This is a genomic window from Thermosynechococcus sp. HY596, assembly GCF_030518715.1.
Lineage (GTDB): Bacteria > Cyanobacteriota > Cyanobacteriia > Thermosynechococcales > Thermosynechococcaceae > Thermosynechococcus.
On record NZ_CP130346.1, the window covers coordinates 2565654 to 2620806 of the forward strand.

Consider the following 55153-nt stretch of genomic DNA (forward strand, 5'->3'; position numbering starts at 1 on the left):
GCAGTTACGCCATCGCGTTGTCCAAGCCATGCGGCGCTTCCTCGAGGATGAGGCGGGCTTTATTGAGGTGGAAACCCCCATTCTCACCCGCTCGACCCCGGAGGGGGCTCGCGATTATTTAGTGCCCAGTCGCGTGAATCCGGGAGAATGGTTTGCCCTTCCCCAATCGCCCCAGTTGTTCAAGCAGTTGTTGATGGTGGCGGGGTGCGATCGCTATTACCAGATTGCTCGCTGCTTTCGCGATGAGGACTTAAGGGCCGATCGCCAGCCAGAATTTACGCAACTGGACATGGAAATGAGCTTCATGGATCAGGATGAAATTATTGATCTCAACGAAGCACTCATCTGCCACATTTTCAAAACCGTGAAGGGCATTGATCTGCCGCGCCCCTTTCCCCGCCTGAGTTACCAACAGGCCATGGATCGCTATGGCACCGATAAGCCCGATACCCGCTATGGCCTTGAACTGGTGGATGTCTCCGATATTCTGAAAGACTCTGGTTTCAAAGTTTTTAGTGGGGCGATCGCCCAAGGGGGCGTGGTGAAAATTTTGCCGATTCCCAATGGCAACCACCGCATCTCGAACGTGCGCATTAAACCCGGCGGCGATCTCTTCCAAGAGGCCACCACTGCCGGCGCCAAGGGGCTGGCTTATATCCGCGTTCGCGACAACGGCGAGATTGACACCATTGGTGCCATCAAGGATAACCTCTCCCCAGAGCAGAAAGCCACGCTCTTAGAGCGCACGGGTGCCGAGCCGGGGCACCTCCTCCTGTTTGGGGCAGGGGATACCGCGACTGTGAATAAAACCCTTGATCGCCTGCGCCAGACCATTGCCCGTGAATTTGATCTCATTGATCCGACGGCAACCCATCTCCTATGGGTGGTTGATTTCCCCATGTTTGAGTGGAATGCTGAGGAAAAACGCCTTGAGGCGCTGCACCATCCCTTTACGGCACCCCATCCCGCCGACCTTGAGGACCTCAAAACTGCCCGTGCCCAAGCCTACGATCTCATCTTTAATGGCTACGAAGTAGGCGGCGGCAGTCTGCGCATTTATCAACCGGAATTGCAGCGGCAAGTTTTTGAAACCATCGGCCTTGATGAGACGGCTGCCCAAGAAAAATTTGGCTTCCTTCTCGAGGCCTTTGAATTTGGTACCCCTCCCCACGGGGGTATTGCCTATGGCCTGGATCGCTTAGTCATGCTCCTTGCCGGCGAAGACTCCATTCGCGACACCATTGCTTTCCCGAAAACCCAACAGGCGCGTTGCCTTCTTACCGGTGCCCCCAGCAGTGTTGAGCCACAGCAACTCAAGGAACTCCATGTGGCTTCCGCCAAGCCCGCAACAACCACTGCTAAAACCAAAGTCTAGGCACGTAGGTCTGTTGGCCGATTCCACACCCCCTCTAGCAGCCATTCGCCGTTGACATCCCGCACCCGCTCAGTGCTCATCATGTAAGCCCATGCTGTGCCCAAAGGTTGATGATTCAAGTTATACACTGGCACCTCTTGGCGATGGTAGGCATTTACTTCGGGAGCCAAGTTGGGATTGTAGCCTTCAAAGGCATCCAGCTGCGCCAATACGCTGGGAGGTGGATCATGAAAGATCAGTAACTCCCCCTGCACCCAACCTTCCTCAGCCGTCAGACCGGGATACCCCATCGGTAGGTGATAAAGGCGACCTCTCACCAGCGCTGGTTGATGGGCACTCAGCCAAGGCCGACAGAGGATTTCATGGGGTTGATAGCCGGGTTTAAGGGTGCCATAGACAAAAAGGCGCAATAGGGTCATGTTGAAAATCAATTAGGTTCATGCCATCAAGGGCTTAGTTTAGCGACTTTCACATAGCTTTGTCCTCATCAATTCCAGACTGCCATCGGCGATAAACTGCACAGCGATCGCCAGAATCAGGAATCCGAGAATACGGGTTAATGCACCGACACCCGTTTTGCCCCACTTTTGCATCACAGATTCACCTAACAAAAGACAAAGATAAACTACGCCACTAAACAATCCAATTCCCAATAGACAACCGAGGTACTCTTCCCAAATTTGGCAGCGTGTTGATAACGTCATCGTCACCCCGATCGCCCCTGGGCCACTAATCAACGGAACCGCCATGGGTGTCAATGCAATATCGTCTTTATCAATGGCTTCGGCGTGCTCCTGAAGCGTTAAACGCTGATGCGAAGTGACCATTTGCCAAGCGGTGTGAGCGACAATTAAGCCCCCAGCAATGCGCACCACTGCTAAGGAAATCCCAAAAAAGCCAAGGATAAACTTACCCACGAGAAAGAAGGTGACTAAAACCGCAAAAACGTTCACGGCCGTTTCTTTGGCTTTCTGCCGACGGTATTTGAGGGGATGTCTAGCTGTTAGGGCACAAAAGACAGGCACTGCACCAATGGGGTCTGCAATTGGAAACAATGCAGCCAAGGTTCCCACCAGAAAGGAGACGGTTGGATGTAGCATTACCGAAGAGTTGCTGCCCTACAAGTTAAGTATTGCCCTACAAGTTAAGTATTTAAGACCGCAAGGATTTTTTGACTAATCGAGCGCAGTTGCTGTTGGAGGTCTTCGCTGGGCAGATTGTTACCACTGAATACGCCAGCACCAATACTACTGAACCGCCACTGCTCACTCATATAGCTAAACCCCACGATGTCTAGACCAATGGCACGGCGCTGGGGAGAGTCTGGATCGCAATAGAGGCGGATTTGCAGGAGCAAACTGCGGGCTTGCCAGCGGCGACTCCAGCCCGGTAGGTGAAAACCAATGTCAATTGAATCGGGATCCACTAGGTTGCGGGTATGGGGGTCATCGGCCCAAGGGTGCAGGTCTGCCCGCAGATCCGCATTGCACTGCTTAAAGAGGTGGACGATCGCCCCCAATTTGCTGGCCATCTGCACGGTCACTGCCTGCTCTGCTGCATTCACCGTCATTCTCTCCGCAACACCTTTGTTCCCAAGGTTAGCGAGGGGAAACCGCTTGATCAACTCTGGCAGTGGGGAGGGAGGTTAAGGGTCGTTCCAAACGGGGTTGTCCCACAGAGTAACTCAGGGCATAGCTTTGCACCAAGAGCCAAAACCAAAGTTGCGGTGCCATGGGTTCTAGCCACGGTTGACAACGGCGCACCAAGGGGGGCAGCCAAAAGCCAAAGAGGGCATGGTACAGGGCATCCAAGCTAAAACTGAGGTAGCTTTGCAGCCAACGCAGCAGATCCCCAACCCCCACCATTTCGTAGATCCACCAAAGGAGGCCGGGGTTTTGCCAAGCAGCTCGCAGTGCCATACGGTTAAAGGGCAGCCAACCCGCACGGTCTTTGATAAAGCGATCGGCCAATTCGGGGGATTCTTGTCCGAGGATGCCAAAAAAGGTGTTCAACGTGGCATTGACGCGCTCTGGGGGCAGGGGGCGATCGCTGGGCACCATCATTCCCCGCGAAAAGAGCCATGTCACCGCTGTATTGCTCTGATAAGCGCGAATTTGGTTGAGAAATTGCTTTTGCACAAGGTCATGACGCAGGGCGGTGTCCAGTAGATCCGTCAAGCGGGGCAGGTTGCGCACCAGCGAGCCAAAGCCAGTAAATACTAAGGGGGATTGCAGTGAGGCGGCATCACCAATGGCCAAGACGCGATCAAAGGCCACGGCGCGATCGCTTCGGTGGTGGCTAAAGTAGCCGGGGATGTAACCAAACGTCGGCTTCACCCAAGTCAGTTGATCTAAATCGCAGCGGCGGTACTCCGGCAAGATCGTAAAGAAGTCTTCGTAGAGTTCCAGCAAAGAGCCGGGAAACTCTGGCTGAATGTGGTGATAGTGAAAAAGATAAATCGTGCGCTCTTCCCCTGCCCCCGGAAACAGTTCCCAAATGAGTTGCCGTCCCCGCGAAATATCACCGTGGCTAAAGAGCACATCGCCATAATCGCCATCCCAAACTTGCGGGGCAATGCCCTTGACGATCGCCCCCACCGTCGGACACACACTATCGTAGGCACGACCACCGTTCAGTTGACGAGCAATAGGGGAGGCAGTCCCCATCGCATCCACGAGGACACGGGCGATCGCCTGTCGCTGTTCTTGGGTCTGGCGGTGCTGAGTTTGCAGAACCACACCATTGGAATGAATCGTGGCCGTCTCAAATTCTGTCCAATCCCAAATCTCACCCCCCGCTTGGCGCAGTTTCTCACCGCACAGATGCAGGAATTTGGCCGAGTCAAGGGCAATATTCAGAACCGTCGGGGTGTGCAGTACGGGTGCCCGACAATGGGGAGGACTAGTGGCATCAAAGAACTTGTTAAAGCCATCGCGGTACTCGCGGGCAATCAGGCTCTCAAACTCCGCAGTCGTAAACAAGCCCAGATCAATCAGACTCTGAAATTCCATGCGGGAGATATTCCACTCCCGATTCATGCGGCCAAAGGGCAACCGCTCGATCACCAGCACCCGATAGCCCAACCGCGCCATCACCGCTGCGTGGATCACCCCCAAGGCACCCCCCACATAAACTAGGTCATAGCGAGGGGGATCACAGGGTGTCGTTGCAGTGTGCAAAACTGGAAGCGGGGGCGTGGGCTGTTGTACCCCTTGGCGCCAGCGTTGCTCCCACCAATAAACCCGCTCTAAATCCGCCTCACCTTGGGGCATGCGTTGGAAGTATTTCACGGTCAGCGGATAGCGATCGACCAAGGCTTCAAAAATTGTCTTGCCAGCCGGCCAAGGGGGAAGCGCCTCAGGTTGCAGTGGAAAGGCCAAACGCAAATGCTGTTGAAGGTGTTGGAGACAGGCCCGCTCCTGGGGGAAAGGCCGCTCTCCCCAGCGCATCACCTTGAGGTATGTGGTTCGCTGCAAGCTCCACAGGAAAATAGCCAGTTCCGTGGGGGCCTCAGGAACCTGCCAGCAACCCCCGCTTGGTTTTGGCGCAATGGTGCCAATGTGCGGCTCAAAGGTGTGGTGCAGCCAGTGAATCACCGCTGCGGTATCGGGAGTGGGCACCTCAAGGTATAACAGTTCTTGCATTTTGTTTCAAAAGTCCGCTAAGGAGCTTGACAAGGGCGCAATTTGGCGTAAACTGCACTGTACTAAACAGTTTAAGAGAGTTTACGGTTTCTCAGAATTACCCTGTTGCCCTATGCATTATCCCATTCCAAGGAGTCTCGAAGAAATAGCAGCCCTCAGCCAGCAGCCTGTCAGTGAAGAGGTGGTGGCGGCAGCGATCGCCGGCGTGATTACGATTTGCCGTGCGGAAGGTCACAGTCTAGCGCAGGTTCAGGAATGGGTGCTTGCGGAGGACGATCTGCTAGATCGCAAAACCCGCCAATGGCTGAGTGAAGCGGTGGCAATGGCTTGGTCAAGCGTTGAAACCTTGGCAGTGACGACTGGCCGTGAGGGCGATCGCTAGGGCATCGGCAGCGTCATCGGGCTTGGGCAGCGTGCTGAGATTGAGTTCCCGTTGCACCGCCTGTTGAACGTCTATTTTCGCGGCATTGCCATAGCCGGTGAGGGCTTGCTTCACTTGGGGAGGGGTGAATTCCATGAGGGGACAGTGCAGTTGACTCAGGACTAAAAGAATCACGCCCCGCGCTTGAGCAACCACAATCGTATGGCTCATTTTGTAGAAAAAGAGGCGCTCCAAAGCCACTAAATCTGGTTGGAGGGCAAGAATTAACGTGTGCAGATCGCTGTAGAGACTCTGGAGGCGATCGCCCACGGGCATATCCGCAGGAGTGGTAATCACACCAAAATCGCACACTTGGCAGGTGTTGCGCTGCACCTCAATACAGCCATAGCCAAGGGTAGCAAGGCCGGGGTCTAGGCCAAGGATGCGCACACGTTCTAGTTCACGGTGCCGGTCAACAGATCCAAAATTGGTTTCGCCATCCAGTTCAACCCCACCTTCAGTTGATGTTCGAGGGTGGGCATGCGGTAGAGGTAGGCCAGTCGCCGTGCCAAGTAGGCCAGAGGGCCATCGAGGGTCAGTCCTAGCCCTGCCAAGGCGGCGCGATCAGTTCCGAGGGTGAGCATTTCACCGAGATGGGAATAACGACAGGGCAGTAGCGGGCGATCGCTCAGACTGGCCCAGAGATTCCAAGCCGCATAATCCGCCTGTTGAAAAGCTGCCTGTGCCGTATGGGGAATGGCTTGGCCTTGCTCATCCACGGCATCCGCAGCATCCCCAAGGGCAAAAATCTCTGGATGATCAACGACTTGCAATGTGGGCATCACCTGCAGGCGCCCCGTGGAGGTTTTGGGCAAATCAAGGGCAGCAATCACGGGTGAAACGGCTGTACCGACCGTCCATAGGACAATATCAACGGGCAGATCATCAACGCGGTCTTTGTATTGCAGGGAAATCTGATCCGCAGTGACAGCAACCGGGGTTGTTTCCAAATCAATCCAAACGCCCCGCTCTTCAAGGGCACGCAGAGCTGCCTTGCGATTAAATTCTGGAGAAGACTTGAGAATCTCGGTGTTGCGATCCACCAAACGAATGCGCCCGCGGCTACCTAAGCGCTCCGCTAGTTTACAGGCCAATTCCACGCCACTGGGACCGGCACCGACCACCACCACGCGGATGCGATCGCGATCAGAGCGCTCCCGCCGTTGCAACGCTTCTTCGAGACGGTAGGCATCACTGAGGGTTCGGAAGGTCAAGGCATACTCTGCAACACCGGGAATGCTGTTTTTAGGGGTTTCCCCCCCCAAGGCAAGGACAAGCTTGTCGTAGATGAGCGGGGTGCCCTCGGTCAAGTGTACCGTTTTTTCCTTGAGAGCCACAGCGCTCACGGTTCCCTGATGAAAGACGACCGGGGTCTCCTTGAGCAACTCAACAAAGGGCGGGGCAATTTCCCACGCCTGTAGCTCCCCTGTAATTAATTCGTAAAGGAGGGGAGTAAAGACAAAGCGATCGCTCTGATCAACAAGGGTAATCTCTGGAGGCGCAGACCAAGGAAATTGGCCAAGGCGGAGGGCGGTATAAAGCCCGCCAAACCCCCCACCTAGAATACAAATTTGGCTTTTCACCGCTGATTCCGTCATGATGCTATCCCCCTCAGTATAACTTGCGCCTTTGAGAGGTCAGCAATTTGGGGCACGGCTCGGGTCTCGTGGATAGCTGGTTCTGGCAGTAAGGGGCGATCGCGCCGCAGCCAAATCGCTTGCAGACCAGCACCTTGGGCACCGAGGACATCATCCTCCCAACTGTCACCAATGTGCCAAACCTGAGAGGTCGCATAGGGGGTCACCGCCCGCTCAAAGATCAGCCGATTCGGTTTCGCCGCCCCCACCTCACTGGAAATCCACACCTCCTTGAAAAACGGCGCTAACCCCAAGGCCTCTAGCACCCCATAGAGACGGCTATCAAAATTCGACACCACCATCAGAGGAATGCCCTGAGCTTGCCACTCCTTCAACGCAGGCAGGACATCGCTATAAAGCAACCAAGGCTCAGCCGTGGCATAGTAGGCAAAGACAGGGGCAAAAAAACGATCAAAATCCGCAAACTGATCCAAGACGCCCGCGCGGCGAAATGTCTCTGCCGCAACCCCTTGCCACCACCGCAATTCTGCCTCTGCCCGTTGTGCAGCCTCAAGATCAGGGAAAGCGCAGGGCGGGGCAGCCCTAAAGGCCTTAAAGAAGGCCACATCTAATGCGGCTGAATCAACCTGAACCCCGACTTCAGCAGCAAAGCGACCATAAACGGTACCCACGGATTCCCGTAGGCCAAAGAGGGTGCCGACCGCATCGAGGGTAATGAGTTGGGGCGGATCAAGCGGGGGCATCGGAACTGGCATCTACAGCGGGTGGGGGAGAGGCCTGCTGGGCACGGCGCTTGCGTTCTTGCTCCACCAGTTCTTTCATTAGACTACGAGCCTGATTGATTTTATCGAGGTTGCTGCGGTAGAGTTCGAGATCCCGCTTGACTTTCTCGATGGGCAGCTTAATGACGGGAGCCAGTTGATCCAGTGTCTCGTTGAGATTCGTTGTCAGATCCCCCGCCAGCTCCTCAAGGAAGGCATACAGTCCCACCGCATGGAGGCGGCTATATTTGCCCTCGTGGTTGAGGCTGCTGAGGGGGGCACTGGGTTGACCACTGTTGAGTTCATCGAGGATTTGACTCAAGGGGCGGCCTTGGTACTGTTGCCAACTGGCGGCATCCTCCTTAAGCTGTTGCGGGTTCATTTCCTCAGCCCCGCAGAGGGCATGGAAAATACTGGCGCGATCGCCCTCAGGCTGATACCCCTCCATAAACTGGTCAAAGGCGGTCACGACCCCAAGGGCAAATAGGGGAGAGTAGCGAAAATCTACATTGACGCGCAGCAGGTGAACTTCAACAAGTAGTTCCTCAATAAAGCGGCGGTAGATCGAGTGAATCGGTCGCCTGTGAGCCGCATAAAAAGCGCGTTTGGTATCAGAGACAGTTCGAGGATTTTGCACAAGCTCTGCCGATATTCGTTAAAAAATGTCATGATTCTTTACTATTATCCCCCATTGTGCTCCCCCAATCAAATATGCCGCCTGAGCTTGCCTTAGCCATTGGCCAATTCAACAGAGGTGAATTCTATGCCTGCCATGACACCCTCGAAGCCCTCTGGTTAGAGGCCAGTGAACCTGAGCGCACGTTTTACCAAGGTCTGCTACAAATTGCCGTGGCCTGCTATCACCTGAGTCGGGGCAACCAGCGGGGAGCGATTTTGCTGTTGGGGGAAGGGCGGCGTCGCCTTGAACAGTGTGATCCAGACTTTTGCGGCCTAGATTTGACAGCCTTTTTGACGGCAGTGGCGGCGTTACAGGCGCAGCTTCAGACCCCCCTTGACTCAGAGCCAAAAATTCAGTTGCATCTTGCCGTTGCTCAATCCCTCGATCAAGCCTAGACCCCGACAGCCCTTAAAACTCAAGCTCATCCTCTTCAGACGCTTCAGCAATTGGGGTGTCTGGACTTTCTCCCTCATCGGGTAAGCGAATAACCACCCCGTTAAAGAATCGTGCCAGTTTTTCGGCAGATTCACGCACAGGATCCGGGTCAGTGGTGAGAGGGGGCGGGGGTGGAGTAGGGGTTGGTTCTATGGGGGGTGGCGGTAGTTCTTCCCGTGGTTGAGAGGGAATGACGACAGCGGAGTGCGGCGGCTCCTTAGCTTTTGGCGCAGGCGTGGTTTTGTGGGGTAGGGGGGCAATCTCAAAGGCAACTTTGATGCGGCGGCCTAGAACTTGGGAAAAGGCGGCTTCAATTTTGGCTTGGTTATTCTTCGTCAGATTTAACAGTGTTTGATTAACAATGCCGATGTGCACCTCGCGATCGCTCATTTGTCGCAGGTGACCATGTTGCGAGAGCAGAGCATAGGTACTCATTTGCATCTGTTGTAAGAGCTGTAATGCTTGGTGCCACACCTCTTCAGGATTCTCGGCTGGTGCTTCAGTGGCTGGCTCTGGTGGAAGCGTTGGTGCAACAGGGTCTTTAATTTTTTGAACCGGTTTGGCCTGTGACTCAGATTCCTTGGGAGGCGGTTCTGGGGTCTTAGCAGGCGCAGCCAGGGCTTGGGGTTCGGCCTTAGGCGTTGGGACGCTCCTGAGTTTTGGATCAGCGGTAGGCGTTACTGGCGTTGCAGCAGGCGGTGGAACCGTCTCTGTGATCAGCCCCAGAATACTAATTTCCAGCCAGAGACGGGGTTGATTGCTCTGTTTGACTTGACTTTCACAGGTGCGCAGATGTTGTTGGGCGTGCAGAATTTCCTCAACTGACCAGGCCTCAGCAAGGGTAATCAGTGCTTGCCATGTTTCCGCTGTCAGGGCTACCAAGTCCTGCCGTTCAGGAGCTGTCTTGGCCAAGAGCAGATCGCGATAGAGGCTGGCCAGATTTTGCAAAATCGTCAGCGGATCGCGACCCCGTTCCAGTAATTGGCGGGTGTGCTCAAGAACCGCCACCGCATCCCGACGGGCGATCGCCCCCAGCAATTGCCGCAGATCCTGTTCTGGTACTGCCCCAGCCAGTTGCCATACATGTTCTACCGTGATCCGTTCAGGATATAAGCTCAACTGATCCAGCAAGCTTTCAGCATCCCGCAGTCCCCCTTGGGACAATTGTGCCACCAGGGTCAAGGCCTGCGGCTCAATGTCAATTTGCTCCTTATCGGCAATGTGCTGAAGGTGGGCAACCATCTCCCCTAGGGGAATCCGCCGAAAATCAAAGCGCTGACAGCGGGAAATAATTGTTGGCAAAACTCGCTGCGGATCTGTGGTGGCAAGGACAAAGACCACATGGGGCGGCGGCTCCTCTAGGGTTTTGAGGAGGGCATTGAAGGCCGACACACTGAGCATGTGGCATTCGTCAATCACATAAACTTTGTAGCGACACTGTACTGGGGCAAATTGTGCCTTCTCAATCAGTTCGCGAATGTTGTCCACCCCGGTGTGGCTGGCAGCATCAATTTCAATCACATCTAAGCTAGTGCCATTGGCCACCTGACGGCAGACCTCACACTGGCCACAGGGATCGGGGGTAGGCTTGGGAGTCCTCAGGCAGTTGAGGGACTTGGCTAAAATACGGGCACTAGAGGTTTTACCCGTGCCGCGAGGACCACAAAAAAGATAGGCAGGGGCAATGCGCTCCTTGAGTAGGGCTTGGGTCAGCGTGGTGGCGATCGCCCCTTGACCCACTAGATCTGCAAAGCGTTGGGGACGATATTTGTGATGCAGGGGTTCGTAGGTCACTGCTGGGCTGCAATGGATATGCCAGAAGACGCTGGTGGGTAAATGCCGCGCATGTTATTCTAACAGGCCAACGATGGCCATAGGCTCGCTGTCGGCGATCGCCCCTCAGTCTCCCCCAATGGAACCAGCCCTAGCCCCTAGAACCAGCCTTTTTTACCCGCAATGTACGTTCTATAAAACTCTTCATCACTCTTGGTCAGGTAAATAATGCCCTCAATCAGGCCAATGATGCTCATGACAGGGGCAACCAAACCGCAGGTTAAAAGGCTCACCAACAGCATGATCAAGCCCTCGGTGTTGTAGCCCAGCACAAATTTGTGAATGCCCAAGGCACCCAAGAGAATACCGCAAATGGCGGCTGCAATTTTTTCCCTGAAATATCGGAATTCGAGGTCATGGTTTCTTCCCCAATGGTTATTTTTGATACAGCGCGATCGCGCCCTCTTGGCCTACATCCTTCAGGGTTTCAGGGGGACTGTCAAGGGGCAAGTAGGCAGTTTGTTGATTGACGTTGAAGGTCAGGGTTAGGTTTTAAGCAGCAGCGACCCAATCAGCAAGGGGTTCCCAGCGCACAGTGCGATCGCCCCCCACTTCCACCACCACTTTGAACTTCGGTAGGGTTTGGGTTAACTGTGCCAAGTAGGCAAATTCCTGCCTTGAGAGGCGCTTGCCATCAATCAGCCAAAGCACCAGTCCCTTGGCATTGGGGGGCAGGTTTTCCAAGTGGTAGGTCACTAGGGGGGGCTGAAAATAAACGCGAATGTCTTCCTTGCCCGTGTGAGCCGGACGAATCCCGTGCGCTTGGGTCAGGTAGGCTGCTAAATCCCCCAAACCCGGTGCGCTCATGTGCAGGGTGGTATAGCCCTTGGAACGCAGTCGCCGTTGATAGCGACCCTCAAAGCCCCCCTCCGGCGGAACAAAGAGTGCCAGTGCCCCCGCCGATTCTAAATCTTTGACAAATTGATAGCCAGCCAGCAGACCCATAGATCTTTTCTCACAGGTTTTAGCATTCCATCCAGCACTTTATCATGGTCATTCCTACAGCGGGTATGCCTAAGTTAATAGCAGTGCAAATAGCCCACATAAGGCAATACCATCAAAGACACCCGCGCCACCAATACTCAGCACTCCCGCCGACATCCGCTCAATTTCCCGTAGGTGGAGTAAATCTGCACCAATCAGGGTTCCCAGCACACCTCCAGCAAAGGCAATGGGTGCGGCCGCTACGCCTCCAGAAATCAAAATGGCTGTCATTGCTGCTGTCAGGGGCGCGACCAAGGCATTCATTTGAATACCAATCCCCGGTACCACCTGAGCAGAGTAGTAACTGACAGCGGCCACAATTGCCGTCACCAAGAGAATCGCCAAGGGACTGACGCGGGTAAATTGATAGAGGGCTAGCACCGTCGGGATCAAGCCGCCCCCCACATTCAGTGCCACAATCGTCTTTTGCTCAATTTTGCGCAGGGGAATGCCCCAAAACCGACTTAACCAGAGTGCCTCAAAGTCGGGAACAATGGCCACCGTGGAGACCCGCTCATAGAGGGGGATATTAATCGTGCTGCCGAGAATCACAAGCAGCAGTAGCACTGAGGCAGCAGTGGGTGAAAAGCCCAACTTGGCAACGGCCACTTGTACAGCATCAAGAGCGATCGCTAGCCAAAGGAAAGGCAGCGACAGTAACAGTAGCACAAAAAGTAGAGCAGTAACAGGCAGATAAATCATAGGAATTGGCAATCACGTTAAACTTGCGAGGATTCTTGGGGCAGTGCCGCAAGGGCTTCCTTGAGGGCTTTAGCCAAGGCGATCGCGGAAGGATAGCGATCGGGCAACAGAGGAGCCGTAGCACGGTGCAACACCTGTTTCAAAGGGAAAGGAATCTCTGGGCGATCCGAAACATCAAGGCGATGAAAGCCATCACGGTGGTGATAGAAACGCATCGGACTATCCCCCAACAGCAGAAAGGCTAGGGTTGCGCCCACTGCAAACAGATCCGACTGAATGGTGGGTTTGCCCATCATCTGTTCCGGAGCACTGTAGCCCTCCACGGCAATGCGGGTGCCACCGGGGGAATGCCCCAGTTCTTTAACCGCCCCAAAGTCAATCAAAACAATTTGATTATCCCGCGATCGCACCAGTAGGTTACTGGGTTTGAGATCCCGGTGAATCACGGGTGGATCCTGATTGTGCAGATAGTCCAAGACACCGCAGGTTTGAATCATCCACTGCACCGCCTGAGGAATTGGCACCGTGCCATTGCGCAGTACCCAGCGCTCTAGGTCAATGCCATGAATGAGTTCCATGACCAAATAGCTTTTGCCATCTTCCACGAAAAAGTCATAAAAGCGGGGAATCCCTGCATGGTCAAGGAGCTGTAAGATGCGAGCTTCCCGTTCAAAGAGTTCCTGTGCCTTTTCATTGTCCTCCATATCAGACCGCAGTTCTTTGAGAACCCGCACCTCTGGAACCTTGCCAGTCCATCCCCCGGGGGGTTGCGCTTCACAGGCCAAGTAGGTTGTGCCAATGCCACCATGCCCTAAAAGGCGCAGGATGTGATAGTTGCGTACGGTGCGCTGCACATTGAGGGGTTGACCACAGTGAATGCAAAACAGATTCCCTGGCATATTACCGGCATGGGTACACTCACTGAGGGTGGGCGCACTGCGGCGAAAGGTTTGCTCATGGAATTCAAGAATTGGGCCTGTGGGTCCTAGCTGAATGAGACTGCCACTGGCAAGTTTGCTCTCGTCAACAAGGCGACCATCAACAAACGTCCCGATCGCCCCCAAACTTTTGAGATACCAACGCCCGATATTTTCTGGATCCCGATAGCAAGACAGTTCAGCGTGATAGCGACTAATGAGAATATCATTGAGAATCACATCATTGTCTGCGGCACGACCAATACGAATAGTCGTTTTAATCGGGAAACGCCATGTTTTGACCGGAGTGCGTTTCCAAGGATCTAACAGGTGCAGAATAATCACGGGTGTGGAACTGCCACAGCAAACTCATCGAGATTTAGCCTATTTTCCTACACTTTGCCGATGTCTGCAGTGTTTTGCAATAAATCATAAACAGCTCAAGATGCCAAGGCTAACTGTTCTAACTGAGCATGCAGCCTTATTTTAGACTGTCTATCTGGCTTGGCAGTGCGCAATTGTTTATGAAAGAGACTATAGTCTTGGATTTCTCACTACTGCCAAAGCGTAGTACACTAGGGGTAGTGCTGGTGTAGCTCAGTTGGTAGAGCAACTGACTTGTAATCAGTAGGTCGTCGGTTCGAGTCCGACCATCAGCTTTGATCCACTTTCACTCATTTCAGCACAATAGGGCTTGTCCCTTAGGCCAAGCGTTGCTGCCGACAACAGGTCTATCATGATCAAGGAAACGATCGCGCCACCTCTGCCATGCTTGTCTATTGCACCCGTCCCTACTGTCGTTGTCCCCAAAACGATGTTCCAGACTTAGACAACCCCAACAAACGGTACAGTCGTGTGGCTGAACGCTTTTGTACGGCCTGTGGGATGCCCTTGATTCTACGGGGACGATACGTTGCAGAGCGGGTTCTGGGTCAGGGGGGGTTTGGGGCGGCCTATCTAGCGCGGGATTTGGATACCCCCGGTCGGCGCGAATGCGTGATCAAGCAATTTCGCCCCAACGTCTCCGATCCCCAGAGTCGGCAAAAAGCTCAGGAACTCTTTGAGCGGGAAGGGCAAGTCCTTGAGGAACTGGGACAGCATGCCCAAATTCCCGACTTGCTGGCATTTTTTGCTGAAGAGGTTCCCAGTGCCAATGGCCAAGGAACAGAGCAGTATTTCTACTTGGTGCAGGAATATATTGACGGCGAAACCCTCGAAGATGAACTGGCTCAAAAGGGATGCTTTAGTGAGGAAGAGGTGCGGCAGGTGCTGCGGGAACTCCTACCCGTGTTGCAGTACGTCCATGACCACGGCTCGATCCACCGTGACATTAAGCTCTCAAATATTATGCGCCAGCACCCCAGCAAGACAAAGTTTCCCGGCCAAGGGCGGCTCTATCTGCTGGATTTTGGTGCGGTGAAGCAGATTTCCCAAGCGGGGGGACAGCAAGGACACTTTACGGGTATTTATACCCAGTACTATGCGCCACCGGAACAAGCACGGGGGGAACGGGTCTATCCCAGTTCAGATCTCTATGCCTTAGCAGTGACTTGTATCATATTGCTGACCGGCAAAGATCCCAGTGAGCTATTCGACGCCTATAACAACCGCTGGCATTGGCATTCCTATGCCCAAGTCAGTCCACAACTGCAAGCCATTCTAGATCGCATGCTACAACCTGCTCCTAGCGATCGCTACCAATCAGCGGCAGAGGTCTTAGCGGACTTAAATGCTTACTCTACCCCCGCCCCACCACCGCCCCCACCGCCACAACCAGTAACAGTAGCACCCCCTTCCCCGCCACCCGTAGTGTCACAACCGGCACCCCCTCCTTCACCTGGACCGGTGACGCCACCGACCAGCACACCACGTCCGAAAGCAAAACCGCCCCGCCAGCCTGCGCCTCCCTTACCGGCATTGAAAATTCTCATTGGTGCTGGCTTTACGGGCTTTGAAATGACGGCCTTGGGGTTGATGATTTTTAGTTTGATGACCGCTTGGCAGTTGCCTGTTGGTGTGAGTGCGGGGTTGATTGGTGCTCTATTTGCCTTTTTGGTGTTTTTGCAGTACAAACGCTGGATTGAACACTGGGAGCAGTTGATCATTGCGGTCATTTCAGGGGCAGTTCTTTTTTTTGTCCCCCTCTTGCAAGCAGGCCTAGGGGGTGTGACAGCGCTGCTCATTTGTGGTTTAGTGGGGTTGGGTTGCATGGTTATGGGCAACATTTTTTTGCTGATTTACAATATCTTGGCGCGGTTGCTGTAGGAGCGGGGCAATGCAGTTAACGTGGTTGGAGAGCAATACTTGGTTGTGGGAGTTAGGTTATACGCGGATTTTGGTTGATCCGTGGTTTGTCGGGGCACTGACTTTTGGCAACACGCCTTGGCTGTTTCAGGCGGAGCGATCGCGCCCCTGTGCCATGCCGACTGATGTGGATGTCATTTTGCTTTCCCAAGGGCTACCGGATCACTGCCATGAACCTACCCTCCGCACCTGCGATCGCGCCCTACCGGTCATTGCCTCCCCCAGTGCCGCCAAAGTTGCCCAAGGCCTTGGCTTTGAAACAGTGATTGCCCTTAGCCCCCACCAAACCTACACGTACCGCGATCTCACAATTCAAGCCACGAAGGGCGCTAGTATCGGCCCTCGTCAACAGGAAAATGGTTACGTTCTGCGCTGGGGCACTCAAAGTCTCTACTATGAACCCCACGGCTGTCATGATTCGTGGCTGCGCACCTACGGCAAGGTGGATGTGGTGCTTACGCCGCTGTTGGATGTCTGTTTACCCGTGGTGGGGGCGATTCTCAAGGGGGGCAAAACGGCATTGGAATTGGGGCAATGGCTTCAGCCCAAGGTGATGATCACCACCGCTGGCAATGGTACCCTCCGTCTTCAGGGATGGCTACCGCGACTGCTCTCGGTCAAAGGCACCCTTGAGGAACTGCAAGTGTCGTTTCAGCGGCTAGGCCTCAACACTCGTTTGGTGGAACCAGTAGCCTACACTCCCCTTGTTCTTCTGGCTGAGCTCTAGGGATGCGACGCTGGCTACGGCCTTTGATTCTCTTTTGGCAAGAGGTAATTCTTCTACTTCAGGACAATCAGCGGTTTTTGCAGTTGCTCAGTCAGATTGAGGGGATCGCGACTCGGGTGCTGGCGATCGGGATGCTGCTGGTGGTCATCGTCGCCATTATTGATTTGGGGCGGATTCTGACCGTGGAGCTATTCTCACCCCCCTTGGGACAGTTTAGCCTTGAACTGGTGAAAATCTTTGGCCTCTTTCTCAATGTGCTTGTGGCTCTGGAGATTCTTGAAAATATCACCGCCTACCTGAAAACCCACGTCTCGTCGCAAATCGTTGAGCTAGTAATTGTCACGTCTCTAATTGCCATTGCCCGTAAAATTATCATTCTGGATATTGGCCAACCGGAAACGGTGGCAAAGCTCTTGGGGCTGGCGATCGCCATCTTGGCCTTGTCTGCCAGTTACTGGATTGTGCGTCGCCTAAACTACCGGCGGCGTCCCTGAGGGATAGACCTGCTCGCGGTAGGCTTGTGCCTGTTCTAGGGTTGTTTGCAGCCGCTCCCAGTCCTCCTGCTCCACTTGGCGAATCAGATCATCAAGGGTGGCACGGTAGTGAATCAGGCAGTGGCGCAACGCCGCGCGGTTATATTCCGCCATCATCCGTCCCAACTCTGGATTGCCGCCGCCAACACGACTGGTATCGCGAAAGCCGGAGCTGGCCAACTGCTGGGCAAGCTTCCGAATCGGCTCATTGCCTTCTTGGGCATTCGCAAGAATCAGTGCTGCACTCACGAGGACAGGAAGGTGGGAAATCCAAGCAACAGCGCGATCGTGATCCGAGGGGGTGGCATAGAGTAGCTTGGCACCGAGATCATTGACCACACCAGCCACACAGTCAATGGCCGCACTGTCAGTGTAGAGGGTTGGGGTGAGAACATAGGGGGCATTCTCAAAGAGATGGGCTTGCGCCGCTTCAATGCCGGATTCTGCGGTACCGGCCATCGGGTGCCCACCGACATAGCGAGGCCAGAGTTTTTCGAGGGCGGGGACAATTTCTCCTTTGACGGATCCCACGTCTGTCACCACTGTTTCTGGACTGAGGTAGGGGGTAATGTCCAAGGCGACACTGAGAATGCTGCCAATGGGGGGACAGAGAAACACCAGATCAAGGGCACGCAAAATTTCTGGCTCCGTACTGCCCCAGTCAATGGCACCCTTGGCGATCGCCCGCTCACAGGTTTCAGGACGCCGACTCAGCCCAACCACATAGTGCCCCTTTGCCCGCAGATCAATGCCCAGTGAACCACCAATGAGTCCCAGCCCGACGATGCCAATCCGCAGCATAGTGCCCCTAAACTTGAATACTTTTACGATTGTGACATTGATTCTTGTTCTGAGGGACATTCCCCTCCTATGCAGATTTGTGCTTTGGATTCACAGCCAGAGGGGGGGGGCTTCGATACAATCAGAAATGAATCTGTTGCGCTTTAGGCCACCAATGATGAAACGCCTTGCCCATTTGCTTCAGCAGACCCTCAAATGCTGCCTTGGCCTTGCCCTTGTTTGGTGCCTCAGTAGCGGTACACCGGTGTGGGCAGCAGCAGCTCACCATAGTTTTGTGGCAGCCGCAGTGGAGCGGGTTGGCGATGCGGTTGTTCGCATTGATACCGAACGCACGATTGTGCGCCCAGCGGATCCCCTCTTGAGTGATCCCTTCTTTCGCCAATTTTTCCCCGGTTTAGCCTTGCCCCCTCAAGAGGATCGGCTGCGGGGTCAGGGGTCGGGGTTCATCATTGATCCCAGTGGCATTGTTATGACCAACGCCCATGTGGTGAGTCAAGCAGATACGGTAACAGTGCGCCTCAAGGATGGCCGCGTCTTTGAGGGCGAGGTGCGCGGCGTGGATGAGGTATCTGATCTAGCGATTGTCAAACTCAAAGGGGTCACCGAACCACTACCCACTGCGCCCCTTGGCGATTCCAGTGACGTGAAAGTGGGGGATTGGGCGATCGCCGTCGGGAATCCCCTTGGCCTTGATAACACCGTCACATTGGGCATTGTCAGTACACTCCACCGTTCCAGCGCCCAAGTGGGTATCCCCGATAAGCGCCTTGATTTTATTCAAACGGACGCGGCCATCAACCCCGGCAACTCTGGGGGGCCGTTGCTCAACGAAGAGGGAGAAGTGATTGGCATTAACACTGCCATTCGTGCCGATGCCATGGGGATTGGCTTTGCGATTCCAATTAATAAGGCCAAAGCGCTGCAAGAACGCCTGATTCGCGGTGAAAAAATTCAACACGCCTACATTGGCATTCAAATGACCACCTTCACGCCAGCAATGGCCAAGGAAAACAATGCTAACCCCAACTCACCAGTGATTCTGCCAGAGGTCAATGGCGTTCTTGTCCTGCAAGTGTTGCCCAATACACCGGCAGCAAAAGCCGGTCTGCGCTGGGGGGATGTGATTACAGCCGTGGATGGGGAACCGATTACCAGTGCCGATCAGTTGCAGGGGATTGTTGATAGTGCTGCTGTGGGGCAAGTTCTCAACCTGACCGTTCAACGGGGCGATCGCAGCCAACGGATTGCGGTGCGGACAGCGGAGTTGCAGGGAGCGGCTTAGGATGCCCTTGGGGCTACTGCTGCTGTGGCTCTTTGCCCTTGCCACCCGCTTTTGGGGGCTGACTCGCTTTCCCACACTGGTATTTGATGAGGTCTATTTTGCCCGCTTTGGCCGCAACTATCTTGCCGGTGTTCCTTTCTTTGATGCCCATCCGCCTTTGGGAAAATACCTGATTGCCCTGAGCATTTGGCTGGGGGGCGGCTTTCACCCTTGGGGCTATCGCTGGTTGAATGCCCTGATGGGATCACTGATTCCCGTAGCGGTGGCAGTGTTGGCCTATCTCCTGACGCGGCGATCGCGAGTGGCACTGTTATCGGGACTCTTTGTTGCCCTCGATGGCCTCTTTTTGGTGGAGTCCCGCTATGCTCTCATCAATATCTCCCTTGTCCTTTTTGGGGTGGTGGCACAGATTCTCTGGTTGTGGGGGCTGCGCTACCGAGGAAGGGGGCGATCGCTCTGGCTGATGGCCGCAGGTGTTGCCTTTGGCGCCTGTGGGGCGGTGAAGTGGAGTGGCTTGGGATTCCTGTTGGGGGTAGGGCTTTTCTGGCTTCTCCAGCAGAGGTTACCGCTGCCTGCTGAATGGAAGACCACTTACCAGTGGTGGCAGATGTGCCTGCTACTCCCCGTTGTCGCCTTTGTGGTTTATACCCTGCTCTGGCTACCCCATCTCCAGTTTCATCCCCACCAGAGCCTACTTGACCTCCATCGCCAAATGTTTAACTTTCATCGCAGTGTTGCCAGTACTGCCCATCCCTACTGTTCACCGTGGTGGTCTTGGCCGCTTCTGCTACGCCCCATGAGCTACTTTTTTCAGCGGGTGCAAACCCTGAGTGAACCCGTGCCGGTCATTGGCCCGCCCCTACCACTGGCAGATACGCAATGGGTTTATGCCGTCTATGCCCTCTTTAATCCCCCCCTGCTGTGGCTGGGCACCTTGGCCACGGTGGCTCTTGTCCCCCTTAGCTTGACCACAACCGCAGGTCGTTTTGTGCTCTTAAACTATGCTGCCAATCTCTTGCCCTGGGCACTGGTGAGCCGCTGTGTTTTTATCTATCACTACCTCCCCGCTGCCCTCTATAGCTTTATGGCCTTGGCCTTGGTCTGGGAAGCCAGCCGCGATTGGGGAGTTTGGGCACGCTGGGCACGCATTGCCGTCCTAGGGATCGTTGTTGGGGGCTTCCTCTACTGGCTGCCCCTTGACTTAGGACTACCCCTGACGCCCCAAGACTTTTTTAGGCGGATGTGGTTGCCGTCTTGGATTTAGGACTATCCTAGGAGTTGTTTAACAGTGGCAATGAGTTCTGCAGGATCAAAGGGTTTGGTGATGTAGGCATCCACCCCCTGCTTTTTACCCCAGTGAATATCAAACTCTTCGCTTTTGGTGGTGCACATGATCACGGGCACACTTTGGCAAGCCGCTTCACCCTTAATCCAGCGGCACAGTTCGTAACCATTCATGCGCGGCATCACCACATCCAGAATCACCAAATCAGGACATTGAGCCTTGATCTTTTCTTGGGCTTCGATACCATCCTCGGCCTCAACAACGTCATAGTTCTGCTCTTTCATCAGCTGAACAATCATTGCCCGCAGGGTGGGGCTGTCATCAACAATCATAATTGTAGCCATACAGTTTTATATGTGCCGCTGATCGGTAAAGGGTATCGCTCCTATTATGCCCATTGAACAGCACTTAGCGACAGAACCGAGAGGGGTTTAAGGGGGACCGTTTTGTAAAAGGCTCTGAAAAAGGGCTATCAATTCTTGGCTGCAGTCCGCCACCGTACGGGGAAAGGGGCGATGCTGTCGCCATGAGGCGGGGAATTGTTGCCACAGGGCAAGGAGGGTGGGTGTTCCAAGTTCAGCAGCAAGGGTCGGCCACTGCCCAAAGACATGGGAAGCACGATCGCTCACCACTACATGACCATTGGCCAAAATCATGATCCAGTCGGCCCAGCCATAGGCAAAATCAAGATCATGGGTGGCAATCATAATCGTGGTTCCCTGCTGGTGAATGTTCTCTAGGGCCTGCTCCAGTTGCTGCCGCTGCTGATAGTCGAGATAGGTGGTGGGTTCATCGAGCAGTAATAGCGTCGGTGCTAAGGCCATTACTCCAGCCAGTGCCACCCGCCGTTTTTGCCCCAAACTCAAATGATGCAGGGGGCGATCGGCAAGCTCCACTAAATCAAAGTCCTCTAGGGTTTGGTACAAACGCGCTTCGATTTCGGCGGTGGGTAGGTCTAAGTTGTACAGCCCATAGGAGATGTCCTCCGCCACGGTGGCTGCCACCAGTTGCTGTTCGGGGTCTTGAAAGGCCAAGCCAATGCGTTGACGCCACTGCCGCAGTCGCTCTGGTTGATGGACGAGCCGTTGCCCTTGCCAGTAAATTTCACCGCGATCGCGCCGATAGAGGGCCGCTGCCAGATAAAAGAGCGTTGATTTGCCTGAGCCATTCAGCCCCAAAAGGGCAACTTTCTGTCCCGCCTCTAGGGTAAAGGAGCAGTCTTGCAGCACGGGGGTAGTGGTATTGGGATAGCGAAAGCCAACCTGATGAAATTCCAGTAGCGGCACAGACATCTCAGGTGATTGCGTTCAGCAGAATGAGGGCACCGCCACCAATGACGATTTCAAGGCCATAGCGTTGCGAATAGGCATAGGACTGGGGGCGCAATACCCGAAACTGCCCCTGAAAGCCCCGACTGAGCAGGGCAAGGTTCACCTGTTCATAGCGGTACAGAGACTGCCGCAGGAGTTGAGCCGCCAACAGGCTGACACTAACGAGCCAGCGCGATCGCCGTTGATAGCCGCCCCGTGCCCGCTGCGCCAATTGCAGCGTGAAAGCGGTTTCTAAGAGGGTGAAGATATAGCGGTACATCAACATCAGAATATCAAGGATGAAATGGGGAACCCGCCAGCGTTCGGCCACACTCAACAGGGCTGGAAAGGGGGTCGTCAATAAAATCAATAGTAAACAGGTGCTGGCAACCATTGTCCGCAGTCCTAGGGTTAAGCCTTGGTGCAATTTCTCGGCACTGATAAAGAACGACCAGCCCATTAGGGAGATGTCACTGAGAACCACTTGCCCCGAAGCCCGTAAAGTCTCCGTCGGGATGGTTTGTACCACTAACCCCGGCAAACTCACCAGCCAAAACGCAGCAACTGTGGCTAAGAGGGTGAAATAAACCCGCCACGGAATGCGGGCATAGCCGAGAATCCAAAAGCTCAGCCACAGCCAAAGCAAACTCTGGACAAGGGGGCGAGCAAAAAACGTCAATAACAGGCTGGCGATCGCGAAAATCAGCTTTTGTTCAGGATGCAGATGCCGCAGACCATTGGTATAGGCATAGGTATCGAGGTGATGGTGCATTGACTGCTCAGGACTGTTGCGATTTTGAGGCGGCAGCTGCCTTTTGGCGATGGCGTTCGCGGTACTGACCCAAGATAAACCCCATGACCCCTGCACCCAATGCCGCTTGAAGGGCAAAAAGCAGTGACTCGACTTCGGCGCTGGGGGGTTCAAACAATGGCTCTGCCCAAGGTTCAAAGTCTGGCGCCACCTCGCTAATTAACGCTTCGGCTTGGGCATCGGCACCTTCAAAGTCACCCTTAACCAGCAGGAGGGGAAGTGTACTTAAAAGAATTGCGCCGCCCAATAGGAACGCCACTGTTTTTTTATTCATTGGATTCCCCTCCAGGCAAGAGTTTTAAGGTTTGCAATTCTGCTGTGCAGTACGTGGTCAACCAGTTCCACACCAACACCGTGAGTAACCCTTCACTGATCGCTAGGGGAATCTGCGTCACAGCAAAGAGCGCCGCAAACTTGGCAAAAGCCGTCGCCACCCCACCCATACTATCGGGAAAGGCCAATGCCAATTGTAAAGAAGTCACCGAGTAGGTGGCCAAGTTACTGATCAGAGCAGCACTAAAAATCGCGATCGCTGGCTTAGCCGTGGCACGGGACATCCCCCAATAGGTCAACCCAGCCAACCAAGGTCCCACCACCGCCATCGAAAAGCCATTAGCGCCTAGGGTGGTCAGGCCGCCATGGGCAAGGAGCAGGGCTTGAAAGAGCAGCACCAATGTTCCCAAGACGGTCATCAGCGGTGGCCGAAAGAGAACGGCCCCCAAGGCAATCCCCATCGGATGGGAACAACTACCGGTGACCGAGGGAATTTTCAACGAGGAGAGCACAAAGGCATAGGCACCGGCTAAGGCAATCAGCAGGGTTGACTCTGGTTGCTGTTGAATCTGTTGTCGCAGTGCCCATAGTCCCCATGCCAAAAAGGGTAAAAAAACCAGCCACCAGCCCACTGCCCAGCCAAGGGGCAAAAACCCCTCGCTAATGTGCATCGCCAAGGCGGGGTGAGGACTCGCGACCACGAGATACGCGCTCAGAAGGGCGATCGCCCCAAGGGAGCCATATCGCTTCGCTTGGCTACGTTTGATCATTGAGACATTCCTAAACCTAAGTGCGCCTATTCTAGTGCGCAACCAGTAACTTGCCTATGCCCAGTGGGGGCTGCAACCGATATTAGAAAGAGCTATGCATGCTCAAAAATTCACGCAGTGCCAAGACTGTAAGGCTGGAATTTGCATAAATTTTGATGTAGTCGGTATAACAGGATGAAGTCTAATGTCATTATTGAATCGTAGGTACTGTTGCTATGTTCCCAGGGGGGAGTTGTCATGAGTGAACTGACTGCCTTTGGTCATTCCTTGAGTAGTGGCTATGAAGTAGTGGTGATCAAACCGCAGTCCCTCAGTGATACGACCCTGATCGTTCAAGCGCTGCGGGCTGACAAGGCAGTGATTCTCAACCTAGAGCACCTCGATGTCACCGAGGCACAGCGCATTTCTGATTTTGCCGCTGGTAGTACCTATGCCATCAATGGCCATCAATCGCGCCTTGGGGATGGTGTCTTTCTCTTTACGCCCAACGTGATTAATATCCAAGAATCCACAGCGGCACCGACACCCGCTGGACTGGCCTAAGCCGTTCATGAATCCTGAAGATCTGCTCACCGTCAGTGAGTGTCAAGAGATTGATCAACTGCTCTTACCGGCCGCAGATCGCTTTGCCATTCGAGTAGCGGTGTATGCCCAGCGCTATTTGCGAGCTAAGACTGAGGGAAACCCCCTCGAAGACCTGACGGAAGCCCAAGTCTATGAACTCGTTGCTGCCGATCCCCAGTTGCAAGCGGAGGAGCAGCGCCAAGGGGGATTCATGACGTGGTACGGCCAAATTCTGATCAGTGCCCTCAAGCAACTGCGGCAAATTGCTGAAAGTGAGGGGGTGCCCATTGCCGAGCTAACCGTTCCCCAGATTAGTTGCTGGTTTCAGCAGCAGTGTCAGGCACGCTTGCGATCGTCCCCGCCGTCACCTTGAGAATTTGGGCATGCTTGCGCCAGGGGGTGGCAAAGGGGGCAAGGTGGGTGGTGGTAATCAGCGTTTGGTAGCGATCGCCCATCACCTCTAATAAAATTCCCTGCCGCTGCAAATCCAATTCGGCGAGGACATCATCCAACAACAAAAGGGGAGTGTCGCCCACCACACTTTCCACAAGAGCCAGTTCCGCCAGTTTCAGCGCCAATACCAGCGTGCGCTGCTGCCCCTGGGAAGCAAATTGACGGGCACTTTGCTCATTGAGGCAAAAGCCCACATCATCACGGTGCGGTCCCACCAGACTGGTTTTTTGCAGCAGTTCAATAGTGCGGCGAGCGGCCAAGGCCTCATTAAAGGCAGCCACAATCACTTCAGAAGTGCCATCCCCAAGGGGCACATGGCTCTCATAAGTCAAGGTGAGTGTCTCGCGATCGCCACTCAACACGCGATGCCACTCCTGAGCCAAGGGTGCCAAGCGTTCAATGAGGCGCTGTCGGCGGCGGATAATGCGGGTGCCATTGATCACCAATTGCTGATTCCATGCCTGCCAGAGGGCTTCATCCCATCCTTGGCTGCCGGCCTGTTTGAGGAGAGCATTCCGTTGGCGCAGGGCTTTTTGGTAGGTTTGCAGCAGTTGGCTATAGAGGGGTTCCAATTGCACCAAAATCCGATCCAACCAGTTGCGGCGAATGGCCGGTGTGCCCCGCACTAGTTCCAAATCCAAGCAGGAAAATTCCACTGCATTGAGTTGCCCCAGAAATTCCGCCGTGCGCTTAACGGTACAGCCATTCACCTGTAGGACACGGCCTGCGAGCGGTCGCAAACTCACCGCCAGATCAAGGGGGATGCCTTGGCGCTCTAGGGTGGCTTCAATTTGGGCACTCTCTTGTCCCTGCTGAATAAGGTCGCGATCGCGATGGGTGCGATGGGATTGCAGTGTGGCCAGCCACTCCACAGCCTCTAGCAAATTGGACTTGCCTTGGGCATTGTCCCCAACGACGATGGTTTTTGGCGCAGCAAACGTCACCGATTGCTCGCTGTAGTTGCGGAAGTGGCGCAGATGGAGTGATTTGAGAAACACTTAGCAGCCCTTACCAGCCCCAAGTCCCCGGTGTCCCCTTAAACGGGCCGACAATGTCCGGAGTAATCCAGCCGCCATAGAAGCCCCCCGGTTGCGGAATCACCACTACACCATCCACGGTGCATTCATCCATCAAAGCAGCATAGAAGGCAATGTAGTTGCAGATTGGCGCAAAAGCAGGGGTAGGTTTGGGATAGTACCAAGCTGCATTATCCGCTTGGCGATCGCCCACCTTGACGTGGTAGTAGGCGCCCTGTCCTTTCCACTCGCAAAAGGTTTGCCGTGCTGAGGGCACCAGATACTGCACCTGTACATCCTCTGGCGGAAAGTAATACACTGGGGGATGACTGGTTTCTAATACCCGCTGTCCCCGCTGGGTGTCGGCAATCACCACACCATTAAAGACCACCCGCAGGTGTTTTGAGGTGGGTTCAACACGGGGCGGACGGGGATAGTCCCAAACCGATTCTTGGCCGGGGGCAGGGGGAATCCGTTGCATCGGGTTTCAGTTCCTCAACACTCTTCCTTGACGGTAACAGCTATGGCTCAAGCTTGGGAACTGGTTTGTCGCTCCACCAAGCCCTGTTCAATGGCCAGTCGCACCAGCTCAGCCCGATTGTGAACCGCTGTTTTTTGAAAGAGGCTACTGACGTGCTTTTCAATCGTTCGGGCGCTCAAGTGCAGGCGATCGCCAATCTGGGCATTGGAGAGTCCCGCCACGAGTAACCCTAGCACTTCCTTTTCCCGTTGGGTGAGATCAACGCTGAGGGTTCGTGTTTTCGGCGCTGCAAAGGGTTGCTGTCGTTGCTGCCATTCGATTTGTACCAGTTGCGCCCGATCCAACAGGTTACGCACCACCGCTGCCAACTCATTGAGGTCAAAAGGCTTGGAGAGATAGACATCGCCCCCGGTGCGATAGGCACGAATCCGCTCCTCCAGTTCTGTGCGTGCGGTGAGGTAAATTACCGGTAGTAAGCGCAATGAGGGATGCTGGCGCACCTGCCGCACCAACTCATAGCCATTCATGTTGGGCATGGCAATGTCCGTAATCAGCAGATGGGGCTGATAGCGGTGGATCATTTCGAGAGCCTGGGCACCATCTCCTGCCGTGAGGCAGCAATACCCTTCAGACTCTAAAAAACGGCTTACTGACAGGCGGATGCCCGGATCATCATCGGCAATAAGCACTGTGAGGGACATAGGAAATTTAGGTCTCCACTAGACCACAGTATTTCTCCACACAGCGGACAAACAGCTCAACCCCAATACTTAAAACAGTTTCGTCAAAGTCAAAGCGGGGATGGTGGTGGGGGAAATCTAACCCCAGTGTGCCATTGGCCGACCCCAAAAAGAAGTAGCAGCCCGGAACCGCTTGCAGGAAAAATGACATATCCTCAGCCGCCATCGTTTGACAGTGGGACGTGACCCCAGCCGGCACCTCAACCACCGATTCAGCAACAGAGCGCACTAATTTCGCCATTTTGGGATCGTTTACTGTGGGGGGATACATCCGCTCATAGCGAAAGTCATAGGTGGCGCCATGACTCTGACAGATACCCGCAATCACCTGTTCAATGCGCTGGGGTAGCCAGTCCCCCAACTCTGGCTTAAAGTATCGCACTGTTCCCCGAAAGGTCGCGGTATCGGCAATCACGTTCTTGGCGGTGCCCGCATGTACTGCCCCCACGGAAATCACTGCCGTCTCTAGGGGATCCACGTTGCGCGAGACGATAGTGTGCAAGGCCGTAATGATCTGGGCAACAACGAGAACCGTATCCACCGTAAATTGGGGTAAAGCGGCGTGTCCCCCCTTGCCGTGTACTTCACACTCAAAGAATTCCGCTGCCGCCATCAACGGCCCACTACGCACCCCCACCGTACCAACGGGCAGAAAATTCCAGAGGTGCAGGCCAATAATGCCATCCACTTTGGGGGCATCGAGAACTCCCGCTTCAATCATGGGTTTAGCCCCACCGGGACCTTCTTCCGCTGGTTGAAAGATGATTTTGACCGTACCAGCAAAATCGCGGTGCTCAGCAAGGTATTTCGCAGTCCCAAGGGCGATCGCTGTGTGACCATCGTGCCCGCAGGCGTGCATTTTCCCCTCATGGAGAGAGCGGTAGGGCTTATCGTTTTCCTCCTGCACTGGCAGCGCATCCATATCGGCGCGAATCGCCAGCACTGGCCCCGGTCGCGATCCCGGAATCACGGCCACAATTCCCGTTTCCGCAATACCCGTGCGATGCTGAATGCCCCATTGCCGCAGTTTCTCACTGACAAAGGCCGCCGTCAGGTGTTCTTGAAAGCCCAATTCTGGTCGCTGGTGCAAATAGCGTCGCCACTGCACAAGTTCGGGTTGGAGGGCGGCCACCTCTAGGCGCAGTTGGCAGCTCAATTGGGGAAGATGGAAAGCCATGGGGCAGTCTTTAGATTTTGTTTAGCATTGCCTTTCTCTAGGATAAACGATGCTCTGGGGCAGTGACAGTCAATGTAACTTCAAGAACAGGTGAGGCGCCACTCGCTTCCACCAGTGGTAGGATTTTTTGGTCAGAACCCCCTGACTTAGGAAACATTTGTTATTATGACAGGTAGCTCCCTAGGGCAAAAGTTAAAATAGTTCAGTATTGGATATTACACTTTGCCAATTCTGAATCCTAGGGTCTCTTCAGCCAAACGAGGATGTTATGGTTCAATCCCTTCAATACTCCATCGAACTCGTCAAAGATGAAGCACGACGACTGGTGGCCAAAGGTGTGGTGAGTCGGCAGCAGCCCATTTACACCCTCTGCCAGTTTGTGCCCGTTCGGGAGTGGCCCCTCATTGAGGCAGAGCTAGAGCGCTGTGATTTTATGCTGCGCGATCGCATTGGCGACCTCATTGGCCGTGAGTGCTGGGACAACGACTAAAGAGCAATCATTAAGGGCACCTACTTCCCGTAATGCGCAAATCCTAGGGCGTGGGTGCCTGAGAATCCTGCTGTAGGTCTTGGCGAATGGCGCGCAGCGTTTCGAGAAGCGTTTGAATATCTGCGGCTAAGTCAGCACTCTCGCGAGGAGCAGGCTCAGGGGTCGAAGAGGGTTGCTGCTGTTGGGCGATGAAGGTTTGAATCAGTTCCCGTGCTTGCGCTTCGGTGAGGCGGCCTTTCTCAGCACAGACGGTGGCCAATTGGCGGGCATCCACCCGCAGTTGCGTCAGGTATTCTTGGCGTTTGGCCTCATCCTGTAGGGATTCAATGGCAGCAGCAGCCGCTCCAATACCCGTGTAGTAGAGTTGTTGTACAAGATCGAGGGGATTGCGATCCATAGAAATGTGCTCGGCGTGAACTCTCCTCTGCTACTGTACGGGAAATCTCCCTTGCTCATCAAGGTTGAGGAAAGCGACTGCGGTAGAGATGGACAATTTTACTCACTACCTCATCGATCCCCAAGTTGTCCGTACAGACTTCTATGGCATCGGCAGCTTTGCGAAAGGGGGCGTAGGTGCGTTGCTGATCCGCTGTGTCGCGAGCGGTAATCTGAGCGAGCAATTCCTCATAGGAGAGGTCGCATTGCCCCTGCTGTTGTAATTCCTGCCAGCGGCGCTGGGCACGCTCTTCAGGCGAGGCCGTTAGGAAAATTTTCAAGCCCGCCTCGGGAAAGACGTGGGTACCAATGTCACGACCTTCAGCAGCAATGCCCCCATTGGCTCCGATCGCCCGCTGTTGTTGTACCATGAGCCGTCGCACACCCCGCAGGGCGGCAATTTGGGACACTCGCTGCGTCACCTCTAGGGAACGAATCGCTTGGCTGACCTCGCAATCGTTGATCCACACCCGTGTGGGTTGAGGGGGATCGCTGCTCTCAAGACGCAACTGACAATGGGCGATCGCCTCTACGACCGCTGGCTCATCCCTGAGATCAATGTTATTTGCCAAGCACCACCAAGTTACCGCTCGATACATGGCACCGGTGTCAAGGTACTGCAACCCTAGGGCTTGGGCTGCCAGTCGCGTCACGGTTGACTTCCCCGCGCCGGCAGGGCCATCCACGGCCAGAATCGGCAGGCGGCGATCCAATAGGCAATTGTCAATGAGGCGCGTTTGCCCCACCCAACCCGCGATCGCCAATAGCCCCACGGTCTCAATGCGTTCCAAGGGCACAAGGGTCTGGGGATGCACCAATTCGGCATAGTCGAGGCGCAACTGGGGAAACTGGCGCAGATGGTGGTGCACCTGCTCCAAGAGATCGCTGGCAGCAAAGCAACCTTGACGAAAAGCAGCAGTCGCTGCCTCTAGGCTCTGACTTAGGGCTAAGGCGGTGGCGCGATCGCCCGCACTGAGGTATTGATTACGGGAACTGAGGGCAAGGCCATCGGCATCACGGACAATGGGGCAGCCAATGATCTCCACGTCCAGATTCAAATCCGCCACACAGCGGCGAATAATTGCTAACTGCTGGGCATCCTTTTGGCCAAAATAGGCGCGATCGGGCTGCACCAAATGCAAGAGCTTCAGCACAATTGTTGCTACCCCGCGAAAATGGCCGGGGCGCGATCGCCCACAGAGGCGTTCCGTTAACTCCCTTGGTGGCTCAACTACCGTGAGACTCTCCATCCCCGCTGGATACAGTTCAGCCACACTGGGCACAAAGAGCAGATCCACCCCTAACTGCTGACAAAGCGCCGTATCCGCCTCAAGGGCACGGGGATAGCGCTCCAAATCCTCTTGGGGGCCAAACTGAAGCGGGTTGACAAAAATACTGACAACGACCACATCACACTCTTGCCGTGCCCGCTGGATCAAGGCGGCATGCCCCCCATGCAGTGCCCCCATTGTCGGTACAAAACCAAGGGTGGTTGCGGGAGATAATGTGCCAAGGGCAGCCTGTAAACCCGCCGTGGTGGTCAAACGGTAAAACGTACCCATAGAGTGCTTCGGGGGCGATCGGTGCAGTTTTGATACAATCTGTCATATTACAGCCCTTTTCACACCGAGAGAAGACACGCCAGCTTCTGAAAGCCACGATCACAGAGGCGGGTTTGGTGGATCCCAATGTTAGAAAAGGGCTGTCCAATGCCCGTGCCCGCTTTTTCTAACCAAAGTTTGTACATTTGTTGCAAGGGCTTTAATCTTGGGGGCAGGTTTTCTAAAATTCAGGTACCTTCGTTTCTCTGTACTTGCCAACCCTGTCACGCAACCTCCGTTTTACTCCCCCTGAGCCAAAAGCTTATTTTTTAACTGGAACTGTTCAGCATACGCCGCGAGGATAGCCCCTATGGCCAATGAACTACAAAACGGCTTACAAAAATACCGTTTCGTCTGCACCCTCACCTTCGGGGATATTTATGGCCAAGTCATTGTTTGGCTGATTGTGATCTTTATTGGTTTGGCCGCATCCCTTACCCTCTACAACAATCCCGTGCAGGCGTTTCTGGTCGGGGGGCTAATTTTGGTCTTAACCTTGCCCTTTTTGCTCTTTGCCTTTGTCACGACACTGCTCAACCATATTGAAATGCGACCTGTGACAGTCACAGAGAAGAAAAAGCGCAAAGATGCCGCCGTGGCCTCAACCACTGAAGTGGCTCCAGCGAATTAAAGAACCCTTAAAAATAGCGGGCGATCGCCCCCAAAATGCCACACTGAAATTAACGCTGAGGGGGCAGTTCTATGCTTTACTGGCTGACATTTTTGCAGGCATTACCGACACCAGAATTGCCAGCACCCCCCCGCACCCAAACCAAAGCCACGGTACTGGCCGAGTCTCCCCCCATTGTCATGGGTAATCTGGGTGGGCTGCTCTTTTTTCCCGGTGTGATTGCCGGCATTGTGATTTTGCTGCTCCTGAGCATTTGGGCTTACACGCGCGTCTATGTCATTACCCCCAACAACGAAGCCTTTGTGCGCACGGGGGGGATTTTTGTTAAGAAAAAAACAGTCATTCTCAATGGTGGCTGCATTGCCCTGCCGGGGTTCCATGAGTTGACACGGGTACCGCTGCGGGAAATCTCCATTGACGTAGAGCGAACGGGCAAATTGGCGGTGCGCACCCAAGATTATCTGCGGGCTGATATGCGGGTCACCTTTTATGTCTGCATCAATGCCACCGAAGAGGATGTCCTCACTGCCGCCGCTCGCCTTTCGCAAAATAACCGCATTACCCCCGAAGACATCAAGAATGCCCTTGAAAAACGGGCGGACGATGCCATTCGCGCAGCCGCAAAACACAAGTCCTTGGCTGAAATTGACTCCGACAAACTGGGGTTTGCCCAAGAGGTACTCAACCTGATGCAGCAGGATCTGCAAAAAGTTGGACTCACCCTCAACAACATTGCCATCTCAGAAGTCCAAGAGAGCGACACCTACGACGAAAACAACTTTTTTGATGCTCAGGGGGTGCGGCTGCGCACAGAAACGATTCAACGCTCGATTCAGCAAAAGCGGGAAGTCGAACTCTCAACCCGGGTAGCGATCGAACAAAAGGAACTGGATGCCCAAAAACGCTCCCTGCAAATTGAAGAGGAAAAAGAAGCGGCACTGTTGAGCCAACGCCTGAAGGTGGAAGCCCTAAAGGCGCAGCGGGAGCGGGAAATTGAGGAGGCCAAAGCAGCAGAGGCAGCCGCGATTCAGCGGGCAAAGTTGCTCCAAGCCCAAGCGGTTGAGGAAGAAGAAATCCGCAAAAGACTCGCCATCCAACAGAAGGAAATTGAGGCCAGCATTGAACTGGAGGAAAAAAATAAACTCCTCAAGGTAACGCAAGCCCAGCAACAGCAGGAGGCAGAAATCGCCGAGATCAGTCGCCAGCAGCAGGTGGAGGCCAACCGTTTGCAAGCGCAGGTGGCCATTGCGGAGTCCGAGCGTCAAGCGCGTCTTGCCCAAGAGGATGTGGCGATTGCCGTTGCCACCAAGAAAAAAGAAAGTCTGATTGCCGAAGCCGAGCGGGCACGGGCAGAATCTGCGGTCACCACCGCCATCGAAGTGGAAAAAGCCAATCGCCAGAAAAACCTAGCGATTATTGCCGCAGAGCGGGAAGCGGCTGAAAAACGGGTGCTAGAGCAAAACGTTGTGGAAATTGATGCCTTTCGGCGGCGGCGGCAAGCGGAAATTGCCCAACAGGCAGCGGAACTGGAGGCGGCAGCGATTCGCACCCTTGCGGCGGCCAACCGTGATAAAGCCCTTGCTGAAGCTGAAGGGATGGAGGCCATGCTCGCGGCCAAAAATGTGATTAGCAACGCTAACTTGACAGCTCAAGTGATTACAGCCCTCTGGCCAGAACTGGCACCGCAACTGCCACAAGTTCTCCAAGCCCTTGCCCCGCAACCGGGGGTGATTGGCGATGCCAAAATTTATACCTTTGCCAACGGGGGCACCCCTGCTGATCTCAATAAACTGCTCCTAGCCACTAGCGGGCTAGCCCTGATCAATGCCCTTTTTGAGGAGGGGAAACTGGGGCAGTTGTTAGCACAAATTAAATCCCTACTCCAGGAAAATACATCTCATTCCTAAGACGCGACTGCATACCCCTAGCCGCGAGAATGGATAACTCTTCAGTAGGGCTGAGGCGTGAACTAAAGATTTATTAACTCCGTCTGTATTTTCAAAATTCATAGAGACTTTTCAATGGGGCAAATATAAAAAAAAGATTAAGAACCGCCAAAGGTCGGTGTTAGTATTCCGATGAACAGATTTAGAAATGTTAAGATTCTTAATATATGTAACGTATCTCCGAAAACGCTGTTAAAGCACCGTTGGCTTGGCCGCGATCTTTAGCAGGGGCGATCGCCCATCCTATAGAGAAAACGATATTCCTAGGCCTTGGACGAATCACTGCTGTCAACCTTGAGAACGAGCGATAGGGACTATGGATACCTCAAAAGATTTAGTGCGCACTTACCTACGGGAGATTGGCCGTGTGCCATTGCTCACCCACGAACAGGAAGTGATCTACGGCAAACAGGTGCAGCAGCTTGCCGCTATGAACGAGATTCGCGAAAAGCTCGCAGCAGAACTCAACCGTGAACCCACCCGTGCTGAATGGGCCGCCGCCGCCAACATGAGTGAAGCAGAATTAGAGACAATTATCGAAAATGGTGAGCGCGCCAAACGGAAAATGGTGGAGGCCAACCTGCGGCTGGTGGTTTCGGTTGCCAAAAAGTACATCAAGCGCAATGTGGATTTGCTTGATCTAATCCAAGAGGGCACAATCGGGATGCAGCGGGGGGTAGAAAAATTTGACCCCACCAAGGGGTATCGTTTCTCCACCTATGCCTACTGGTGGATCCGCCAAGCCATTACACGGGCGATCGCTGAAAAGGGGCGCACGATCCGTCTGCCCATCCACATTACCGAAAAGCTGAACAAAATCAAAAAAGCCCAGCGACAACTGTCCCAACGCCTTGGTCGCGCTGCCACGATTAATGAACTGGCGGCAGAACTGGAATTAACCCCTGCCCAAGTGCGGGAATATCTTGAACGGGCGCGACAGCCCCTCTCCCTTGATGTCCGTGTCGGCGATAATCAGGATACGGAGTTGGGGGAATTGCTCGAGGATCCTTCCATTTCACCGGAGGAGTTTGCCGCTCAATCCTCGTTGCGCAGTGACCTTGAACGGCTGATGGCAGATCTGACCCCGCAGCAACGCCATGTGCTCTCCCTACGCTTTGGCCTAGAGAATGGCCAGCCCCTCACCCTTGCCAAAGTGGGCGAACTGCTCAACATCAGTCGCGAGCGGGTACGGCAAATTGAGCGGGAAGCCCTCAGCAAACTCCGCAAACGCCGCGGCGATATTCACGAGTACCTTGCCAGCTAGCCCATGCTCACTGACGAACAGCACCGCCAAAAAATGCAGCAGCGCAAAGCCGTGCAGGCCCAACGCCTCGCGGAGCGCACCCGTGAAAAAGGTCTCATTATTGTCCATACGGGCAACGGCAAGGGCAAAACCACGGCGGCACTTGGCATGGTGCTGCGTTCCTTGGGGCATGGCTATCGAGTGGCAATTATTCAATTTATCAAGGGGGCGTGGGAGCCAGCGGAAAAAGCGGTTCTTAGCCATTGGTCAGACCAACTGGCCTTCCATGCGATGGGGGAGGGCTTTACATGGGAAACCCAAGACCGCCAGCGGGATATCGCCTGCGCCCAAGCCGCTTGGGAACTTGCCCTCAGCTACATCACCAACCCCGAGTACCGCTTGGTACTGCTCGATGAAATTAATGTCGCCCTCCAGCTGGACTACTTAAACGTGGCACAGGTGCTCGAGGGACTTGCCCGCAAGCCAGAAATGACCCATGTGATTCTCACCGGACGCGGTGCTCCCCCAGCCCTGATTGACGCCGCAGATCTGGTGACGGAAATGACCCTTGTCAAGCATCCCTTTCGCGAACAGGGCGTTAAAGCCCAGCCGGGGATTGAATTCTAAAGCAGGAGTTCCCCAGCGAAAATCGTAACCGCCTGACCCAATAGCCGCAGGCGATCGCCCCCTTGGGGTTGCATTTTAATCACGCCGCCCCGGACGGAGGCTTGATAGGCAATGAGTTCCTCTTGACCGAGCTGGGGTTGCCAGTAGGAATAGAGGCTACAGTGGGCAGAGCCAGTGACGGGATCCTCTGGGATGCCCAATTGGGGGGCAAAAAAGCGAGAGATGATGTCATATTTCTCGCCACGGGCGGTCACAATCAATCCCCGGCAGGACAGGCGGGCAATCTGGTCAAAATCAGGTTTCAACTGTGCTACCGCATCGGCATCGGCCAGTTCCACCAGCAGATCGCTCCCCGCTTGCCCCATAAATATGGGTGGTGTCCCGAGCGCTGCAATGATTGAAGCTTGCACCTGCTGATCCGCAAGGGGCATTACGGGCTGCCGCGGAAAATCAAGGGCGATCCAATCCCCAAGGCGCTGGGCACGCAGGAGACCGCTGCGGGTGTGAAATTCTAGATCCCCCACCACCCCCTGATGCTGCCAGAGGACATGGGCCGTTGCGAGGGTGGCATGACCACAGAGATCCACTTCTGCCACAGGGGTAAACCAGCGCAGGTGAAAGCCACTGGCCAGCGGTACGACAAAAGCCGTTTCCGAAAGATTCATTTCGCGGGCGATCGCCCCCAAGGTTGCATCCTCAAAAAACGTCCCTAGGACACATACGGCCGCCGGGTTACCCCGAAAGGGTTCTTGGGTAAAGGCATCAACTTGGTACAGTGGTAGCGGCATCCGACCCCCGAAAACCGTAAAATCAATCCTGTAGATCGAGCAGAGGACATACTGCGTGGAACGGACATTTCTAGCCATTAAGCCCGATGGCGTGCAGCGTGGGCTAGTGGGGACGATTATCCAACGATTTGAACAAAAAGGCTACACACTGGTCGGCCTCAAACTGATGCGGGTCAGCCGCGAATTGGCAGAGCAGCACTACGGCGAACACAAAGATAAGCCCTTCTTTGCGGGGCTAGTGAATTTCATTACCTCTGGACCGGTGGTGGCCATGGTCTGGGAAGGCCGGGGGGTGATTGCCAATGCCCGCAAACTGATTGGTGCCACTAATCCCCTCAATGCTGAACCGGGAACGCTACGGGGCGATTTTGCTGTAGATGTGGGACGGAATGTAATTCACGGCTCCGACAGTCCCGAAAATGCCGAGCGGGAAATCAATCTCTGGTTCCAAACGCAGGAACTGGTGCCTTGGGAGCCGGCCTTCACCTCTTGGGTGTATGAGATGTAGGCTCATGGGTTGATTTGGGAAGGGTTGGGGGGGTGTCTGACTCCTCCACCTCCCGCTTGGAAAAGCCCCACGTAAAGCAAAGGGCAATCAGGCTAATCATTACCCAGTCCGAGGGTACCAGTTGGGGATTAATCACGCGAATGAGCAGCCGCAGACCCACCAGCGTCACTGTGAAATAGCCCGCATCCTCAAGCCGAGGAAATTCTTTCAGCCAGCGGATAAATAGCTCCGCCATAAAGCGCAGCATAATCACGCCAATCGTGCCGCCGAGTAATACCAGCCAACGCTCATCCGACAGGGCGATCGCCGTTGTCACGCTATCGAGGGAAAAGGCCAAATCCGCTAAGGCCAGTAGGGGGACTGCCTGCCAAAAAGAACGAATCACCCGCTCGTGTTCATGTTCTGGCTCGGTCGTAAAGAAAAAGTACTTTGCCGATAACCACAGCAGATAGAGTGCCCCCGCCAACTCAAACTGCCAGAACCGCAAGACCCAAGTCGCTGTGAAAATCAGGCCAATGCGAAAAACGTAAGAAATGGCCAGTCCTAGATTGAGTGCCCGCCGCTGCTCATCTAAGTCTTCGATGCCTCGTACCAAGGCCGCTAGGGCGATCGCATTGTCCGCTGAGAGAACCGCTTCCAGTGCCAACAACACCACAAGTAACAACAGGGTATCCAGTCCCCAGTTGGGCGAGAGTTCCAATAGTTCATCAATCATCGGGTGAGGGAAGTTCTCCAGATTTTTGGCTGCTTATATTTATCGTCGCACAGGAGCGGTACAGCCCTTTTCCCAAAGATGGAACACCCTCAAACCCAGACGTAGGCGCAACCAAAAATGCTAGTGACCTGACCGTTGGGCTGACGGTAGGCCTTACCCACATCCAGTCAGCGGACAAGCGATTTCCCTTTGGTTCTGGCGTGCATAGTCCTGCATCCTGTCGCATTTTCACCGTTAACCTATCACGAGGACTAAAATCTTGGGGAGCCAAGGGGGTGAAAATTCTTGGATTGCTCGCCTTACCAAGGTGGCGATGATTGAGCAAAAGGCAGTCTTCGCTAGGGCACAATTCAGAATTGTCGTTGATGTCGTAGAAGTTTTACTTTGCTATGGGACTCGTTAACAATACGCTAAAAGCGGCAGGCAAGCTCGATCCAATTTCTTTAACGCTGTGCATCGTTGGCTCTCGCAAAATCTATCATGAGGATGATTATGCCCAATCTCCATGGCATATCTTTGCCCCCAATCTCAGAATTTATGGTTTTGATGCGGATGCCGACGCCTGTGATGAGGCCAATACCGCCTTAGCAGCCCAAGGAATCACTTGGTTTGAGCGTCACTATCCGCTGACGCTGGGCAAAGAGGTGGGAGAATCAACCCTTTACATTACCAACGCCATTCATTGCAGTTCTTTATATCCACCAAATTTGAGCTACACATCGCGATTTCAAGGATTTAATCCTAGCCTGAATGTGGCGGCAACTGTTCAGGTGGAAACAACTACCCTTGACGCATTTGCCCAAGCTGAAGGACTAGAGAGCATAGATGTCCTGCAAGTGGATGTCCAAGGGGCAGATCTGGATGTGTTGCAAGGCGGTGAGCAGCTTCTGGCAGCAAGTACTTTAGCAATCATGGTTGAAGTTGAGTTTTCGGAGGTTTACAGGGGGCAGCCCCTCTTTGGGGATATTGATGCATATTTGCGCGCTCAAGGTTTTGTGCTCTTTGACCTACTCACCAATGATGGTTGGTGCCGATTACCGCGCTACGTTTCCCCATTTTGCTCCCAACAGCGAGGGGGTCAACTGCTATGGGCCGATGCAATTTACCTGCGGGATTTGCTCAATGAGAATCAACAGCAGCAAAATCGGCACCTACAGAGCCCTAGCCACTTGCTAAGACTGGCGGCAATTGCTGATGCACTGGACTTTCCCGATTATGCGCTGGAAGTTTTAACGCAACTCACGCTTCGCTATGGCGAAATCCCTCAGTGGAACTGCCGCAAAGAAATTTTCGCTATTTTGGAACAGGTTCAGCCCCTGCTCAGCACAGATATTGCCAAGCTGCCAATAGTAAAGCTGCTGTCTGAGCCAACAACCTAGCCTTGGGGCAAAAGGCGGCGGCTAAACTGCTGAATTTCCTCGCGAATCCCTCGCGGCAATTGGCTTTGTTTGGCTAGGGCTTGCTGGAAATATTGCTGTGCCTGCGATCGGTTGCCACTGGCGGCTAAAATTTGGGCTTTCAGATAAAGGAGTTCTGGATTGTTGGGGGCAAGTGCCAAGGCTTGATCAACGGCGTTTAAGGCCTGCGGCCATTGCTTGCGATCGCGATAGGCCAAGGCCAAGCCTCGATAACTCAAGTAATTGGGAGCGGCGTAGGTTTGCAGGGTTTGAATGGCCCGATCCATGCTGACAAAGCCCACATTACTGGCAATGCCCCACTCCATAAAGCCACGAACAAGATTCAATTCCGGATCGCGAGGATTGACGGCTTCGGCTCGCCCCACATGATCGAGAACCCGCTGTACCCGCAACAGAGCGGCGGGGGCACCAGCCACAGGCCCCGATCCGGCATCGGAAATTTCATAGCCGGCCATCAGGAAATGCCCCACGGCTTGATAGAGATTTCCCCGCAGGGGATCGCGGCTCGTGAGGGCTTGGGCAGCGCGCAGGGTCTCCTCGGCATAGCGTTTGTACCCTGCCCAGTCTTCATTAAGATAGGCAATGGCAGCAGCCAACGTCAGCGTTAGGGGTTCTTGGCGATCGCGCTCCAAGGCCGCCGGCAGTAACTCTTTACCTTTGACATAGTTACCATCGCGAAAGAGGGCAACAAAGACGGCTTCCGTTTGATCGGAAATGGGTCGCGCCTGCGAGCCAGTACGGAAAGGATCGCCAGCAAGGGCAGCGGTACTCAGTACCCAAGGGGCGATCGCTCCACTAAGATAGAGAGCAAAGCGTTGCCACAGGCGCAGTTGACGTGTTTGCACGGTCGTTACCTCCGGAGTCTGCATCTTGTTTGCGGTTCACCATCTCAGCTACCACCCCGCCGCCACCCCTCAGCCCATTTTGCGGGACATTAATTTAGACTTGGGTATGGCTGAACTGGGATTAATTATCGGACCCAGTGGATCCGGCAAAACCACCCTACTAGAGATTTTAGCGGGCTTGGCCACCCCCAGTCGGGGAATCATTCGATGGCAGGATCAGGTTCTCACACCCGATCATTTACAACAGTTGGCCGGATTGGTCTTTCAGTTCCCAGATCGCTACTTCTGTGGCAGTACCATTCTCGAAGAGCTGCGCTTTGGCCACCCAGAAATTCCCTACGAAAACTTTTACCGTGCCCTTGCCGATGTGGGTCTCGATCACTTGCCTTTGCACACCCGCCCCGAATCCTTGAGTGGTGGTCAGCAGCGTCGCCTCGCGCTTGCTGTGCAACTGGTGCGCCAACCCTACCTGCTCTTGCTCGATGAACCCACAGCGGGTCTGGATTGGTCAATGCGCCGCCAATTGGTACAGGTGCTGCGCCGCCTCAAGGAACACTGGAGCTTGCTGGTGGTGACCCACGAAGCAACGGAACTACAGGAGATTAGCGATCGCACGTGGCGATTGGAAAACGGTTGTCTAGTGCCACTGACTTCCCATCAGTCAAGTCCTGTAATAAGTTTTAATACTTAGGTAGCAAAACTTTGCAATTTGTTACCACAGGGGCGCAAAGTCGCTCCACAGCTTGATTTTCTGCTACAACCACAAGAGGTACAGCCCTTCTTGCAAGGATGGAAGACCCACAGCACTGTAAAGCCAGTGCGGGATAGTACCTCCTCAATGTCCTCCATCGTTTTAGCAAAGGGGCGTATATCCCACTTGGGGTTTGGTCTCGATCGTTACAAGGAGTTTGAACGCATGTTCACCCACGTCAAGTCCACGATTCGGCATATCGCGCCAGCGGCGTTAAATGGGCGATCGCTGTTGCGAGTGGTGTATGTGGTACTTGAAGCCCAATACCAGAGCGCGCTGTCGGCAGCGGTTCGCAGCATTAACGATACCCATCCACAGGTGGCCATTGAAATCAGTGGCTATCTCCTTGAGGAACTGCGCAATCCCGAAAACTATGCCGCCTTCTGTGAGGACGTGGCGCGGGCGAATGTGTTTATCGCCTCCCTGATTTTCATTGAGGACTTAGCGGATAAGGTGGTCGAGGCGGTTCAGCCCTATCGCGATCGCCTCGATGTAGCGGTTGTCTTCCCCTCGCTGCCGCAGGTGATGCGCCTCAACAAAATGGGCAGCTTTTCCTTGGCTCAGATTGGCCAATCCAAGAGCGTCATTGCCAACTTCATGAAAAAGCGCAAGGAGAAGTCAGGTGCCGGCTTCCAAGACGCCATGCTCAAACTCCTGCGAACCCTGCCCCAAGTCCTGAAGTACCTCCCCATTGACAAAGCCCAGGATGCCCGCAACTTCATGCTCAGCTTCCAGTACTGGCTGGGGGGATCGCCAGAGAACCTAGAAAACTTCCTCCTCATGCTGGCCGATCGCTACGTCTTCAAAGGTCAGCCAAACAGCAACCTCAGCTACCAAGAACCGGTTACCTACCCCGACACCGGTATTTGGCACCCCCTTGCACCGCAAATGTTTGAGGATCTCAAGGAGTACCTCAACTGGTTCAACAGTCGCCGCGATATTGGCACTGATCTTAAGGATCCCCTTGTGCCCACCATTGGCCTGCTGTTGCAGCGTACCCACCTTGTCACAGGTGATGACGCCCACTATGTCGCCATTGTGCAAGAGTTTGAATCCCAAGGGGCGCGGGTGATTCCCGTCTTCTCTGGTGGGCTGGACTTTTCGACGCCCCTAGAAAAATTCTTCTACGATCCCGTCAACCCCCAGAAACCCATTGTTGACGTCGTTGTTTCCTTAACAGGGTTTGCCTTGGTGGGAGGTCCGGCCAAGCAGGATCATGCCAAAGCCGTGGCGGCACTGAAAAAACTCAACCGTCCCTACATGGTGGCACTGCCCTTGGTGTTTCAAACCACCGAGGAATGGCAGGAAAGTGATCTGGGGCTGCACCCAATTCAAGTGGCGCTGCAAATTGCTCTACCGGAACTGGATGGTGCCATTGAGCCAATTATTCTTTCCGGTCGCGATGGCATGACCGGTAAGGCGATCGCCCTCCAAGACCGCGTGGAAATGATCGTGCAGCGGGCACTGAAGTGGGCCAATCTGCGCCGCAAACCCAAGGTGCAAAAGAAAGTCGCCATCACCATCTTTAGCTTCCCGCCCGACAAAGGCAATGTTGGCACCGCCGCCTACTTGGATGTCTTTGGCTCCATCTACAAAGTCATGGAAGCCCTGAAAAACAACGGCTATGACGTGCAGGACATGCCCGAGAGCGCCGAAGCCCTGATGCAGGAAATTCTCCACGATGCCCGTGCCCAAGTGGGTAGTCCCGAACTCAACATTGCCTACCGCATGAGCGTACCGGAATACGAGCGCCTCACCCCCTACGCCAAGCGCCTTGAAGAAAACTGGGGCAAACCGCCAGGGCACCTGAACAGTGACGGCCAAAACCTGCTCATCTACGGCAAAACCTACGGCAACGTCTTTATTGGTGTGCAGCCCACCTTTGGCTACGAAGGGGATCCAATGCGGCTGCTCTTTTCTCGCTCTGCCAGTCCTCACCACGGCTTTGCTGCCTATTACACCTTCCTCAACCACATTTGGCAAGCGGATGCGGTGCTCCATTTTGGCACCCACGGCTCCTTGGAGTTTATGCCGGGTAAACAGATGGGCATGTCTGGGGATTGCTACCCCGATAATCTCATTGGCTGTATTCCCAACCTCTACTACTACGCCGCCAATAACCCCTCCGAAGCCACCATTGCCAAGCGCCGCAGCTACGCCAACACCATTAGCTACCTCACCCCACCGGCGGAAAATGCCGGTCTCTACAAAGGGCTGCGGGAACTCAGCGATCTCATTGGTTCCTACCAAACCCTGAAAGATAGCGGTCGGGGGGTTCAGATTGTCAACACGATCATGGACAAGTGCCGCATGGTAAATCTCGATCAGGATGTGGCTCTCCCCGATAAGGACGCGGCAGAACTCAGTGCCGAAGAGCGCGATACCCTCGTGGGCAAGGTCTATATCAAACTAATGGAGATTGAAAGCCGCCTCCTGCCCTGTGGCCTGCACGTAATTGGCAAACCACCGACAACGGAAGAAGCAGTGGCTACCTTGGTCAATATTGCCAGCTTGGATCGCTCTGAGGACGGCATTAAGAGCTTGCCCAGGCTCATTGCCGAGAGTCTAGGGCGGGACATTGACGAAATTTATCAAAATAGCGATCGCGGGGTACTGGCGGATGTTGAACTGCTGCGCCAGATTAACGAGGCGACCCGTGCTGCCGTCAGTGCCCTCGTCCAAGCCCAAGCCGATGCCGAGGGTCGTGTGTCGCGGGTCTCGAAGCTGAACTTCTTTAACATGGGGCGCAAAGAGCCGTGGATTGAATCCCTCCATGGTGCAGGCTATACCCAAGTGGATGCCGCTGCCCTCAAGCCCCTGATGGAATACCTCGAATTCTGTTTACAGCAGATTGTGGCCGACAATGAACTGGGGGCACTGCTGCAAGCCCTTGAAGGCGAGTACATTCTCCCCGGCCCCGGTGGCGATCCAATTCGCAATCCTGAGGTCTTGCCGACGGGCAAAAATATCCACGCCTTGGATCCCCAAGCCATTCCCACTGCCGCTGCTGTGCAGTCTGCCAAAGTTGTGGTCGATCGCCTTCTAGCGCGGCAAAAAGCGGAAAACAACAACCAATGGCCAGAAACCATCGCCATGGTGCTCTGGGGCACAGATAATATCAAAACCTATGGCGAGTCCCTTGCTCAAGTGCTCTGGCTAGTGGGGGCCCGTCCTTTACCCGATTCCTTGGGACGGGTCAACAAAGTGGAACTCATCCCCCTAGAAGAGCTGGGGCGGCCACGCATTGATGTTGTCGTCAACTGTTCTGGGGTCTTCCGCGATCTCTTTATCAACCAGATGGCGCTCATTGACCGTGCCATCAAGATGGCTGCCGAAGCCGATGAACCCCTTGAGCTAAACTTTATCCGCAAGCACGCACTGCAACAGGCTTCAGAATTGGGGATTGACCTGCGCCAAGCGGCCACACGGGTCTTCACCAATGCCTCCGGTTCCTACGCGGCGAATGTCAACCTAGCGGTGGAAAATAGCTCTTGGGAGCAGGAGTCGGAACTGCAGGATATGTATCTCTCCCGTAAGTCCTTTGCCTTTTCGGCGGATTCTCCGGGGACGATGCAGCAGGCGCGGGAACTCTTTGAAACCGCCCTCAAAACGGTGGATGTGACATTCCAAAACCTCGATTCCTCAGAAATTAGCCTCACCGATGTCAGCCACTACTTTGACTCAGATCCGACCAAGCTGGTGGGGGCACTGCGCGGCGATGGCAAACAACCCAAGGCCTATATTGCCGATACCACCACAGCCAATGCCCAAGTGCGGACGCTCTCGGAAACCGTTCGCCTCGACAGCCGAACCAAGCTCCTGAATCCCAAGTGGTATGAAGGGATGCTCTCCCACGGCTACGAAGGGGTGCGCGAGATCTCGAAGCGACTAGTCAACACAATGGGCTGGTCGGCCACCGCAGGAGCTGTGGATAACTGGGTTTATGAGGAGGCGAATGCCACGTTTATTCTCGATGAGCAGATGCGGCAGCGGCTTCTGAATACCAACCCCCACTCCTTCCGCAAAATGGTGAGCACCTTCCTCGAACTTCACGGACGCGGCTACTGGCAGACCAGTGAAGCCAATCTGGAACTGCTGCGGCAACTCTATCAAGAGGTCGAGGACAAGATTGAGGGCGTTGAGTAAACAACGTTAATCGCCTGGGGGGAAGCTCTTCCCCCTTTTTATTTGGACGCCGATGTGATCGGAACCCACCCTGCTCCTTAAGCGTCAGACCCCGCAGTACGTTTTTTCTGTGGAGGAGTTGACGATGTTGAAGACACTTCAAGTCGTTGGCCTATCGTCCTTGACTGGTTTGGCGGTTCTTTCCTTTGTGGATACCGCCGCGGCTCAACTGAATGTCAACGTGAATCTTGGTGGTTCCCGTCAGCCGGTGTATGTGGTGCCCAGTCCCTCTAGCCAACCCGTCTATGTGGTGCCTACCCCTCAAACACAACCCGTGTATGTGGTACAGCCAAGAGTGGTTAGTGTTCCGCCAGTCTCCCCGCGATCGCGCCATCACCGCAAAAAGCCCCATCGCAATCAACCGCAGTATGTGATTCCCGCGAATCCGAGTGGGGTGCTGATCACGTTTTAAGAACTCCAGTCAGAATCGCCACCCCTTCTGCTAAGATGGATTACACATCGGTATTCCGACCGATTTATCGTAGATTGATAGCAGAATGGTCAATTGGCGGCGTTTTAGGGTTTGGTTGAGCTTGTTCTTACTAGCGGTAGGTCTCAGTGGTCTCACCGCTGCTTGTCAATTTCAGGCCACTCTGCCCGATGGTCGCCCTGCTCAGGTGAATCTAACCCTTTCTTCGTTCTCGGTCACTAAAAAAGCGCACGAGGCTATTATGCCCCTGTTTGCTGCTCAATGGGAACAGGAACATCAACAAAAAGTGCGCTTCCGAACGAGTTATGGTCCCTCGGGCAGTCAGTCACGGGCGGTGATTGATGGCCTAGAAGCCGATATCGTCCACTTGTCCCTTGGTTTAGATGTCGATCGCATTGCCAAAGCAGGGTTAATTCGCCCCGATTGGGCTAGCCAAGCCCCCCACAACAGCATTGTCACCACTTCTGTCGGTGCCCTGATTACCCGTGACGGCAACCCGAAAAATCTGCAAACCTGGCAGGATCTCACCCGTGAGGGGGTGACATTTGTGACTGCCGATCCCAAAACCTCTGGCGCGGCTCGCTGGAACTTCCTTGCCCTGTGGGGATCGGTCACGGAAACAGGGGGAACGTTTGATCAGGCGCGGCAGTTTGTGACTGAAGCCTTTCGCCATGTGGCCGCTCTCCCCCGCGATAGTCGTGAAGCCACTGATGCCTTTTTGAAACAGGGACAGGGGGATGCCCTGATCAACTATGAAAATGAAGTGATCTTGGCTCGCCAAAAGGGCAAGACCCTTTCCTATATCCTTCCTCCTGTGAATATCCTGATTGAAAACCCGATCGCCCTTGTGGATCAATACGTGGATAAACATGGCACACGGGAGGTAGCACAGGCCTATATTGACTTTCTCTATACTCCCCAAGCTCAGGAGATCTTTGCCCAATATGGTTTTCGACCCGTGGATGCCACCGTCCTTGCCGCCCATCAGCAGACGTTTCCACCCGTGCCCACCCTCTTTACCGTGGCAGATTTAGGGGGCTGGGAGAAGGTGCAAGCCCAATTTTTCGCTAATGGTGCCCTGTTTGATCAAATTCAGCAGGAGAATCAAGCCTGATGACCGCTACCCACCCCATTTCGCCGTCACTCTCTCCTCAGAAACAGCGCTGGCAGTTTCCTTGGGTTTGGAGAATCACGGTCTTTTACTTACTCGTGATGCTGGCTGTACCCATTGCTGCCCTCTTGAGCCGTGCCAGTAGTGCTGGGCCACTGCATTTTTGGCGGGTGGCAACGCGACCGATCGCCCTGTCGGCCTATGAAGTCACGTTTGTGACTGCCCTCATCGCAGCGCTGATCAATGGCGTCTTTGGTACCCTGATTGCTTGGGTGCTGGTGCGCTATTCCTTTCCGGGGAAGCGCTTCTTTGATGCTGTCGTGGATCTACCTTTTGCATTGCCGACGGCGGTGGCGGGTCTCACCCTCGCAACGGTCTATAGCGAAAATGGCTGGATTGGTAGCTTACTAGCGCCCTTCGGAATCAGAATTGCCTTCAGCCGCTGGGGGGTGGCGGTGGCGATGCTCTTTATTTCCTTACCCTTCGTGATTCGCACGGTGCAGCCCGTCCTCACTGAAATGGAAAAGGATGTGGAGGAGGCAGCATGGTCGCTGGGTGCTACTCATGGGCAGACCTTTTGGCGAGTGATTTTGCCACCTTTGATGCCCGCTATTCTCACAGGCGTTGCCCTAGGCTTCTCACGGGCAGTGGGGGAATTTGGCTCAATTGTGATTATTTCCTCCAACACTCCTTTTCGGGACTTGATTGCCTCAGTGCTGGTGTTTCAGAGCTTAGAACAGTATGACTATGAGGCAGCAACCATTATTGGCACGGTGATGCTCTTGGTGTCCCTAGCGATTTTATTTCTGATTAATCTGCTGCAAGCGTGGGGGCGGCGCTATGCGGAGCGTTAAACCCTCGCCCACCCAAGAAAAGCCGTGGCTCCATGCCCTTTTGATTGTCATTGCCATCGCCTACTTAGCCCTTGTGCTTTTGCTGCCGGCGGCCAATGTCCTTTTCCAAGCCTTTCACAAGGGAGTCATGCCCTTTCTGGAAAATTTGCTGGCGCCAGATTTTCTGCATGCGGTGTGGCTGACCTTTGCCCTTGCCTTGGTGGTGGTGCCCTTAAACACGGTCTTTGGCCTCTGTGCCGCTTGGGCGATCGCCCGCCATCGCTTTGTGGGGCGCACCCTTTTACTGAGCATTATTGACCTACCTTTTTCCATCTCCCCCGTTGTTGCCGGACTGATGCTGGTACTGGTCTATGGCCGCAATGGCTGGTTCGGGGGCTGGCTGCAAGCTTTAGATATTCGCGTTATTTTCTCTTTTCCGGGGATGGTGCTGGCAACAGCCTTTGTGAGTTTGCCCTTTGTGGCGCGAGAAGTCATCCCTGTCCTGGAAGAAATCGGCACCGAGCAGGAGGAAGCCGCAAAAACCCTAGGCGCCAATGAGTGGCAAACCTTTTGGCGAGTCACTCTGCCCAATATCCGCTGGGGGCTGCTCTATGGGGTCCTGTTGACCAATGCGCGAGCGATGGGGGAGTTTGGAGCCGTTGCCGTGGTCTCTGGCAATGTGGCGGGCTTGACGCAAACCCTGCCCCTCTTTGTTGAAGACGCCTACAAAAACTACAACACGGAGTCGGCCTACGCAGCAGCGGTGATCCTTGGTTTGCTAGCGCTTGTGACGCTCGTGGTTAAGGAAATTTTGGAGCGGAAAACAGGGATCAAGCCCAATCCCTAGGAGGTGCCGAGGACGCGCAAAATCGAGGGCACGGCTTCAATATCAGTCATTTGGCCAATCTCGGCCATGGCTTGGCGGAACTCTCCTTCGCGCACATGGTGGGTGACAATTACAATTTCTGCCAGATCGTTGTGACTACCAATTTGAACCAAGGACTCCAGACTAACGTTATGGTTACCAAAGCAGGTGCCGAGTTTTCCTAGTACCCCCGGATGATCTTGGGCATGGACACGGGCATAGAAACGACTATCCACCTCTGCCATCGGTAGCAGCGGCATCAACTGATCATGCTGGCAGGTGAGCAAGGGATGGCTGGCACGTCCTTGGGGCAGAAGGGCGGCAATGTTGATTAAATCCGCCACGACAGCACTGGCGGTTGCCCCTGCACCCGCACCGGGGCCATAGAACATCACCTGTCCCAACGGCTCTGCCTCGAGAAGAATGGCATTAAAGACACCATTGACGCCGGCCAAAGGATGTTCAAGGGGCACAAGCGTCGGATGCACGCGCACCTCTAGGGGCTGGCCACTGAGCTGGCGGGCGATCGCCAGCAGTTTAATGCGAAATCCTAGCTTTTCGGCATAGACAATATCGGCTGCGGTGATGCCACTAATGCCCTCGCAATACACTTCCTCGCGGCGAATCCGTCCGCCAAAGGCAAGGCTGGCAAGAATGGCAATTTTATCCGCTGCATCCCATCCCTCAATGTCAGCACTGGGATCCGCCTCGGCATACCCTAGGCGTTGGGCGTCGGCAAGAATAGGGGCAAAATCCCCTTGCTCCTGCTGCATGCGGGTCAGGATGTAGTTGGTGGTGCCATTGAGAATGCCGCTGACACTGTGGATACGATTGGCACCTAGGCTCTGTTTCAGGGCTTGAATGACGGGAATCCCACCAGCCACGGCCGCTTCGAGCATCACATAGACCCCTTGGGCATTGGCCGCATCAAAAATTTCAGCACCATGACGGGCAATCACGGCCTTATTGGCGGTGACAATGTGCTTGCCGTGGGCAATGGCCTTGAGGATGAGCGATCGCGCCGGTTCAATGCCGCCGAGGACTTCCACCACAATATCAATGGCTGGGTTGGTGACAATACTTTCTAAATCTGTTGTCAACAGTTGCGGATCAAGGGCAATGGCGCGGGGTTTATGGATATTCCGTACCCCCACTTGGGCGATCGCCAGTTCCTTGATCAGCGGATGGCGCCCCGCTGGATCCGCCAAAATTTGTGCCACACCACCACCAACAGTGCCCAACCCCAGTAAACCAATGTGATACATCAGACCCGTCCTATTGCACTGTTCCTATTATCAGTCGCGCTCGTCCTAGTCACACACATGGCGAACGTAGGGTTCCTCCTCAGGCAAAAAGGATTCAAAACTGGCCATTTGGGCAGCAATGAGATCGGGCGTGGCCTCGGCAATATCCCCTTGGCGATCGCTCAAGCGACGGCGCAATTCCTCCGGGGGTGCACTACAGAAATGAATCTCTAGGGGCACGTGCAGTTTCTCTGCAAGGGCAATCACGGGTTGGCGCAGCGCCACGCGATCGTATTTCGCATCCAAAATCACCGTTTGTCCTTGACGCAGCAACAATTCTGCATAGGCCAAGAGCTGATTATAGGTTTTTTGGGTCATGGCCTCAGAATAGAGATCGACCTGCGGGAAATCACTGCTGTGGCGGTCAAGGGGGATGCCCGCCAAGTGCTTACGCACGGCATCGGAGCGGATTTGAATGGCCTGCTCCCCTTGAGCCAGACCCCGCCCCCGTGTACTTTTGCCTGCTCCGGAGAGACCACACATGACATAGAGCTTGGCTTGACGCGGTTGGGTATAGCGATAGGCGGCGGCATAGTAAGCGGCGGCTGTGGCTTGGATGTCTGCCTTTTCGGCCTCGCTAATGGCGGGATCATTGAGGGCCAAGGCGTTCACATTGCCGCGAATATAGGCTCTGATGCAGAGGTAAAGGGGCAACAGCACTGCCCCAGCGTAGTCCCCACTCCACTCTAAGTAGGTGTTGAGGAAAAGATTGGCCAAGTCGCCGCGCCCCCGAAACTCCAGATCCATCAGCAAAAAAGCGGCGTCGTAAATGACATCAATGTTGCGAAATTCTTCGTTGAACTCAATACAGTCGAAAATTTGCACCCTGCCGTTGTACAGACAGATATTGTTCAGGTGCAGGTCGCCATGGCACTCGCGGATTTTGCCCCCGGCTTGCCGCTGCACCAACCACTCCTGATGCCGCGTCAAAAAGTCATCGGTAAAGGCTTGAATTGCCGCGTACTGCTCTGGGGATTGACAGCGACCGACAAACTGAGCTGCCAAGGCATGGCAATTGTTAATCACTTGGGCGATCGCCCGCGGGGAGCCAAATTCACTAATGTGGGGACTGGTGGCAGCCGTGCGGTGAAAGTGAGCCAGTTCTTTACCGAGGGATTCAATTAGGTGGGGGGTGACTTGGTTGGCGGCAAAGAGGTGCGAAAACAGTTGCGACTGATCAAATTGCCGCATTTGCACAGCATAGTCAATCACCTCAGCTCCCGCAGGTAAGTCTTGGGGATCCGCCACAAAATAGCGATCGCCCACCGCCACAATGGGCACCACCGCCAAGTAGAGATCTGACGCCAAACGGCGATTCAGCCGTAACTCTTCCCGACAGTAAAATAGCCGCTTTTCTAGGGTTGTAAAGTTCAAAAAGCCAAAATCCGCCGGCTTTTTCACCTTATAGGCATAGTCCCCCGTCAGAAATACGTAGGAAATATGCGTTTGCAGCAATTGAATGGGAGAGGTCACTGCATGGGGGTACGCAGCAGGGGTTAATAGGGCTTCGACAAAGGCAGGCAAAGACATGCGTATTGTGGCTAACATCGCGCCCCAATCATATCACTAGACTCTATGCCTGTGGCTAAATTGACGTTTTGAGCGTTCCTTTAGAGGATGGGGATACGAAGCTCGTGGATTTGACTATGGTGCGTCGCCCCGTCACATTACCCCAACTCCAGCAAAAAAAACAGCAGGGAGAGCCAATTACCATGCTCACGGCTTGGGATTATCTGTGGGCGCGGCTATTGGATGCGGCGGGGGTGGATGTGATCCTTGTCGGGGATTCCCTTGGTATGGTTGCCCTTGGCTATCAAACCACGTTGCCGGTGACCCTTGATCAGATGATTCACCATGCGCAGGCGGTGCGGCGGGGCGTCAGCCACAGTTTCCTCGTGTGTGACCTACCCTTTTTGAGCTACCACGAAAGCCCAGAGCAGGCCCTGCGATCGGCGGGGCGTTTAGTCAAAGAAGCAGATGTACAGGCAGTGAAAATGGAAGGTGCTTCACCCGTGGTGCAGGCAGCAACGCGGCGCTTAGTGGAGGCCGGCATCCCGGTGCTGGGTCATGTGGGTCTGTTGCCGCAGCGGGTGCATCAGTTGGGGGGATGGCGACAACAGGGGAAGACGCCACAGGGGGCAGAAGCAATTCTCGCAGATGCCCTTGCTCTGGCCGAAGCAGGTGCCTTTGGCATCATTTTGGAGCATATTCCTGCGGATTTGGCACAGCAGATTACCGCCAAGCTGAAAATTCCCACGATTGGAATTGGCGCAGGCCCCTACTGTGATGGTCAGGTGTTGGTGACGGCAGATGTTTTGGGCTTGAGTCCACAGGTGCCCCCCTTTGCTAAGGTGTATGCCGACTTGGGCACTCAGGCGATCGCTGCCCTTAAGAGCTACTGCCAAGCTGTAAAATCGCGGCAATTTCCCTAACTTAGAGCGGCCAATGGGCACGGGGGTTAAAGGTGCGCAGCGATCGCAACTTTTCGTAGAGTTCTTTTTCTTGGGCACTCAGGGATTTGGGGGGCACAATTTGTACCTTAGCAAGGAGATCGCCAGCAATGCCGCTACTACTGCGCCACCCTTTGCCCCGTAACCGCAGTGATTGCCCCGATCGCGTGCCCGCAGGCACATTCAAAACCACAGTCCCCGAGGGCGTCGGCACCGTGACTTGAGCACCCAAGGCAGCTTCATCCGGGGTAATCGGCAAATCAATCACCAATTGATCCTCTTCAAAGCGGAAGAGGGGATGAGGCGCCACCTGTACCGTGAGATATAAATCCCCTCGCTGTTGGGTGTAGGGGTTATATTGACCTTTGCCCCGCAGCCGCAACTTTGTCCCTGGCTTAACACCAGCGGGAATCGTCACAGTCACCTGTTCATTACCAATGGCGAATGATTTCTGGCAGCCCTGAAAGGCCTCTTGGAAGCTAATTTGCACTTCCGCATCAACATCGCTGCCGCCAAATGCCGATGAATCAAAGCCAGCGCTGCTCCAAGTGCGGGTACGCCCTGTGGTCGTGCCGGTGGCAAATCGCCCCAGCAACTCGTTGATAAAGTCTTCAAAGCTGCCAAACTGACTAAAGTCAGCGCCAAAGTCACCAATATTGACATTAAAGCCACCAGCACCCGCCGCACTGGCCTGTTGCCAATACTGACCAAATTGATCGTATTTGCGTCGTTTTTCCGGATCCGAGAGCACTTCGTGGGCTTCGTTAATTTCCTTGAAACGAGCTTCTGCCTCTTTGTCCCCTGGGTTTAAGTCGGGGTGATACTTGCGCGCGAGGCGGCGAAAGGCTTGCCGAATTTCGGCATCCGTGGCATTTTTGCTGACCCCGAGGATTTGGTAGTAATCTTTGAAGTCGGTACGCGCCATAGGAACATTCGCCTCTACGTAATCAAAAGATGAAGATTGAGTGTCAGGGCTGGCAGCAAATTAGGGCAAAAAGCTCAGTGTTATTATAGTTGAATCCCTTTATACCGTCTTGGCATGGCGACGTTTCTTCGTCCAGAACTGAGCAACCTCCGCGCCTACTCCACCCCCACGAGCGACTCCCTACCCCTAGAACTGGATTACCTCGATACCAATGAGTTTCCGTGGGATTTGCCCACTGCCCTTAAGGAGGCGTTAGCTCAACAGTATGTCAGCACCCTCGCCAGTCATCGCTATCCCGACAGTCACCATTGGCCGCTGCGGCAGGCGATCGCCCGCTATGTCAATGAACACAGTTCAACTGAAATCTCCCCACACCAAATTGCGGTGGGCAACGGCTCCGATGAGCTAATTCGCTCGATTTTACTGGCCACTGCGATCGGGGGCTACGGTTCTATCCTAGTGGCAGAACCGACATTTTCCATATACGGGATCCTCGCCCAAATCCTAGGGATTCCCGTCCAGCGATCGCCCCGCGATCCTGACACCTTTGCCGTGCAAATTGCTGAAGCCAATACCCTCATTGCCCAAGCGGCTCCCCCCGTGCGCGTTCTCTTTATGCTGCAACCCAACTCCCCAACAGGGAACCCCCTAACCGCAGCGGAGGTGGACTGGCTACGGCAGCTTCCTGAGGACATTTTAGTGGTGATTGATGAGGCCTATTTTGAATTTTCGGGCAAGACACTGGTGGGGGACTTGGCAGCGCATCCCAACTGGTTGATTCTGCGCACCTTTTCCAAGGCCTTTCGACTCGCCGCCCATCGGGTGGGCTACGCCATTGGCAATCCAGAGGTGATTGCGGTTTTAGAAAAGGTTCGTCTGCCCTATAACCTGCCTACGTTTTCTCAAGTGGCGGCGCAGGTTGCCCTTGACCATCGTCAGACGTTGCTGGCAGAAATTCCCACGGTACTGGCAGAGCGGGAGCGCCTTTATGAACGGCTGCAGGCGTGCCCCCAACTGCGGGTATGGCCGAGTGTGGCCAATTTCCTCTTTTTCCGCTTGCAGGAACCGCAATACACCCAGCCCCTGTGTGATGCCTTGCGGCGTCAGGGTACCCTTGTGCGGGCGATCGCTGGCGGAATTCGGGTCACCATTGGCACACCAGCGGAGATGGAGCGCTTTTGGCAACGGCTGCAAGCTTTTTTGCACCAGCTTTAGCTAATCGGACCAGCGGCCATTGGGCAGGACTGTTCCCCGCAGGGTTGCCGTGGCTAAAGACGTGTGGGTCAGTGTGGCACCCCGCAGGTTGGCGCGACTCAGGTTGGCTTGGCGCAATTGCACAGCCGTCAGTTCAGCATTGATCAGCTTAACTTCAATCAGCTTGGCATTGGTCAAATCCACGTTGGTCAGTGTGGCATTGCTTAAATCCGAGCCACTGAGATCTGCCCCCGCCAAATTCACATCTTCTAGGGTGACACCGCGCAAATCCAGTCGCCGAAAGTCACGCCGCCCTTTGGCATAGTCTGCCAGCATTTGATCAGCTCTATTTTGATTAATCATGGCTGGGGCGTAGCGACTGAGAAAACCGTGTTTATCAAAGGCGTCTGAAGGTCGCCCCGAAGAAGCAGACATCACTAGAGTAGGATCAGGATTCTGATGATTTTACTATAGCTTAAGCCTAGGGCAGCGACCGTTTTTGGAACTCGTGGCCAAAGGGTCTAAGGAAAGTGGCATACTGCTATAGATAAGGAACCAATAGGGAGATAACGCTGTGGGACTGTTTGATCGCGTCAGCCGTGTGGTTCGCAGTTGGCTCAATGCGCTGGTGGGTGCTGCTGAAGATCCCGAAAAAATCCTTGAGCAGACCATGATTGAAATGCAGGACAATCTGGTGACCCTGCGGCAAGCCGTCGCCCAAGCGATCGCCTCCCAAAAGCGGTTAGAGCAACAGTTCAACCAACATCAACAGCAGGCGGCTGAGTGGGAGCGCCGTGCCAAAATTGCCCTGCAACATGGGGATGAGCAACTAGCGCTTGAGGCCTTGAGTCGCAAAAAAACAGCACTGAATGCAGCCATGGCTCTCAAAGGGCAACTGGAGCAGTCTGTGACCCAAGTGGAAGCCCTCAAAAAACAAATGCAGCAGCTTGAAAGCAAGATTGCGGAAGCGAAAACCCGCAAAGAAATGCTGGTGGCACGGGCACGGGCAGCCAAGGCCTCAGAGCAACTGCAACAAACCTTTAGCAGCCTCAACACCAATGCCCCCATGGCCGCCTTTGAGCGCATGGAGGAACGGGTTCAGGAAATGGAGGCTCGCTCCCAAGCCGTGGCTGAACTCAATAGCGATACCCTCGAAGCCAAGTTTGCCGCCCTCGAAGCCGGCAGTGTGGATGACGATTTGGCACGGCTGAAGGCAGAATTGGCCAACCCGCAACTGTCACCCAGCAGCACCCCTGCCTACGATCCAGAGTTGGAAGCCCTGCGGCGGGAACTGGAGAAGAACTAGTTATTTTCCATGGATCTCCTGCGATCGCTCCCTTTGGGGCTATACCTTGAACAACCTGTGACTTGGCTGCATCGCCTTGATCCACGGGTCAAGCTGGCATGGTTGATGACGTTTCTGTTGGCACCTATTTTGGCGGATGTCACTTGGCGGTTGGGGCTAGTGGTTAGTTTAATTTTCCTGACCCTCCTAGGGGGGATTCCCGCACGGGTGTGGCGGCGGCAACTGCTGTGGCTCCTCTTGGTGGGGAGTTTAATTCTAGTCATCACGGCTTTGATGCCGGATGGGATGGCGGTCACCTATCAACCCCGCCGCCCTTTGGCAGCCACCGCTCCGCCCACGAGTTACAGTTATATCCTGTGGCAGTTTCATACCCAAGTGGGTCAGTTTCCCATTCATCTGCAAGTCTCCCAGCGATCGCTGGATTTGGGGTTACGCCTGAGTACCCTCCTGTTTACGCTCCTTTACAGTACGCATCTGTTTTTGCTCACCACTGCCCCTGAGGAAGTCACCGCTGGCTTGGAAAATCTGATGCAGCCCCTGAAACGCTTTAAGCTGCCGGTGGCCGAAATTGCCCTGACCTTGACGCTGTCGCTGCGGTTTATTCCCTTGGTCTTAGAAGAGGTGCAAAACCTGAGCCGCTCAGTGCGGACGCGTGCCATCAATTGGCGACTGGTGG

59 protein-coding genes and 1 tRNA gene (2 of these 60 only partly in view) are annotated in these 55153 nt (G+C 54.5%); 28 read left to right on the top strand and 32 right to left on the bottom strand.

All coding sequences use genetic code 11. The features are described 5' to 3' along the window. Positions 1 to 1375: the 3' portion of an aspartate--tRNA ligase gene (gene aspS, locus QYC28_RS12585; RefSeq protein ID WP_286625952.1), read on the top strand. Its footprint begins 431 nt before the window's first position; only the last 1375 of its 1806 coding nucleotides appear in the window; its start codon lies beyond the left edge, outside the window; its stop codon occupies positions 1373 to 1375. On the opposite strand, the gene QYC28_RS12590 is transcribed toward aspS, so the two are convergent. Genes QYC28_RS12590 through QYC28_RS12605 form a run of 4 tightly spaced genes read right to left on the bottom strand, consistent with a single transcriptional unit; the run spans position 1372 to position 5019 of the window. Then, a complete protein-coding gene (locus QYC28_RS12590) occupies positions 1372 to 1794 on the bottom strand; it encodes a gamma-glutamylcyclotransferase (protein ID WP_302679587.1) in 423 nt (140 codons plus the stop codon). The genes aspS and QYC28_RS12590 overlap by 4 nt on opposite strands. Before the next feature lie 39 nt (positions 1795 to 1833). Then, positions 1834 to 2475 carry a MarC family protein gene (locus tag QYC28_RS12595; protein ID WP_206200464.1) on the bottom strand — a complete coding sequence of 214 codons (642 nt, stop codon included), beginning with the start codon at positions 2473 to 2475 and terminating at the stop codon, positions 1834 to 1836. Between the two features lie 44 nt (positions 2476 to 2519). Beyond that, positions 2520 to 2939, bottom strand: a complete 420-nt coding sequence (locus QYC28_RS12600) for a hypothetical protein (RefSeq protein ID WP_206201709.1) — start codon at positions 2937 to 2939, stop codon at positions 2520 to 2522. A gap of 34 nt (positions 2940 to 2973) precedes the next feature. Then, complete coding sequence (locus QYC28_RS12605) at positions 2974 to 5019, bottom strand: NAD(P)/FAD-dependent oxidoreductase (RefSeq protein WP_286668772.1); 2046 nt, start codon at positions 5017 to 5019, stop codon at positions 2974 to 2976. 112 nt (positions 5020 to 5131) lie between these two features. Between QYC28_RS12605 and QYC28_RS12610 the strand changes: the two genes are divergently transcribed. Beyond that, positions 5132 to 5401, top strand: coding sequence for a hypothetical protein (locus QYC28_RS12610; RefSeq protein ID WP_149821364.1), 270 nt, complete (start codon positions 5132 to 5134; stop codon positions 5399 to 5401). Here the strand turns inward: QYC28_RS12610 and ruvC are convergent. Genes ruvC through psb29 form a run of 4 tightly spaced genes read right to left on the bottom strand, consistent with a single transcriptional unit; the run spans position 5351 to position 8436 of the window. Next, positions 5351 to 5830, bottom strand: a complete 480-nt coding sequence (gene ruvC / locus QYC28_RS12615) for a crossover junction endodeoxyribonuclease RuvC (protein WP_149821366.1) — start codon at positions 5828 to 5830, stop codon at positions 5351 to 5353. The genes QYC28_RS12610 and ruvC overlap by 51 nt on opposite strands. Positions 5831 to 5835: 5 nt before the next feature. Further along, on the bottom strand, positions 5836 to 7038 hold the full coding sequence (locus QYC28_RS12620) for an NAD(P)/FAD-dependent oxidoreductase (protein ID WP_190278109.1): 1203 nt from the start codon (positions 7036 to 7038) through the stop codon (positions 5836 to 5838). Beyond that, on the bottom strand, positions 7035 to 7781 hold the full coding sequence (locus tag QYC28_RS12625) for an HAD family hydrolase (RefSeq protein ID WP_149821370.1): 747 nt from the start codon (positions 7779 to 7781) through the stop codon (positions 7035 to 7037). The genes QYC28_RS12620 and QYC28_RS12625 overlap by 4 nt, the downstream gene beginning before the upstream one ends. Continuing rightward, positions 7768 to 8436 (bottom strand): photosystem II biogenesis protein Psp29, encoded by a 669-nt coding sequence (gene psb29, locus QYC28_RS12630; RefSeq protein WP_149821373.1) that lies wholly within the window; start codon positions 8434 to 8436, stop codon positions 7768 to 7770. Before psb29 ends, QYC28_RS12625 begins: the two co-directional genes overlap by 14 nt. A gap of 74 nt (positions 8437 to 8510) precedes the next feature. Between psb29 and QYC28_RS12635 the strand changes: the two genes are divergently transcribed. Beyond that, positions 8511 to 8873, top strand: coding sequence for a DUF309 domain-containing protein (locus QYC28_RS12635; protein ID WP_149821375.1), 363 nt, complete (start codon positions 8511 to 8513; stop codon positions 8871 to 8873). Between the two features lie 13 nt (positions 8874 to 8886). Here the strand turns inward: QYC28_RS12635 and QYC28_RS12640 are convergent, their stop codons facing one another. The 5 genes from QYC28_RS12640 to QYC28_RS12660 all read right to left on the bottom strand — a co-directional run bounded on the left by QYC28_RS12640 (position 8887) and on the right by QYC28_RS12660 (position 13694). Further along, positions 8887 to 10707 carry a DNA polymerase III subunit gamma/tau gene (locus tag QYC28_RS12640; protein ID WP_149821377.1) on the bottom strand — a complete coding sequence of 607 codons (1821 nt, stop codon included), beginning with the start codon at positions 10705 to 10707 and terminating at the stop codon, positions 8887 to 8889. Positions 10708 to 10844: 137 nt separating this feature from the next. Continuing rightward, complete coding sequence (locus QYC28_RS12645) at positions 10845 to 11132, bottom strand: TM2 domain-containing protein (protein ID WP_190278355.1); 288 nt, start codon at positions 11130 to 11132, stop codon at positions 10845 to 10847. 106 nt (positions 11133 to 11238) lie between these two features. Then, positions 11239 to 11691: a photosynthetic/respiratory NAD(P)H-quinone oxidoreductase subunit N gene (gene ndhN, locus QYC28_RS12650; RefSeq protein ID WP_149821379.1), complete on the bottom strand. Its 453-nt coding sequence runs from the start codon at positions 11689 to 11691 to the stop codon at positions 11239 to 11241. Positions 11692 to 11760: 69 nt separating this feature from the next. Further along, positions 11761 to 12432: a DUF1614 domain-containing protein gene (locus QYC28_RS12655; protein ID WP_149821381.1), complete on the bottom strand. Its 672-nt coding sequence runs from the start codon at positions 12430 to 12432 to the stop codon at positions 11761 to 11763. A gap of 17 nt (positions 12433 to 12449) precedes the next feature. After that, the gene (locus tag QYC28_RS12660) at positions 12450 to 13694 is read right to left on the bottom strand and encodes a protein kinase domain-containing protein (protein WP_286649709.1); all 1245 of its coding nucleotides are present in this window, start codon (positions 13692 to 13694) and stop codon (positions 12450 to 12452) included. Positions 13695 to 13935: 241 nt separating this feature from the next. Here QYC28_RS12660 and QYC28_RS12665 point away from each other — a divergent pair. The 4 genes from QYC28_RS12665 to QYC28_RS12680 all read left to right on the top strand — a co-directional run bounded on the left by QYC28_RS12665 (position 13936) and on the right by QYC28_RS12680 (position 16874). Further along, positions 13936 to 14008: transfer RNA gene (locus QYC28_RS12665), tRNA-Thr, on the top strand. 109 nt (positions 14009 to 14117) lie between these two features. Next, the gene (locus QYC28_RS12670; protein WP_149821385.1) at positions 14118 to 15614 is read left to right on the top strand and encodes a serine/threonine-protein kinase; all 1497 of its coding nucleotides are present in this window, start codon (positions 14118 to 14120) and stop codon (positions 15612 to 15614) included. A 10-nt stretch (positions 15615 to 15624) separates the two neighbouring features. Next, the gene (locus QYC28_RS12675) at positions 15625 to 16380 is read left to right on the top strand and encodes an MBL fold metallo-hydrolase (protein ID WP_302679588.1); all 756 of its coding nucleotides are present in this window, start codon (positions 15625 to 15627) and stop codon (positions 16378 to 16380) included. Positions 16381 to 16382: 2 nt separating this feature from the next. Continuing rightward, positions 16383 to 16874, top strand: a complete 492-nt coding sequence (locus QYC28_RS12680) for a phosphate-starvation-inducible PsiE family protein (RefSeq protein WP_286625967.1) — start codon at positions 16383 to 16385, stop codon at positions 16872 to 16874. Here QYC28_RS12680 and QYC28_RS12685 read toward each other — a convergent pair. Next, positions 16851 to 17711 carry a prephenate/arogenate dehydrogenase gene (locus tag QYC28_RS12685; protein WP_315863230.1) on the bottom strand — a complete coding sequence of 287 codons (861 nt, stop codon included), beginning with the start codon at positions 17709 to 17711 and terminating at the stop codon, positions 16851 to 16853. The two genes, QYC28_RS12680 and QYC28_RS12685, sit on opposite strands and share 24 nt — an antisense overlap. Before the next feature lie 130 nt (positions 17712 to 17841). Between QYC28_RS12685 and QYC28_RS12690 the strand changes: the two genes are divergently transcribed. Together QYC28_RS12690 and QYC28_RS12695 are read left to right on the top strand one after the other, a co-directional pair. Further along, positions 17842 to 18996 carry an HhoA/HhoB/HtrA family serine endopeptidase gene (locus QYC28_RS12690; protein ID WP_286668778.1) on the top strand — a complete coding sequence of 385 codons (1155 nt, stop codon included), beginning with the start codon at positions 17842 to 17844 and terminating at the stop codon, positions 18994 to 18996. 1 nt (position 18997) lies between these two features. Next, entirely contained in the window at positions 18998 to 20260 is a 1263-nt protein-coding gene (locus QYC28_RS12695; RefSeq protein WP_302679590.1) for a phospholipid carrier-dependent glycosyltransferase, read from the top strand. A 2-nt stretch (positions 20261 to 20262) separates the two neighbouring features. Here QYC28_RS12695 and QYC28_RS12700 read toward each other — a convergent pair whose 3' ends face one another. The 5 genes from QYC28_RS12700 to QYC28_RS12720 all read right to left on the bottom strand — a co-directional run bounded on the left by QYC28_RS12700 (position 20263) and on the right by QYC28_RS12720 (position 23445). Next, complete coding sequence (locus tag QYC28_RS12700; RefSeq protein WP_149821397.1) at positions 20263 to 20625, bottom strand: response regulator transcription factor; 363 nt, start codon at positions 20623 to 20625, stop codon at positions 20263 to 20265. 87 nt (positions 20626 to 20712) lie between these two features. Continuing rightward, on the bottom strand, positions 20713 to 21573 hold the full coding sequence (locus tag QYC28_RS12705) for an energy-coupling factor ABC transporter ATP-binding protein (protein ID WP_149821399.1): 861 nt from the start codon (positions 21571 to 21573) through the stop codon (positions 20713 to 20715). Position 21574: 1 nt separating this feature from the next. After that, positions 21575 to 22363 carry a cobalt ECF transporter T component CbiQ gene (cbiQ, locus tag QYC28_RS12710; RefSeq protein ID WP_149821401.1) on the bottom strand — a complete coding sequence of 263 codons (789 nt, stop codon included), beginning with the start codon at positions 22361 to 22363 and terminating at the stop codon, positions 21575 to 21577. A gap of 7 nt (positions 22364 to 22370) precedes the next feature. After that, positions 22371 to 22676, bottom strand: a complete 306-nt coding sequence (locus QYC28_RS12715; protein ID WP_149821403.1) for an energy-coupling factor ABC transporter substrate-binding protein — start codon at positions 22674 to 22676, stop codon at positions 22371 to 22373. After that, positions 22669 to 23445: an energy-coupling factor ABC transporter permease gene (locus tag QYC28_RS12720; RefSeq protein ID WP_302679591.1), complete on the bottom strand. Its 777-nt coding sequence runs from the start codon at positions 23443 to 23445 to the stop codon at positions 22669 to 22671. Before QYC28_RS12720 ends, QYC28_RS12715 begins: the two co-directional genes overlap by 8 nt. 237 nt (positions 23446 to 23682) lie before the next feature. On the opposite strand from QYC28_RS12720, the gene QYC28_RS12725 reads away from it, so the two are divergent. Continuing rightward, the gene (locus QYC28_RS12725; RefSeq protein WP_149821405.1) at positions 23683 to 23988 is read left to right on the top strand and encodes a cell division protein SepF; all 306 of its coding nucleotides are present in this window, start codon (positions 23683 to 23685) and stop codon (positions 23986 to 23988) included. Between the two features lie 7 nt (positions 23989 to 23995). Continuing rightward, positions 23996 to 24382, top strand: coding sequence for a hypothetical protein (locus QYC28_RS12730; protein WP_302679592.1), 387 nt, complete (start codon positions 23996 to 23998; stop codon positions 24380 to 24382). Here the strand turns inward: QYC28_RS12730 and recF are convergent. Genes recF through QYC28_RS12750 form a run of 4 tightly spaced genes read right to left on the bottom strand, consistent with a single transcriptional unit; the run spans position 24321 to position 27876 of the window. Continuing rightward, positions 24321 to 25460: a DNA replication/repair protein RecF gene (gene recF / locus QYC28_RS12735; protein WP_302679593.1), complete on the bottom strand. Its 1140-nt coding sequence runs from the start codon at positions 25458 to 25460 to the stop codon at positions 24321 to 24323. The two genes, QYC28_RS12730 and recF, sit on opposite strands and share 62 nt — an antisense overlap. Positions 25461 to 25470: 10 nt before the next feature. Next, on the bottom strand, positions 25471 to 25959 hold the full coding sequence (locus QYC28_RS12740) for a DUF427 domain-containing protein (protein WP_302679594.1): 489 nt from the start codon (positions 25957 to 25959) through the stop codon (positions 25471 to 25473). A 47-nt stretch (positions 25960 to 26006) separates the two neighbouring features. Continuing rightward, positions 26007 to 26660, bottom strand: a complete 654-nt coding sequence (locus QYC28_RS12745) for a response regulator transcription factor (RefSeq protein WP_149821413.1) — start codon at positions 26658 to 26660, stop codon at positions 26007 to 26009. Between the two features lie 7 nt (positions 26661 to 26667). Beyond that, positions 26668 to 27876, bottom strand: coding sequence for a M20 family metallopeptidase (locus QYC28_RS12750; protein WP_302679595.1), 1209 nt, complete (start codon positions 27874 to 27876; stop codon positions 26668 to 26670). A 268-nt stretch (positions 27877 to 28144) separates the two neighbouring features. Here QYC28_RS12750 and QYC28_RS12755 point away from each other — a divergent pair, with 268 nt between their 5' ends. Next, on the top strand, positions 28145 to 28366 hold the full coding sequence (locus tag QYC28_RS12755) for a DUF4327 family protein (RefSeq protein WP_024123956.1): 222 nt from the start codon (positions 28145 to 28147) through the stop codon (positions 28364 to 28366). A 43-nt stretch (positions 28367 to 28409) separates the two neighbouring features. Here QYC28_RS12755 and QYC28_RS12760 read toward each other — a convergent pair whose 3' ends face one another. Together QYC28_RS12760 and QYC28_RS12765 are read right to left on the bottom strand one after the other, a co-directional pair. Beyond that, positions 28410 to 28763 (bottom strand): hypothetical protein, encoded by a 354-nt coding sequence (locus QYC28_RS12760; RefSeq protein WP_149821417.1) that lies wholly within the window; start codon positions 28761 to 28763, stop codon positions 28410 to 28412. A gap of 58 nt (positions 28764 to 28821) precedes the next feature. Then, complete coding sequence (locus QYC28_RS12765) at positions 28822 to 30363, bottom strand: bifunctional pantoate--beta-alanine ligase/(d)CMP kinase (protein WP_302679596.1); 1542 nt, start codon at positions 30361 to 30363, stop codon at positions 28822 to 28824. Positions 30364 to 30712: 349 nt separating this feature from the next. Between QYC28_RS12765 and QYC28_RS12770 the strand changes: the two genes are divergently transcribed. The 4 genes from QYC28_RS12770 to cobO all read left to right on the top strand — a co-directional run bounded on the left by QYC28_RS12770 (position 30713) and on the right by cobO (position 34849). Further along, positions 30713 to 31033 (top strand): hypothetical protein, encoded by a 321-nt coding sequence (locus tag QYC28_RS12770; protein WP_149821421.1) that lies wholly within the window; start codon positions 30713 to 30715, stop codon positions 31031 to 31033. Between the two features lie 71 nt (positions 31034 to 31104). After that, positions 31105 to 32940, top strand: a complete 1836-nt coding sequence (locus QYC28_RS12775; protein ID WP_149821423.1) for a flotillin family protein — start codon at positions 31105 to 31107, stop codon at positions 32938 to 32940. A 355-nt stretch (positions 32941 to 33295) separates the two neighbouring features. After that, positions 33296 to 34243 (top strand): RNA polymerase sigma factor, RpoD/SigA family, encoded by a 948-nt coding sequence (locus tag QYC28_RS12780; protein WP_149821425.1) that lies wholly within the window; start codon positions 33296 to 33298, stop codon positions 34241 to 34243. Between the two features lie 3 nt (positions 34244 to 34246). Continuing rightward, positions 34247 to 34849 carry a cob(I)yrinic acid a,c-diamide adenosyltransferase gene (gene cobO / locus QYC28_RS12785; RefSeq protein ID WP_149821427.1) on the top strand — a complete coding sequence of 201 codons (603 nt, stop codon included), beginning with the start codon at positions 34247 to 34249 and terminating at the stop codon, positions 34847 to 34849. Here cobO and QYC28_RS12790 read toward each other — a convergent pair. Further along, positions 34846 to 35637: a PhzF family phenazine biosynthesis protein gene (locus QYC28_RS12790; protein WP_302679597.1), complete on the bottom strand. Its 792-nt coding sequence runs from the start codon at positions 35635 to 35637 to the stop codon at positions 34846 to 34848. The genes cobO and QYC28_RS12790 overlap by 4 nt on opposite strands. A 55-nt stretch (positions 35638 to 35692) precedes the next feature. Between QYC28_RS12790 and ndk the strand changes: the two genes are divergently transcribed. Then, positions 35693 to 36145 (top strand): nucleoside-diphosphate kinase, encoded by a 453-nt coding sequence (gene ndk / locus QYC28_RS12795; RefSeq protein ID WP_149821431.1) that lies wholly within the window; start codon positions 35693 to 35695, stop codon positions 36143 to 36145. Here the strand turns inward: ndk and QYC28_RS12800 are convergent. Further along, positions 36120 to 36860, bottom strand: a complete 741-nt coding sequence (locus tag QYC28_RS12800; RefSeq protein WP_302679598.1) for a TerC family protein — start codon at positions 36858 to 36860, stop codon at positions 36120 to 36122. The two genes, ndk and QYC28_RS12800, sit on opposite strands and share 26 nt — an antisense overlap. Positions 36861 to 37249: 389 nt before the next feature. Between QYC28_RS12800 and QYC28_RS12805 the strand changes: the two genes are divergently transcribed. Beyond that, positions 37250 to 38239: an FkbM family methyltransferase gene (locus tag QYC28_RS12805; RefSeq protein WP_286649716.1), complete on the top strand. Its 990-nt coding sequence runs from the start codon at positions 37250 to 37252 to the stop codon at positions 38237 to 38239. On the opposite strand, the gene QYC28_RS12810 is transcribed toward QYC28_RS12805, so the two are convergent. Continuing rightward, a complete protein-coding gene (locus QYC28_RS12810; protein ID WP_302679599.1) occupies positions 38236 to 39123 on the bottom strand; it encodes a Sll0314/Alr1548 family TPR repeat-containing protein in 888 nt (295 codons plus the stop codon). The two genes, QYC28_RS12805 and QYC28_RS12810, sit on opposite strands and share 4 nt — an antisense overlap. 25 nt (positions 39124 to 39148) lie before the next feature. Between QYC28_RS12810 and QYC28_RS12815 the strand changes: the two genes are divergently transcribed. From QYC28_RS12815 to cysW, 6 genes are all read left to right on the top strand, one after another. Continuing rightward, positions 39149 to 39814 (top strand): ABC transporter ATP-binding protein, encoded by a 666-nt coding sequence (locus QYC28_RS12815; protein ID WP_149821437.1) that lies wholly within the window; start codon positions 39149 to 39151, stop codon positions 39812 to 39814. 225 nt (positions 39815 to 40039) lie between these two features. Next, entirely contained in the window at positions 40040 to 44020 is a 3981-nt protein-coding gene (locus QYC28_RS12820; protein ID WP_302679600.1) for a magnesium chelatase subunit H, read from the top strand. Between the two features lie 124 nt (positions 44021 to 44144). After that, complete coding sequence (locus tag QYC28_RS12825; RefSeq protein ID WP_302679601.1) at positions 44145 to 44471, top strand: hypothetical protein; 327 nt, start codon at positions 44145 to 44147, stop codon at positions 44469 to 44471. Positions 44472 to 44586: 115 nt separating this feature from the next. Further along, positions 44587 to 45603, top strand: a complete 1017-nt coding sequence (locus QYC28_RS12830; RefSeq protein WP_255451678.1) for a sulfate ABC transporter substrate-binding protein — start codon at positions 44587 to 44589, stop codon at positions 45601 to 45603. Beyond that, positions 45603 to 46454, top strand: a complete 852-nt coding sequence (gene cysT, locus QYC28_RS12835; protein WP_302679602.1) for a sulfate ABC transporter permease subunit CysT — start codon at positions 45603 to 45605, stop codon at positions 46452 to 46454. The genes QYC28_RS12830 and cysT overlap by 1 nt, the downstream gene beginning before the upstream one ends. Beyond that, complete coding sequence (gene cysW / locus QYC28_RS12840) at positions 46441 to 47280, top strand: sulfate ABC transporter permease subunit CysW (protein ID WP_302679603.1); 840 nt, start codon at positions 46441 to 46443, stop codon at positions 47278 to 47280. The genes cysT and cysW overlap by 14 nt, the downstream gene beginning before the upstream one ends. Here the strand turns inward: cysW and QYC28_RS12845 are convergent. Further along, positions 47277 to 48563, bottom strand: a complete 1287-nt coding sequence (locus QYC28_RS12845; RefSeq protein ID WP_315863211.1) for a homoserine dehydrogenase — start codon at positions 48561 to 48563, stop codon at positions 47277 to 47279. The genes cysW and QYC28_RS12845 overlap by 4 nt on opposite strands. Before the next feature lie 45 nt (positions 48564 to 48608). Next, on the bottom strand, positions 48609 to 50132 hold the full coding sequence (locus tag QYC28_RS12850; protein ID WP_302679604.1) for a bifunctional aminoglycoside phosphotransferase/ATP-binding protein: 1524 nt from the start codon (positions 50130 to 50132) through the stop codon (positions 48609 to 48611). A 116-nt stretch (positions 50133 to 50248) separates the two neighbouring features. Here QYC28_RS12850 and panB point away from each other — a divergent pair, with 116 nt between their 5' ends. Beyond that, the gene (panB, locus tag QYC28_RS12855) at positions 50249 to 51034 is read left to right on the top strand and encodes a 3-methyl-2-oxobutanoate hydroxymethyltransferase (protein WP_190278113.1); all 786 of its coding nucleotides are present in this window, start codon (positions 50249 to 50251) and stop codon (positions 51032 to 51034) included. A 1-nt stretch (position 51035) separates the two neighbouring features. Here the strand turns inward: panB and QYC28_RS12860 are convergent, their stop codons facing one another. Beyond that, a complete protein-coding gene (locus QYC28_RS12860; RefSeq protein ID WP_149821452.1) occupies positions 51036 to 51977 on the bottom strand; it encodes a DnaJ C-terminal domain-containing protein in 942 nt (313 codons plus the stop codon). 114 nt (positions 51978 to 52091) lie between these two features. Here QYC28_RS12860 and QYC28_RS12865 point away from each other — a divergent pair, with 114 nt between their 5' ends. Beyond that, positions 52092 to 53192, top strand: coding sequence for a histidinol-phosphate transaminase (locus tag QYC28_RS12865; protein WP_302679605.1), 1101 nt, complete (start codon positions 52092 to 52094; stop codon positions 53190 to 53192). Here the strand turns inward: QYC28_RS12865 and QYC28_RS12870 are convergent, their stop codons facing one another. Beyond that, on the bottom strand, positions 53193 to 53507 hold the full coding sequence (locus QYC28_RS12870; protein WP_286668785.1) for a pentapeptide repeat-containing protein: 315 nt from the start codon (positions 53505 to 53507) through the stop codon (positions 53193 to 53195). 238 nt (positions 53508 to 53745) lie between these two features. Here QYC28_RS12870 and QYC28_RS12875 point away from each other — a divergent pair, with 238 nt between their 5' ends. Both QYC28_RS12875 and QYC28_RS12880 read left to right on the top strand, forming a co-directional pair. Then, positions 53746 to 54477 (top strand): PspA/IM30 family protein, encoded by a 732-nt coding sequence (locus QYC28_RS12875; RefSeq protein ID WP_206200417.1) that lies wholly within the window; start codon positions 53746 to 53748, stop codon positions 54475 to 54477. A 9-nt stretch (positions 54478 to 54486) separates the two neighbouring features. After that, positions 54487 to 55153, top strand: the 5' portion of a protein-coding gene (locus QYC28_RS12880; protein WP_149821460.1) for an energy-coupling factor transporter transmembrane protein EcfT. Its footprint extends 236 nt past the window's final position; only the first 667 of its 903 coding nucleotides appear in the window; its start codon is at positions 54487 to 54489; its stop codon lies beyond the right edge, outside the window.

Excerpts from the sequence above, each read along its gene's own strand:
- QYC28_RS12755 (WP_024123956.1), top strand. The coding sequence starts at position 28,145 with ATGGTTCAATCCCTTCAATACTCCATCGAACTCGTCAAAGATGAAGCA.
- QYC28_RS12775 (WP_149821423.1), top strand. The coding sequence starts at position 31,105 with ATGCTTTACTGGCTGACATTTTTGCAGGCATTACCGACACCAGAATTG.
- QYC28_RS12850 (WP_302679604.1), bottom strand. The coding sequence starts at position 50,132 with ATGTCTTTGCCTGCCTTTGTCGAAGCCCTATTAACCCCTGCTGCGTAC.
- QYC28_RS12680 (WP_286625967.1), top strand. The coding sequence starts at position 16,383 with ATGCGACGCTGGCTACGGCCTTTGATTCTCTTTTGGCAAGAGGTAATT.
- QYC28_RS12590 (WP_302679587.1), bottom strand. The coding sequence starts at position 1,794 with ATGACCCTATTGCGCCTTTTTGTCTATGGCACCCTTAAACCCGGCTAT.
- QYC28_RS12790 (WP_302679597.1), bottom strand. The coding sequence starts at position 35,637 with ATGCCGCTACCACTGTACCAAGTTGATGCCTTTACCCAAGAACCCTTT.
- panB (WP_190278113.1), top strand. The coding sequence starts at position 50,249 with ATGGTGCGTCGCCCCGTCACATTACCCCAACTCCAGCAAAAAAAACAG.
- cobO (WP_149821427.1), top strand. The coding sequence starts at position 34,247 with ATGCTCACTGACGAACAGCACCGCCAAAAAATGCAGCAGCGCAAAGCC.
- QYC28_RS12760 (WP_149821417.1), bottom strand. The coding sequence starts at position 28,763 with ATGGATCGCAATCCCCTCGATCTTGTACAACAACTCTACTACACGGGT.
- QYC28_RS12845 (WP_315863211.1), bottom strand. The coding sequence starts at position 48,563 with ATGTATCACATTGGTTTACTGGGGTTGGGCACTGTTGGTGGTGGTGTG.
- QYC28_RS12655 (WP_149821381.1), bottom strand. The coding sequence starts at position 12,432 with ATGATTTATCTGCCTGTTACTGCTCTACTTTTTGTGCTACTGTTACTG.
- QYC28_RS12865 (WP_302679605.1), top strand. The coding sequence starts at position 52,092 with ATGGCGACGTTTCTTCGTCCAGAACTGAGCAACCTCCGCGCCTACTCC.
- QYC28_RS12705 (WP_149821399.1), bottom strand. The coding sequence starts at position 21,573 with ATGTCTGTGCCGCTACTGGAATTTCATCAGGTTGGCTTTCGCTATCCC.
- QYC28_RS12635 (WP_149821375.1), top strand. The coding sequence starts at position 8,511 with ATGCCGCCTGAGCTTGCCTTAGCCATTGGCCAATTCAACAGAGGTGAA.
- QYC28_RS12670 (WP_149821385.1), top strand. The coding sequence starts at position 14,118 with ATGCTTGTCTATTGCACCCGTCCCTACTGTCGTTGTCCCCAAAACGAT.
- QYC28_RS12620 (WP_190278109.1), bottom strand. The coding sequence starts at position 7,038 with ATGACGGAATCAGCGGTGAAAAGCCAAATTTGTATTCTAGGTGGGGGG.
- QYC28_RS12745 (WP_149821413.1), bottom strand. The coding sequence starts at position 26,660 with ATGTCCCTCACAGTGCTTATTGCCGATGATGATCCGGGCATCCGCCTG.
- cysT (WP_302679602.1), top strand. The coding sequence starts at position 45,603 with ATGACCGCTACCCACCCCATTTCGCCGTCACTCTCTCCTCAGAAACAG.
- QYC28_RS12750 (WP_302679595.1), bottom strand. The coding sequence starts at position 27,876 with ATGGCTTTCCATCTTCCCCAATTGAGCTGCCAACTGCGCCTAGAGGTG.
- QYC28_RS12725 (WP_149821405.1), top strand. The coding sequence starts at position 23,683 with ATGAGTGAACTGACTGCCTTTGGTCATTCCTTGAGTAGTGGCTATGAA.
- QYC28_RS12695 (WP_302679590.1), top strand. The coding sequence starts at position 18,998 with ATGCCCTTGGGGCTACTGCTGCTGTGGCTCTTTGCCCTTGCCACCCGC.
- QYC28_RS12770 (WP_149821421.1), top strand. The coding sequence starts at position 30,713 with ATGGCCAATGAACTACAAAACGGCTTACAAAAATACCGTTTCGTCTGC.
- cysW (WP_302679603.1), top strand. The coding sequence starts at position 46,441 with ATGCGGAGCGTTAAACCCTCGCCCACCCAAGAAAAGCCGTGGCTCCAT.
- QYC28_RS12860 (WP_149821452.1), bottom strand. The coding sequence starts at position 51,977 with ATGGCGCGTACCGACTTCAAAGATTACTACCAAATCCTCGGGGTCAGC.
- QYC28_RS12720 (WP_302679591.1), bottom strand. The coding sequence starts at position 23,445 with ATGATCAAACGTAGCCAAGCGAAGCGATATGGCTCCCTTGGGGCGATC.
- QYC28_RS12805 (WP_286649716.1), top strand. The coding sequence starts at position 37,250 with ATGGGACTCGTTAACAATACGCTAAAAGCGGCAGGCAAGCTCGATCCA.
- QYC28_RS12765 (WP_302679596.1), bottom strand. The coding sequence starts at position 30,363 with ATGGGTACGTTTTACCGTTTGACCACCACGGCGGGTTTACAGGCTGCC.
- QYC28_RS12780 (WP_149821425.1), top strand. The coding sequence starts at position 33,296 with ATGGATACCTCAAAAGATTTAGTGCGCACTTACCTACGGGAGATTGGC.
- QYC28_RS12700 (WP_149821397.1), bottom strand. The coding sequence starts at position 20,625 with ATGGCTACAATTATGATTGTTGATGACAGCCCCACCCTGCGGGCAATG.
- QYC28_RS12740 (WP_302679594.1), bottom strand. The coding sequence starts at position 25,959 with ATGCAACGGATTCCCCCTGCCCCCGGCCAAGAATCGGTTTGGGACTAT.
- QYC28_RS12625 (WP_149821370.1), bottom strand. The coding sequence starts at position 7,781 with ATGCCCCCGCTTGATCCGCCCCAACTCATTACCCTCGATGCGGTCGGC.
- QYC28_RS12605 (WP_286668772.1), bottom strand. The coding sequence starts at position 5,019 with ATGCAAGAACTGTTATACCTTGAGGTGCCCACTCCCGATACCGCAGCG.
- ndhN (WP_149821379.1), bottom strand. The coding sequence starts at position 11,691 with ATGGGTCTGCTGGCTGGCTATCAATTTGTCAAAGATTTAGAATCGGCG.
- QYC28_RS12825 (WP_302679601.1), top strand. The coding sequence starts at position 44,145 with ATGTTGAAGACACTTCAAGTCGTTGGCCTATCGTCCTTGACTGGTTTG.
- QYC28_RS12870 (WP_286668785.1), bottom strand. The coding sequence starts at position 53,507 with ATGCTGGCAGACTATGCCAAAGGGCGGCGTGACTTTCGGCGACTGGAT.
- QYC28_RS12715 (WP_149821403.1), bottom strand. The coding sequence starts at position 22,676 with ATGAATAAAAAAACAGTGGCGTTCCTATTGGGCGGCGCAATTCTTTTA.
- cbiQ (WP_149821401.1), bottom strand. The coding sequence starts at position 22,363 with ATGCACCATCACCTCGATACCTATGCCTATACCAATGGTCTGCGGCAT.
- QYC28_RS12730 (WP_302679592.1), top strand. The coding sequence starts at position 23,996 with ATGAATCCTGAAGATCTGCTCACCGTCAGTGAGTGTCAAGAGATTGAT.
- QYC28_RS12675 (WP_302679588.1), top strand. The coding sequence starts at position 15,625 with ATGCAGTTAACGTGGTTGGAGAGCAATACTTGGTTGTGGGAGTTAGGT.
- QYC28_RS12820 (WP_302679600.1), top strand. The coding sequence starts at position 40,040 with ATGTTCACCCACGTCAAGTCCACGATTCGGCATATCGCGCCAGCGGCG.
- QYC28_RS12610 (WP_149821364.1), top strand. The coding sequence starts at position 5,132 with ATGCATTATCCCATTCCAAGGAGTCTCGAAGAAATAGCAGCCCTCAGC.
- QYC28_RS12595 (WP_206200464.1), bottom strand. The coding sequence starts at position 2,475 with ATGCTACATCCAACCGTCTCCTTTCTGGTGGGAACCTTGGCTGCATTG.
- QYC28_RS12800 (WP_302679598.1), bottom strand. The coding sequence starts at position 36,860 with ATGATTGATGAACTATTGGAACTCTCGCCCAACTGGGGACTGGATACC.
- QYC28_RS12690 (WP_286668778.1), top strand. The coding sequence starts at position 17,842 with ATGAATCTGTTGCGCTTTAGGCCACCAATGATGAAACGCCTTGCCCAT.